The 56180-nt window shown below is 66.6% G+C and carries 53 protein-coding genes (2 of these 53 cut by a window edge); 27 read left to right on the top strand and 26 right to left on the bottom strand.

Translation table 11 applies throughout. The features are described 5' to 3' along the window. Positions 1-1302, bottom strand: the 5' end (the start) of a protein-coding gene (gene rbbA / locus E3U26_RS13560) for an ATP-binding cassette domain-containing protein (RefSeq protein WP_499106185.1). The gene continues 1428 nt to the left of window position 1, outside the view; the window shows 1302 of its 2730 coding nt (coding positions 1-1302); the start codon lies at positions 1300-1302; the stop codon falls past the left edge of the window. Continuing rightward, on the bottom strand, positions 1299-2369 hold the full coding sequence (locus E3U26_RS13555) for an HlyD family secretion protein (protein ID WP_499106184.1): 1071 nt from the start codon (positions 2367-2369) through the stop codon (positions 1299-1301). The genes rbbA and E3U26_RS13555 overlap by 4 nt, the downstream gene beginning before the upstream one ends. 284 nt (positions 2370-2653) lie before the next feature. Between E3U26_RS13555 and E3U26_RS13550 the strand changes: the two genes are divergently transcribed. The 4 genes from E3U26_RS13550 to E3U26_RS13535 all read left to right on the top strand — a co-directional run bounded on the left by E3U26_RS13550 (position 2654) and on the right by E3U26_RS13535 (position 7651). Beyond that, positions 2654-4273, top strand: coding sequence for a glycosyltransferase (locus tag E3U26_RS13550; RefSeq protein WP_036760442.1), 1620 nt, complete (start codon positions 2654-2656; stop codon positions 4271-4273). Between the two features lie 8 nt (positions 4274-4281). Further along, positions 4282-5181, top strand: a complete 900-nt coding sequence (locus tag E3U26_RS13545) for a glycosyltransferase family 2 protein (RefSeq protein ID WP_499106183.1) — start codon at positions 4282-4284, stop codon at positions 5179-5181. Positions 5182-5229: 48 nt separating this feature from the next. Then, on the top strand, positions 5230-6336 hold the full coding sequence (locus E3U26_RS13540; RefSeq protein WP_499106182.1) for a hypothetical protein: 1107 nt from the start codon (positions 5230-5232) through the stop codon (positions 6334-6336). Positions 6337-6457: 121 nt separating this feature from the next. Beyond that, on the top strand, positions 6458-7651 hold the full coding sequence (locus E3U26_RS13535) for a polysaccharide pyruvyl transferase family protein (protein WP_499106181.1): 1194 nt from the start codon (positions 6458-6460) through the stop codon (positions 7649-7651). Between the two features lie 37 nt (positions 7652-7688). On the opposite strand, the gene E3U26_RS13530 is transcribed toward E3U26_RS13535, so the two are convergent. Continuing rightward, complete coding sequence (locus tag E3U26_RS13530; protein ID WP_499106180.1) at positions 7689-8834, bottom strand: UDP-galactopyranose/dTDP-fucopyranose mutase family protein; 1146 nt, start codon at positions 8832-8834, stop codon at positions 7689-7691. A gap of 463 nt (positions 8835-9297) precedes the next feature. Here E3U26_RS13530 and E3U26_RS13525 point away from each other — a divergent pair, with 463 nt between their 5' ends. The 5 genes from E3U26_RS13525 to E3U26_RS13505 all read left to right on the top strand — a co-directional run bounded on the left by E3U26_RS13525 (position 9298) and on the right by E3U26_RS13505 (position 15615). Continuing rightward, entirely contained in the window at positions 9298-10713 is a 1416-nt protein-coding gene (locus tag E3U26_RS13525) for a DUF6212 domain-containing protein (RefSeq protein WP_499106179.1), read from the top strand. An 11-nt stretch (positions 10714-10724) separates the two neighbouring features. After that, positions 10725-13367 (top strand): glycosyltransferase, encoded by a 2643-nt coding sequence (locus tag E3U26_RS13520; protein WP_499106178.1) that lies wholly within the window; start codon positions 10725-10727, stop codon positions 13365-13367. A gap of 12 nt (positions 13368-13379) precedes the next feature. Continuing rightward, entirely contained in the window at positions 13380-14120 is a 741-nt protein-coding gene (locus tag E3U26_RS13515; protein ID WP_499106177.1) for a sulfotransferase family protein, read from the top strand. Between the two features lie 90 nt (positions 14121-14210). Beyond that, positions 14211-14936 (top strand): hypothetical protein, encoded by a 726-nt coding sequence (locus E3U26_RS13510; RefSeq protein ID WP_499106176.1) that lies wholly within the window; start codon positions 14211-14213, stop codon positions 14934-14936. A gap of 79 nt (positions 14937-15015) precedes the next feature. Then, the gene (locus tag E3U26_RS13505; RefSeq protein ID WP_499106174.1) at positions 15016-15615 is read left to right on the top strand and encodes a sulfotransferase family protein; all 600 of its coding nucleotides are present in this window, start codon (positions 15016-15018) and stop codon (positions 15613-15615) included. A 51-nt stretch (positions 15616-15666) separates the two neighbouring features. Here the strand turns inward: E3U26_RS13505 and E3U26_RS13500 are convergent, their stop codons facing one another. Next, a complete protein-coding gene (locus E3U26_RS13500; RefSeq protein WP_499106173.1) occupies positions 15667-17634 on the bottom strand; it encodes an oxidoreductase in 1968 nt (655 codons plus the stop codon). A gap of 54 nt (positions 17635-17688) precedes the next feature. Continuing rightward, positions 17689-18813, bottom strand: a complete 1125-nt coding sequence (locus E3U26_RS13495; protein WP_499106172.1) for an ABC transporter substrate-binding protein — start codon at positions 18811-18813, stop codon at positions 17689-17691. Positions 18814-19105: 292 nt separating this feature from the next. Here E3U26_RS13495 and E3U26_RS13490 point away from each other — a divergent pair, with 292 nt between their 5' ends. After that, entirely contained in the window at positions 19106-20290 is a 1185-nt protein-coding gene (locus tag E3U26_RS13490; protein WP_499106170.1) for an NAD(P)/FAD-dependent oxidoreductase, read from the top strand. A 26-nt stretch (positions 20291-20316) separates the two neighbouring features. Here E3U26_RS13490 and E3U26_RS13485 read toward each other — a convergent pair whose 3' ends face one another. Genes E3U26_RS13485 through E3U26_RS13470 form a run of 4 tightly spaced genes read right to left on the bottom strand, consistent with a single transcriptional unit; the run spans position 20317 to position 23544 of the window. Beyond that, entirely contained in the window at positions 20317-21030 is a 714-nt protein-coding gene (locus E3U26_RS13485; RefSeq protein ID WP_072463237.1) for an ABC transporter ATP-binding protein, read from the bottom strand. Beyond that, a complete protein-coding gene (locus E3U26_RS13480) occupies positions 21030-21788 on the bottom strand; it encodes an ABC transporter ATP-binding protein (RefSeq protein ID WP_499106169.1) in 759 nt (252 codons plus the stop codon). The genes E3U26_RS13485 and E3U26_RS13480 overlap by 1 nt, the downstream gene beginning before the upstream one ends. After that, entirely contained in the window at positions 21785-22654 is an 870-nt protein-coding gene (locus E3U26_RS13475; RefSeq protein ID WP_036757257.1) for a branched-chain amino acid ABC transporter permease, read from the bottom strand. Before E3U26_RS13475 ends, E3U26_RS13480 begins: the two co-directional genes overlap by 4 nt. Further along, entirely contained in the window at positions 22654-23544 is an 891-nt protein-coding gene (locus E3U26_RS13470) for a branched-chain amino acid ABC transporter permease (RefSeq protein WP_036757308.1), read from the bottom strand. The genes E3U26_RS13475 and E3U26_RS13470 overlap by 1 nt, the downstream gene beginning before the upstream one ends. A gap of 230 nt (positions 23545-23774) precedes the next feature. Between E3U26_RS13470 and E3U26_RS13465 the strand changes: the two genes are divergently transcribed. From E3U26_RS13465 to E3U26_RS13435, 7 genes are read left to right on the top strand one after another with little or no spacing between them, the layout of a single operon-like run. Beyond that, a complete protein-coding gene (locus E3U26_RS13465) occupies positions 23775-24905 on the top strand; it encodes an ABC transporter substrate-binding protein (protein ID WP_083539207.1) in 1131 nt (376 codons plus the stop codon). Positions 24906-24944: 39 nt separating this feature from the next. Beyond that, positions 24945-26588, top strand: coding sequence for a GMC family oxidoreductase (locus E3U26_RS13460; RefSeq protein ID WP_499106168.1), 1644 nt, complete (start codon positions 24945-24947; stop codon positions 26586-26588). Next, positions 26588-27955, top strand: a complete 1368-nt coding sequence (locus E3U26_RS13455) for an FAD-dependent oxidoreductase (protein WP_499106167.1) — start codon at positions 26588-26590, stop codon at positions 27953-27955. Before E3U26_RS13460 ends, E3U26_RS13455 begins: the two co-directional genes overlap by 1 nt. Beyond that, positions 27952-28434 (top strand): VOC family protein, encoded by a 483-nt coding sequence (locus E3U26_RS13450; RefSeq protein WP_072463240.1) that lies wholly within the window; start codon positions 27952-27954, stop codon positions 28432-28434. Before E3U26_RS13455 ends, E3U26_RS13450 begins: the two co-directional genes overlap by 4 nt. Before the next feature lie 51 nt (positions 28435-28485). Next, a complete protein-coding gene (locus E3U26_RS13445; protein ID WP_036757250.1) occupies positions 28486-29013 on the top strand; it encodes a VOC family protein in 528 nt (175 codons plus the stop codon). 12 nt (positions 29014-29025) lie between these two features. Further along, the gene (locus E3U26_RS13440; RefSeq protein WP_499106166.1) at positions 29026-29958 is read left to right on the top strand and encodes an aldo/keto reductase; all 933 of its coding nucleotides are present in this window, start codon (positions 29026-29028) and stop codon (positions 29956-29958) included. Then, complete coding sequence (locus tag E3U26_RS13435) at positions 29951-30733, top strand: SDR family NAD(P)-dependent oxidoreductase (RefSeq protein ID WP_499106165.1); 783 nt, start codon at positions 29951-29953, stop codon at positions 30731-30733. Before E3U26_RS13440 ends, E3U26_RS13435 begins: the two co-directional genes overlap by 8 nt. 19 nt (positions 30734-30752) lie before the next feature. On the opposite strand, the gene E3U26_RS13430 is transcribed toward E3U26_RS13435, so the two are convergent. From E3U26_RS13430 to E3U26_RS13415, 4 genes are read right to left on the bottom strand one after another with little or no spacing between them, the layout of a single operon-like run. Next, positions 30753-32255: a class I adenylate-forming enzyme family protein gene (locus E3U26_RS13430; RefSeq protein WP_499106164.1), complete on the bottom strand. Its 1503-nt coding sequence runs from the start codon at positions 32253-32255 to the stop codon at positions 30753-30755. Next, positions 32255-32623, bottom strand: a complete 369-nt coding sequence (locus E3U26_RS13425; RefSeq protein ID WP_499106163.1) for a hotdog family protein — start codon at positions 32621-32623, stop codon at positions 32255-32257. The genes E3U26_RS13430 and E3U26_RS13425 overlap by 1 nt, the downstream gene beginning before the upstream one ends. After that, positions 32616-33032, bottom strand: a complete 417-nt coding sequence (locus E3U26_RS13420) for a hypothetical protein (RefSeq protein WP_036757244.1) — start codon at positions 33030-33032, stop codon at positions 32616-32618. Before E3U26_RS13420 ends, E3U26_RS13425 begins: the two co-directional genes overlap by 8 nt. Next, a complete protein-coding gene (locus tag E3U26_RS13415; RefSeq protein ID WP_114669076.1) occupies positions 33032-33559 on the bottom strand; it encodes a PaaI family thioesterase in 528 nt (175 codons plus the stop codon). Before E3U26_RS13415 ends, E3U26_RS13420 begins: the two co-directional genes overlap by 1 nt. 97 nt (positions 33560-33656) lie before the next feature. Between E3U26_RS13415 and E3U26_RS13410 the strand changes: the two genes are divergently transcribed. Both E3U26_RS13410 and E3U26_RS13405 read left to right on the top strand, forming a co-directional pair. Beyond that, the gene (locus E3U26_RS13410; RefSeq protein WP_181817326.1) at positions 33657-34223 is read left to right on the top strand and encodes a nuclear transport factor 2 family protein; all 567 of its coding nucleotides are present in this window, start codon (positions 33657-33659) and stop codon (positions 34221-34223) included. Further along, entirely contained in the window at positions 34220-34693 is a 474-nt protein-coding gene (locus E3U26_RS13405; RefSeq protein ID WP_072463247.1) for a VOC family protein, read from the top strand. Before E3U26_RS13410 ends, E3U26_RS13405 begins: the two co-directional genes overlap by 4 nt. Before the next feature lie 45 nt (positions 34694-34738). Here the strand turns inward: E3U26_RS13405 and E3U26_RS13400 are convergent, their stop codons facing one another. Genes E3U26_RS13400 through E3U26_RS13390 form a run of 3 tightly spaced genes read right to left on the bottom strand, consistent with a single transcriptional unit; the run spans position 34739 to position 38157 of the window. After that, the gene (locus E3U26_RS13400) at positions 34739-36166 is read right to left on the bottom strand and encodes a dihydrolipoamide acetyltransferase family protein (RefSeq protein ID WP_114669073.1); all 1428 of its coding nucleotides are present in this window, start codon (positions 36164-36166) and stop codon (positions 34739-34741) included. 2 nt (positions 36167-36168) lie between these two features. Beyond that, the gene (locus tag E3U26_RS13395) at positions 36169-37182 is read right to left on the bottom strand and encodes an alpha-ketoacid dehydrogenase subunit beta (protein ID WP_114669072.1); all 1014 of its coding nucleotides are present in this window, start codon (positions 37180-37182) and stop codon (positions 36169-36171) included. Between the two features lie 9 nt (positions 37183-37191). After that, positions 37192-38157, bottom strand: a complete 966-nt coding sequence (locus tag E3U26_RS13390) for a thiamine pyrophosphate-dependent dehydrogenase E1 component subunit alpha (RefSeq protein ID WP_072463249.1) — start codon at positions 38155-38157, stop codon at positions 37192-37194. A gap of 126 nt (positions 38158-38283) precedes the next feature. On the opposite strand from E3U26_RS13390, the gene E3U26_RS13385 reads away from it, so the two are divergent. Both E3U26_RS13385 and E3U26_RS13380 read left to right on the top strand, forming a co-directional pair. Beyond that, entirely contained in the window at positions 38284-39447 is a 1164-nt protein-coding gene (locus tag E3U26_RS13385) for an acyl-CoA dehydrogenase family protein (RefSeq protein ID WP_072463250.1), read from the top strand. Positions 39448-39518: 71 nt separating this feature from the next. Beyond that, positions 39519-39854: a Rieske (2Fe-2S) protein gene (locus E3U26_RS13380; protein WP_036757234.1), complete on the top strand. Its 336-nt coding sequence runs from the start codon at positions 39519-39521 to the stop codon at positions 39852-39854. A 12-nt stretch (positions 39855-39866) separates the two neighbouring features. Here the strand turns inward: E3U26_RS13380 and E3U26_RS13375 are convergent, their stop codons facing one another. The 9 genes from E3U26_RS13375 to E3U26_RS13335 all read right to left on the bottom strand — a co-directional run bounded on the left by E3U26_RS13375 (position 39867) and on the right by E3U26_RS13335 (position 47878). Next, the gene (locus E3U26_RS13375) at positions 39867-40664 is read right to left on the bottom strand and encodes a sugar phosphate isomerase/epimerase family protein (protein ID WP_499106162.1); all 798 of its coding nucleotides are present in this window, start codon (positions 40662-40664) and stop codon (positions 39867-39869) included. A gap of 6 nt (positions 40665-40670) precedes the next feature. After that, the gene (locus E3U26_RS13370) at positions 40671-41375 is read right to left on the bottom strand and encodes an ABC transporter ATP-binding protein (protein WP_036757230.1); all 705 of its coding nucleotides are present in this window, start codon (positions 41373-41375) and stop codon (positions 40671-40673) included. Next, entirely contained in the window at positions 41365-42135 is a 771-nt protein-coding gene (locus E3U26_RS13365; RefSeq protein WP_499106161.1) for an ABC transporter ATP-binding protein, read from the bottom strand. Before E3U26_RS13365 ends, E3U26_RS13370 begins: the two co-directional genes overlap by 11 nt. Beyond that, entirely contained in the window at positions 42116-43015 is a 900-nt protein-coding gene (locus tag E3U26_RS13360) for a branched-chain amino acid ABC transporter permease (protein ID WP_024844832.1), read from the bottom strand. Before E3U26_RS13360 ends, E3U26_RS13365 begins: the two co-directional genes overlap by 20 nt. Then, entirely contained in the window at positions 43012-43872 is an 861-nt protein-coding gene (locus E3U26_RS13355) for a branched-chain amino acid ABC transporter permease (protein WP_499106160.1), read from the bottom strand. Before E3U26_RS13355 ends, E3U26_RS13360 begins: the two co-directional genes overlap by 4 nt. A 97-nt stretch (positions 43873-43969) precedes the next feature. Beyond that, positions 43970-45097, bottom strand: coding sequence for an ABC transporter substrate-binding protein (locus E3U26_RS13350; protein WP_036757221.1), 1128 nt, complete (start codon positions 45095-45097; stop codon positions 43970-43972). Positions 45098-45267: 170 nt separating this feature from the next. Then, the gene (locus E3U26_RS13345) at positions 45268-46923 is read right to left on the bottom strand and encodes a class I adenylate-forming enzyme family protein (protein ID WP_074990674.1); all 1656 of its coding nucleotides are present in this window, start codon (positions 46921-46923) and stop codon (positions 45268-45270) included. 52 nt (positions 46924-46975) lie between these two features. After that, complete coding sequence (locus E3U26_RS13340) at positions 46976-47293, bottom strand: 2Fe-2S iron-sulfur cluster-binding protein (protein WP_072463255.1); 318 nt, start codon at positions 47291-47293, stop codon at positions 46976-46978. Positions 47294-47320: 27 nt separating this feature from the next. Beyond that, positions 47321-47878 carry a VOC family protein gene (locus tag E3U26_RS13335; RefSeq protein ID WP_072463256.1) on the bottom strand — a complete coding sequence of 186 codons (558 nt, stop codon included), beginning with the start codon at positions 47876-47878 and terminating at the stop codon, positions 47321-47323. Positions 47879-48160: 282 nt separating this feature from the next. Between E3U26_RS13335 and E3U26_RS13330 the strand changes: the two genes are divergently transcribed. The 6 genes from E3U26_RS13330 (at position 48161) to E3U26_RS13305 (ending at position 54923) form a co-directional block, all read left to right on the top strand. Next, entirely contained in the window at positions 48161-48835 is a 675-nt protein-coding gene (locus E3U26_RS13330) for a GntR family transcriptional regulator (RefSeq protein ID WP_028710204.1), read from the top strand. A gap of 166 nt (positions 48836-49001) precedes the next feature. Then, the gene (locus E3U26_RS13325; RefSeq protein WP_240540617.1) at positions 49002-50228 is read left to right on the top strand and encodes an aromatic ring-hydroxylating oxygenase subunit alpha; all 1227 of its coding nucleotides are present in this window, start codon (positions 49002-49004) and stop codon (positions 50226-50228) included. Between the two features lie 3 nt (positions 50229-50231). Beyond that, complete coding sequence (locus tag E3U26_RS13320; protein ID WP_499106159.1) at positions 50232-51032, top strand: enoyl-CoA hydratase/isomerase family protein; 801 nt, start codon at positions 50232-50234, stop codon at positions 51030-51032. Next, positions 51029-51919 carry an SDR family oxidoreductase gene (locus E3U26_RS13315; protein WP_140847196.1) on the top strand — a complete coding sequence of 297 codons (891 nt, stop codon included), beginning with the start codon at positions 51029-51031 and terminating at the stop codon, positions 51917-51919. The genes E3U26_RS13320 and E3U26_RS13315 overlap by 4 nt, the downstream gene beginning before the upstream one ends. 19 nt (positions 51920-51938) lie before the next feature. After that, positions 51939-53123: an AMP-binding protein gene (locus E3U26_RS13310; RefSeq protein ID WP_499106158.1), complete on the top strand. Its 1185-nt coding sequence runs from the start codon at positions 51939-51941 to the stop codon at positions 53121-53123. Between the two features lie 75 nt (positions 53124-53198). Continuing rightward, positions 53199-54923: an FAD-dependent oxidoreductase gene (locus tag E3U26_RS13305; RefSeq protein WP_499106157.1), complete on the top strand. Its 1725-nt coding sequence runs from the start codon at positions 53199-53201 to the stop codon at positions 54921-54923. Between the two features lie 49 nt (positions 54924-54972). Here E3U26_RS13305 and lpdA read toward each other — a convergent pair whose 3' ends face one another. Then, positions 54973-56180, bottom strand: partial view of a dihydrolipoyl dehydrogenase gene (gene lpdA / locus E3U26_RS13300; protein WP_499106156.1) — the 3' portion only. 232 nt of this gene lie beyond the right edge of the window; only the last 1208 of its 1440 coding nucleotides appear in the window; the start codon falls outside the window, past its right edge; it ends in the stop codon at positions 54973-54975.

Here is a 56180-nt window from a genome sequence, read left to right as displayed (position 1 = left end):
CGAGGTCGGCTCGTCCAGGATCAGGATCTCGGGGCCGTGGATCATCGCCACGGCCAGCGACAGGCGCTGGCGGATGCCCAGGGGCAGGGCGTCGGGCAATTCGTCCGCGACGCCCGCCAGCCCGAAGCGTTCGATCATCTGTCGGACCCGGTCCGCGACCCGCCCGGCCTCCAGGCCGAACAGCCGCGCGTGCAGGTCCAGGTTCTGCCGCACCGTCAACTCGGAATAGAGCGAAAAGGACTGGCTCATGAAGCCGACCCGGCGGCGCACCGCCATGTCCGAGGGGTCGAGTTCGGCGCCGAACAGCTGCGCCGTGCCCTCGCTGGGCTGCAAGAGGCCGGTCAGCATCTTCATCGTCGTGGTCTTGCCGCAGCCGTTCGAGCCGAGAAAGCCGAAGATCTCGCCCTTGTCGATGCGGAAGCTGACGTTGTCGACGGCGGTGAAATCGCCGAACCGCATGGTCAGGTGCCGGGCCTCGATGGCGGGCTCGCCGTCATGGGCCTTGCGCGGCGGGATCGCGACCGGCTCGTGCCCGCGCCTTTCGCTGTCGGGCAACAGCGCGATGAAGGCGCGGTCCAGGTCCTCGGCCCCGGTGCGGTCGAGCAGTTCGGCCGGGCTGCCGGTGGCCAGCACCCGGCCCGCGTCCATCGCCACCAGCCAGTCGAAACCGGCGGCTTCCTCCATATAGGCGGTGGCGGTGATGACGCTCATGCCGGGGCGGTCGCGGCGGATGCGGCCGATCAGTTCCCAGAACTGGCGGCGGGACAGCGGATCGACGCCGGTGGTCGGCTCGTCCAGGATCAGCAGGTCGGGGTCGTGGATCAGCGCGCAGCACAGGCCCAGCTTCTGCTTCATCCCGCCCGAAAGCTTGGCGGCGGGGCGGTCGCGGAACGGCGACATGCCGGTCGCGGCCAGCAGCGTGTCGATGCGGCGCGCGCGCTCGGCCGCGCCATGGCCGAAAAGCCGGCCGAAGAAATCCAGGTTCTCGGCCACCGACAGCGTGGGATAAAGGTTCCGGCCCAGCCCCTGCGGCATATAGGCGATGCGCGGGCACAGGCGGGCGCGCTGGTGCGCGTTGCCCATGTCGCCGCCAAGCACGCGGACCTTGCCCTGCTGGATCACCCGCGCCCCGGCGATCAGCGACAGCAGGCTGGACTTGCCGACGCCGTCGGGCCCGATCAGCCCGACCATGCGCCCGGCGGGGATCGCCAGCGACACCTCCTCGAGCGCCACCGCGCTGCGATAGCGCAGCGAGACGCCGGCGACCTCGGCCACGGGCGGGATGTCGGGCTGCGCGGTCATTCGACCAGGTTGGACAGGGTGTCGGGCCAGCCGGCCTGGGAGTCGATGCGGACATGGGCCATGCCGGGCAGGCCGGTCTTGACGTAATTGCTGTATTTGCGCAGCAATTCGGGATCGACCTGGGCGCGGACGCGGAACATCAGCTTTTCGCGTTCCTCGGCGGTCTCGACGGTCTTGGGCGTGAACTGCGCCACATCCGCGACATAGGAAATCCGCGCCGGGATGACGTATTGCGGGACGGCGTCCATGACCAGCCGCGCCTCGGCCCCGACCTCGACCCGGCCGGCCTGCGAGGTGGGCAGGAAGAAGGTCATGTAGACATCCTCCAGATCGACCAGGTTCAGGATGCGCCCGCCCGCCGCGACGATCTCGCCCTCTTGCGCGATGCGGTATTGCACCCGGCCGTCGCGCGGCGATGCCAGCGTGGCGTCGCCGATCTGCACCTCGATGGCCTCGATCGCGGCCTGGGCCGCGTCCACCGCCGCCTCGGCATCGACCACCTGGGCGCGGGCAGCGCCGATCCCCGCCTCGGCCGCGGCCAGGTTCGCCTCGGCCGAGGCCAGCGCCGCCTGCGTCTCGCGCCCCGAGGCGCGCACGTCGTCCAGCGCCTGCTGCGAGGCGACGTTGCTGCGCGCCAGGCTTTCGGTGCGCGCCAGCCGCGCCGCCGCCGCATCAGCCGCGGCCTGCGCCTGCTCGACCGCGGCGCCGGCGGCCTTGTGCTGCGCCTCGGCCTGCGTCACCAGGCTTTGCGCGGTCTCGACCCCGATGCGGGCGCGGCGCAGCTGCGCCTCGGCCTGGCGTTTCTGGGCATCGAGCTGCAGGGTGTCCATCTGCACCAGCACCTCGCCCTTGCGCACGAACTGGCCCTCGGCCGCCTGGATGCGGGCGATGCGCCCGGCGGACAGGGCCGAGATGTCGATCTCGGTCGCCTCGATCCGGCCATTGCCCGAGGCGATGCCGGCAAGCTGCCCGTCCTGGGCCCTGTTCTGCCAGGCCAGCCAGCCCACGATGACCAGAACCGCGCCGCCTGCCGCGCCGCCCCACCAGGATCTTGCCTTGCCCGCCATGCATGACCTCCGCGATCAGAAGACGCCGGGCCAGGGCCCGCGGCGCGAATCACCGCGCGAGGCCACCATAGCCGCCATGGCCTTCGGTTTCCTTGATGAAAACGCCTTGCGTCGTCGGGTCACACGCAACCACGGGGTGAACGGGCCTTTTGCCGGGCGGCTGTGGCGACAATCTGCGCACTGCGCGCAGAACGGCCGCCGGGCCCGCTAGTGGCTTTCCCTTGTTGCCGTTCTCGATTACACCGCAAGCTCAAGGAGCACAGGCAGATGAGACGCGCAGCAGCATGACCAGCACGACCGCACTCGCCCCTGTCGGCGAGGATATAGCCGAGCATATCCAGCGCGAGATATCCGAGATCGTTTCCATCTATTCCCGTCTTTATCCCACGCAGAGGCTGAATTTCATCCTCTACGAGGGCAAGGATCCGGTCTGGGGCGAGCCCAGCGTCACCGAAGGCCCCTTTACCTTCCAGCCGCAGCACATGAACGCGCAGTTCCTGGGCCAGTTCGAGCGTCCCGGTGCCCATCCCGGCGCGCCCGGCGTGACGATCCGGCTGTCCATCCCCCGCAAGCCGCTGCCCGGCGAGATCAAGCAGATGGACGCGCCATGGGCGCCGATCAGGCGGCTGCGGGCGGTGCATCGGCTCGCGCCGCTCGTCTATGAAAGGATCCGCTACCAGGCGGAAATGCTGCGCAAGCGCCGCTCGGTCAAGCGCCATCCGCGCGTCTCGCTCTTGCGGGGGGACGGGTCGTCCCTGCTTGCCCCGCCGCGGCCGCCGGAAAGCGACAAGCGCCCGGCGATCCTGATCGGCATGCATTGGCTCGAGGTCGGCGGCGCCGAGAAGCTGGGCTTCGACACCATCCGCTGGGCGCAGCAGGCGGGGCTGCGGGTCTTTGTCGCGGCCGGCGTGCCCTCGATCCAGCGCCTGGCCGGGAAGCTGCCCGACAGCGCGGACGTCACCTTCCTGCGCCTCGACCGCTACCTGCCCCCCGACCTGTGGCCGCGCTACGTCGAACAGCTGGCCCTGGCCGAGAACATCCGGCTGATCCATATCCATCATTGCCGGCCGCTCTACGAATCGCTGCCGCAGATCCGCGCCAACCTGCCCTGGGTCCAGGTGATCGACAGCACGCATATCGTGGAATATGCCGATGGCGGCTTTCCGCGCAGCTCGGGCGTCTGGTCGAACTTCATCGACATCCACCATGTGATCAGCAAGGAGCTGGTGGATTACTATCGCGAGCATTTCCATGTCATCGGCAAGGTCCGGCTGGGTCGGATGCTGGATCGGGCCGAGCATCCGAAGGGCCTGCCCGAGCTGAACATGCAGCCGGGCAAGAAGCGCCTGCAGGTGGCCTTCGTGGGCCGGCTCTATTACCAGAAGCGCCCGGTCGTGGTGGCCGAGGCGTTCCGCGCGCTGTCCGCCTGGGCCAGGCGCAACGATGTCGAGCTGACCGGCAAGATCGTCGGCGAGGGGCCGTTCCTGGACACGGTCCGCGGATTGCTGCGCCGATACGGGCTTGCGGATCGCGTCGCGCTGCTGCCCGCCAATGCGCCGGTGCCCGAGATCCTGCGGCAATCGGACATCCTGCTGTTGCCCTCGAACAACGAGGGGCTGGCGCTGGTCTGCTATGAGGCGGTGGAGCAGGGCTGCATCCCCATCTCGACCGACGTCGGCTCGCAGGCCGAGATCGTGCCCCCGGATCTGCTGGTGCCGCTGGAGCCGCAGGCCTGCGTGAAGGGCATCGTCGCGGCGGTGGACCGGCTGTGGCGCGACGCCGCCTTCCTGTCCCGGCAGCGCGAGGCGCTGGTCCGGTCCTGGACCGACCTGACGCGCGATCCCACCGCCGAGGAAATCCTGATGCCCCTTTACCAACAGGCCGCGGCGGGCCTTCAGGAGTAGCCTACCAGATGAGCGCATTGAGCAAGACCGCCGCGGTGATCGTGACGTTCAACCGTTCGGCCAAGCTGATGAAGGTGCTGGATGCGCTGGACGGCCAGACGCGGCGGCCCGATGTCATCCTGGTGGTGGACAACGCCTCGACCGACGACACCCAGGCCCTGGTCGAGGCGCGCGCGCGGGACGACCTGAGCATCCGCTATCTGCGCCTGCCGCAAAACATCGGCGGCGCCGGCGGCTTTCACGAGGGGCTCAAGGCCGCCTATGGGCTGGGGGCGCATTATTTCTGGGTTTCGGACGACGATGCCTATCCGCTGCCGGACGCGATCGAGAAGCTGGTCGATGCCATCACCGCCTTCGAGGCGCGGCATGAATGGCGTCCCAGCTTTGCCTGTTCGCGGGTGGAATGGATCGACGGCACCCTGTGCGAGATGAACACGCCGCGCCCGGTCTGGGACTGGCCGCGTTTCCTGCATCCCGAGGCGGCCTGGGCGCTGGTCGATTCCGCCTCTTTCGTGTCGATCCTGATCCCGCGCTGGGCGGTGGAAAAGCATGGGCTGCCGATCGCGGATTACTTCATCTGGTTCGACGATGCGGAATATACCCGGCGGCTGTCGCGTTCCTATCCGGGCATCTTCTGTCCCGAAAGCCGGGTGATCCACGACACGCCCGACAACCGCGGGGTGAATTTCGCCCTCGTGGACGAAAAGAGCCTGTGGAAGTTCAAATACGGCGCCCGCAACGAGGCCTCCTGGCGCCGGCGCGAGGCGGGCCTGATGGGCGTCCTGGCCTATGCCTATGGCGTGCATTTGCAGATGAAGGGCGGTAATGTGCCCTGGAAGCTGCGGCGGGAGGTTTTCCGGGCGATTGCACGGGGAATGACCTTCCGGCCGAAGATCGTGCCAGTCTGAATCACCTAAGATAGCCATACCAATGAATGAATACGTAAGGAGATTGCTTTGAAGGTTGTCATCTTTATCGGCCATTTCAAAACCGGCTCGACGTCCATACAAAGCTTCCTGTCCAGCAATTTCCTGCGTATGCTGCGAGCCGGCATCCTTTATCCGTCGGTGGAATCTCTGGGTGTGGCGCGCAATCTGTTGGTCACGTTGTCCGGGCGGGATATCCCCACGTTGGGGGAAAGCCTGAACATCATAGAGCCGCATAACGCGCTGGCGCTTAAGCTGAAGACTGAAGAGGACCGTCACGGAGTTCCGCCCTATTATCCAAACCTGCCAAGCGGGTTTCAGATGTTCGAAATGATTGATAACCAGATCGCGGCTCTCGATCCTCATTCCGTTATCCTTTGTTCTGAGGTTTTTGCGCTTTTCGGCTTGACCCGCGAACGAAAAAGTATCGAGCGGCTGGCAAAGCGATACGCGCATTACGACGTTACGATATATTGCAACTTGCGGAGGCCGGATGAGTATCTGTCATCTTGGCACCGGCAAAGGCTGAAGTTCGGCGCTAGGCTCGGCAAGCTTTCCGAGGATGCGCTGGACGAATATCTGGACAGTGCTCATTTTCAGCAGGCCCGAATTGTCGAGGGCTGGGTCGAGGATCATTTTCCCAATGCAAAGCTGGTCATCAGAAACTTTGACGCTGTAAGAGCGGCTGGAGGTTCTGTAAAAGACTTCATCAAGAACGCGGAAATTGCCTTTCCGAGCGACCTGGAACTGCCGGAAGATCAGAACCCCTCGGTGCCGAGCGCCTTTGCGGAAGTCGGGCGCCGGGCCCTGCACGAACTTCCACGCGATGCAGCGAACAGGGTGGTCGGCTGGCTGTCATCTGTTGGTGGGCGAGTGGCCCATCCTGCCGATAATCAGATCGAGGTGTTCGGTTCAAGAAACCGCGAAATTCTGCTGAACCGCTTCCGACCGATTGCAGAACGGCTGGATGAGATGACCGGAGGGCGATTTTATGCGGACCTGGATGATTTCGGTCGCTGCCGCCCCATCCCGGAAATGGATGCGGTGAATGAAGCGCTGCCGAAGCTTCTCCGTGACGCAGGCCAGCGTGATCTGCCGGAAGATGTCTTGAGTTGGCTGAGCAACTGGAAAAACTAGACCTCCCGGGTCGCATGCGGCACCTCTGCGGATGCAGAACTAGTTATCGTGCATATGAAGCGGAGTGGTCGATTTCGGCCCTGAAAGCACGCCAAACGGAAACGGAGCGAGTAGAGCGATCATGAGAATACTTTTCCACGGCCCAGGAACGTCATCCTATCTGCCGGAGATCCATCTTCCGAATACGTCCGGCTTGTCCCATCCCGCGACAGAGAAGCTGGCCGGGCTGCGCGACACGCATTCCCTGACGAGCAATCGAGGCAATCTCATTCACGGTGAAGCTCCTTCGCGTATTTTCGCATGCAGGCGACGGAGGTCCGCTTTCGCCAATCTCGGCACCTTGCATCGTCTTTTTGGCCCTCGCCTTGGGGAGGTGCTGTCGAATCGTTTTGATCTGCTTGTCCTTTCGGCCGCGAATTTCATTTCCGAAAAGAAGGAATTGGTCCGGCTGCGCGATGCTTTGAATGTGATCGGCGACGCGGTTCCGATGATGGTGTTGGGCGCCGGCATGCAGGGTGAGCCTGAACTGTCGAAAATGCACCCATCCGTCCAGGAGATCCTGGACATCTATAACCGCCGGGCGCGAGTTTTTGGTGTTCGGGGACATCAGACGGAAGCTTGGTTGCACAAGAATGGTTTTACCAACGCGCGTGCTCTGGGGTGTCCCAGCATGTTCGTATTTCCGTCCTCAATCCTGTCGATAAGCGCGGAAGCGGCCATAGAAGCGGGCGAGCGGGCCAATGTGATGGCGGCCGGCTATCTGACTTTCAAAGGAGGGCGCAATTACGAGCGCGGCGTAAAGTTGGCCAAGGCACTGCAGAACATTCGCAGCTCCTATGTCTTTCAGGATGAATTTTTTGCATATGGCGATCTGATCGATGCGCGCGGCTCTTTCAATGACGCGACTTGTACCGGTGACCGTGAGCGCTTGAATGCCTTTTTGACCAAGCATACGAAGATTCCGGTTAACTTCTCAAATTATTACTATTTCTCTGAAACATCGGCCTGGCGTCAGGTCGCGCTGACGCATGACGTTTACATCGGAGATCGCTTCCATGGTGGTGTGGCGGCCTTGCAGGTGGGCAGGCCCGGCATCTTTCTTAGCCATGACAACAGAGTCGCTGAGTTGACAGATTTCTTCGACTTGCCCCGAATGACCACGGACGAGCTAATTTCCGAAGGGGTTGCGAAAGCGATAAAAACCCGATTGACGCCTGATGCTATTGCCCGCGTCAAGGAAACCTACGCCAAGCGGTTTGCAAACTTTAAGGCGGAAATGGAGAAACACGATATAAGGGTGCTGACTTCGGCCTGAGAAGCTTCCTAGCCGCGGCTGGTAGCGCAGGGCTGTATCAAAGTGGACTTTTCACAAAGGCCGGTATTGCCTCCCCGGCCTTTTCCGCCCCCAGAAACACCCCTGCCGTATCCAGTGCCTCGCGGATGGTTACGTCCATGTCGAGATAGCGATAGGTTCCCAGGCGGCCGACGAAGGTGACGGCCTTTTGCGCCTGCGCCAGTTCGACATATTGCGCCAGAAGCGATTTCTCCTCGACCAGGCGGATCGGGTAATAGGGGATGTCGCCCGGACCGGCGGCGCGCGAATATTCGCGATAGCAGGTGCTGCCCTCGTGGCTTTCCCAGGGCGAGAAATGCTTGTGCTCGGTGATGCGCGTCCAGGGCACATCGCGGTCGCCATAGTTCATCACCGCGCAGCCCTGGTAATCGCCCTGATAGGTGAAACGCTCGAAATCCAGGGTGCGATAGCCCAGCCGGCCCAGGCTGTAGTCGAAGAAACCGTCCAGCGGCCCCGACCAGAACAGGTGATCGGCCTGGACCGCCATCTCGGGGCGATAGGGGGTCTCCAGCTCGACCGAGATGCGCGGATGGTCCAGGATCGCCGCCACCATCGCCGTATAGCCGGCGCGCGGCATGCCCTGGAACCGGTGGAAGAAATAATTGTCGTCATAGTTGAAGCGCAGCGGCAGGCGCTTGAGGATCGAGGCCGGCAATTCGCGCGGCGAGCAGCCCCATTGCTTTTCGGTATAGCCCTTGAAGAACGCCTCGTAGAGCTCGGGGCCGACGAAGCGCAGCGCCTGTTCCTCGAAGCTTTGCGGCTCGGCGATCGAGCGGTCGGCGCGGCTTTCGATGAAGGCGCGCGCCTCGTCCGGCCGCAGGGTCTTGCCGAAGAACTGGTTGATCGTGTGCAGGTTCACCGGCAGCGAATAGACCGCGCCCTGCGAGGTGGTCTTGACCCGGTTCTGGAACGGCACGAATTCGGCGAAGCGGTTGACATAGTCCCAGACCCCCTCGTCGTCGGTATGGAAGATATGCGGGCCGTAAAGGTGCAGCAGGACACCGGTCTCGGGGTCGCGCTCGGTATGGCAATTGCCGCCGATATGCGGGCGGCTGTCGATGATGCGGCAGTCATGGCCGGCTTCGGCCAGCTGGCGTCCGATCACCGCGCCCGACAGTCCTGCGCCCACAAGCAGTATCTTCATCTTCCCTCATCCCCGTTGCCCCGCCGCGGCTGCGGAGGGACCGGCCCGTCTCTGGGCTGCGCGGCAGATCGCCACGCGCCACGGCTCATGTCAGCAACGCCGCCCGAGGTCTATAGCATGTGTCGGGGCGAGGGCAAAAGCCGGCGCAAACATGCCTGCCGGCGGTGATTCGCCGGGGGAAGCGCGATGGGCGGGCCGGGCGCAGGCCAATCCGGCGGCAGCCCGCCGCCCGAATGAGCGGTTCTTTGCGCTTTGCCTGCCCCGGCGGCGCAGCAAGATGGCAAAACGCTTTGCAAGCCCGTCACAAAGCGGCCTTAATACAACCGGAAAGCATACCGCCCTGGCGATAGTTCGTGCCCGGTTGCCATCCGGGCTCAAATGTCGCAAAAACCGATGAGTTTAGTTTACTAAGTTGGCCTTTTGCCGCCTCCCCCCTCCTCATCCCACTGTGATCGCCATTCCCATGTCCAAACAATTTGCCTCCATTCTCGTGGCGCCCGAAGACTATGCCGAAGTCAGCGCGCTCTCGCTTCCGGTCTCCCTGATCGTCGCCTCCGGGACGCCGGACAATGTCGAATTCAACGACGACGGCGGGCAAGTCCTGCCGCTCGACCAGGTGGCCCTGCGGGTCATCGGCCGCCTGCCCCTGTCGGACAGCGGCAAGGGCCATCTGGCAAAGCTGGCCAGCCTGTGGCGCAGCAAGCTGGATGTCGATGCTCCGGCGGAAATCCCGCTGGAGATGGCCGATACCGCGGATGCGCGCGCCAAGGTGCTGGAATGGCTGGTCGTGCAGATGACCAAGGCCCAGCAGCAAGGCGCGCAGCGCTCGACCCGGTTCATGCGCGAACTGGGCCTGCTGCGCCAGCAGCACGAGGAGATCCAGGCCAGCTTCCAGAACCTCGAGCAGTTCGTCTATCGGCAGGGACCGCAGCATCGCAAGCTGGAGACCACGCTGTCGCCGGTCTCGGGGCAATTGCCGATCACCCTGCGCAACGGCTCGCGGCTGGTGCAGCGGCTGCCGGGTTCCAGCGTCGGGCTGAGCGACATCGCGGTCCAGATCAGCAACGAGACGCCCCCGTCGGAAGGGGTGCTGAACGTCAGCCTGCTGAGCCCCGACACCAACGAAACCCTGGCGATCTGGGAAGTGCCGGCCGCGCGGCTGACCCAGGGCTGGCTGCGCTTTTCGCTGGACCGCGCGCTGGGGCCGGACACGATCAGCCTGATGCTGAACGTCGCCTATCAGGGCAGGGATACCATCCGGCTGGCCAGCGCGGTGCAGCATCCCGAGCCGCGTTTCCATCCCGAGGTCGACGGCCAGCCGGTCGAGACCCTGCCGGCCTTGCAGATCTGGCGCTGGATCGCCGGGGCAAGGGCGCCGGTTCCGGCGAACGCCTTTATCCAGGTCGGCGGCAAGAACCGCCTGCGCCGGGTCGAGCGGGACACGCTGGCGACCGCGATCAACCTGGAAACGCTGCACGATACCGTGCCGCTGTTCCAGTCCGGCGATGCGCTGCTGGTCCATGTGCTGCCCGACCAGACCGCATGCGGTATCCTGGCGGGGCTGGCCCTGCCGGGCGTGCGGCAGGTGTTCGCCTCGCTCCTGACCCGCCATGCCGAGGCGCCGCCGGTCGAATACCAGCTGGCGCTGCTGCCGCAGGACCAGCGCCCGCACCAGCCCGGCCGCCTGCCGGTCTTCGACCCGGCCCTGAGTTCCGGCTGGATCAGGCTGCAGCCCGAGGAAGAGGGCCAGGCGCATGTTCTGCTGCCCGAATCGCTGGACAGGCCGCATGACCTCTATCTGATGACGCGCCTGCCGCGCGGGCATTCCAGCAACCATTACGGCTGGTCTACCTTCTCGAACATCTGCCTGCAGTTCTGAGGGGGAAGAGGATGCAACAGATTCTCCTGCGCCCCCAGGACGCGGATACGGTGCCGGTTCAGATGCCGCGGCTGGCGGTGGTCGTGCCGATCTTTCGCCATTCGGTGCTGCTGGCCGAGGCGATCGAAAGCGTCCTGGCCCAGCGAGCGGACTTCCCGATCCAGCTGGTCCTGGTCAACGACGGCTGCCCGCATCGCGAGACCGACCTGGTCTGCCGGGAATATGCGCTGAGCTATCCCGACCGGATCACCTATCTGCGCAAGCCCAATGGCGGGCTCAGCGATGCGCGCAACCATGGCATTCGTCATGCGCTGGCGACATGGGCTTCGGTCGAGGCGATCTACATGCTGGACGCCGACAACCGGCTGCGTCCCGACGCCATGGCCAATGCCATGGCGGCGCTGGCGCAGCATCCCGACGCCGGCTGGATCTATCCCAATATCGACATGTTCGGCCTCAGCTGGGCCGGGGATTACGGCGGCGACTATTCTCTGCTGATCCATACGGTGATGAACATCTGCGAGGCCGGCAGCCTGATTCGGCGCGAGGTCTTCGACGCCGGGGTCTATTTCGACACCTCGTTCAAATCCGGCTTCGAGGATTGGGATTTCTTCCTGACCGCGGCCGAGGCGGGCTTCCGCGGCCGCAACATCGACAATTTCGGCTTCCTCTATCGCAAGCGCGCCGAGAGCATGCTGGCCGATTCCGAACGCGATTCCGAGGCGATCCGCAGCGAGATGCGCAAGAAGCACAAGCACCTGTTCAGCCCGCGCGGGCTGCTGGAGCTGGAGCAGAAAGAGGCGCCGCGCTATGCCTTCTTCCTGGCAGACCGCCACGAGGTGCTGCTGACGGTCGATCCCGACGCCCCCGACGGCCGCATCCTGACCGTGGCCGAGTTCGAGCAGCAATGGTGGCGCACGCAGACCGACAACAGCCAGCATCACATGCCGCCGATCCTGGTGATGACGCATTCGACGGTGCTGGAGCAGCTGCGCCGCGGCCGCCTGCTGCATGGCGTGTTGTGGACGATGGAGCGCCGCCTGACCCAGCATTGCTTCGCCGCGCTCGAGATCGAGCCGTGCGAAGCCGACCGCATCGGCTGGAGCGAGCAGGAGGCGCAGGGCTCGGTCGAGCTGCATCCCGCCATGCTGATGGTCCAGCCCGGCACGCTGGCCGCCATTGTGCGCGACAGTTCGATCGCCTGGGCCACCGGTATCGCCGCGCGTCCCTGTGGCGTGCCCACCACGCTTTTGCGCCTGCAATTGCCCCATTCGCTGTTTTCGGCCGGCGAAGAGCTTTACACTGCGGCCGCGCATGACTTCGTCGCGCTGGCCGCGCGCTGCCATGCCTCGCCCAACCGCGGTGCGCTGGCCTATAGCTGGGACTGGCGCAATCCCGATATTCCCTGGCGGTCGCGGACGCATGAGATCAGCCGTGTGCCCACCAAGGCCGACGCCGCCTATCCGCGCGTGGCCAAGGACGGGCGCGACATCGGCTTCGTCTTGCCCCTGGTCGAATTCGGCGGGGTCGAGCGGGTGGCGCTGAACACCGCGCGTGCGATGAAACGTGCCGGCTGGCGGCCGCATCTGTTCGTTCTGGAGGCGCAGAGCTGCCAGTTCAGCGAGGAATGGCGCGAGACCTTCGACAGCGTCACCTTCCTGGCGGATGCGAATTTTTCAACCTGGGGGCCGGCGAATTCCAACTATCTGGGCACCGACGTGCCCGATTGGTCGCGCTTCGGCGACCAGCGCCAGGCCGCGGCGATGCTGGCCTGGCTGGATGCGGTCATCAACTTCCACGGTGGCGCGATCTCGGGCGTGATGGGGCGGCTGAAGCGCTTTGGCGTCAAGACGGCGCTGTCGCTGCATCTGAGCGACCAGAGCCCGTTCAAGCGGCTGGTCGGCAACACCTACCTGGGGCTGGCCTTCGAACATGCCTATGACGCCGTGCTGCCCTGCTCCGAGCAGCTGGGCGACTGGTGCCACGGCATGGGCATTCCCGCCGACAAGATCGTGCCCTTGCTGAACGCCCCCAGCTTCGACCTGCCCGAAGGGGCCGAGGCGCGGATCGACGCCCGCCGGGCCGTGCGCTCGCCGGCCGATCCGCTGCGGGTGATCTACCTGGGGCGGCTCGATCACCAGAAGGGCGTCGAGCGGCTGATCTCCATCGTCGAGGCGGCCGAGGCGGCCCGCCTGCCGGTCGAGTGGCGGCTGATCGGCAAGGCGGTGCTGGGCGACAGCACGCTGGAGATCCCGCCGCATATCGGCGCGCTGCTCGAGCCGCCGCTGACCACGCCCGAGGGGCTGGCGGCGGCCTTCGAATGGGCGGATGTCTTCATCCTGCCGTCCTATTACGAGGGGCTGCCGCTGACGATCCTGGAGGCGATGCGTTCGGGGGTCATTCCCATGGCCACGGATGCGGGTGCCGTGACCGAGGTCTTGCGGCAATGGGACAACGGCATCGTCCTGTCCCAGTCCGAGACCATCGCCGAGGCCCTGACCGCATTGACGCGCCTGGCCGGCGATCCCGGCCTGGTCCAGCGCCTTTCGGCGCAGGCGCGCGCGGATATGCGGGGGCGCGATTGGGACGGCGCCGTTGAGCCTTTGATCGAGCGGCTGGAGTTCATGCAGGCTGCGGATAAGAAGAAGAAATAACAAGAAGGACGAATGATGAACGCCAAGCTGTATCCTGCCTTGTATGCTCCCAAGGATGGCTATGTTTTCGTCGTGACCTACGGCCGGTCGGGCTCGACGTTGACGCAAAGCTTGCTGAATTCCATCCCCGGTTACTGCATTCGTGGAGAGAACGGGAATCTGCCTTACCATCTCTCTCGAGCGGTGGCTGTGACCAGCACTTGGGACAACTATCAGTGGAGAAGGGCGGATCGCAACAAGCCGGAAGAGGATCAGCGGGCTTTTCTGAAAGGTATTATCGGAACGCCAGGAGATCCGTGGTATGGTGCGGAAAATGTCGATCCTCAGCATTTTTCGCGATCATTGATGAATGTTTTTGTTCGGGACATACTGGCGCCACCGAAAGGAACGAGAGTTTCCGGTTTCAAGGAGATACGGTTCCACGAGGATAAGATGTTCTTTCCTTCATACTTGGAAAATATGAAGAACACCTTTCCAAATGCCCGATTTATTTTCCAGACCAGGAATCCCGAGAACGTCAGCAAATCAAGCTGGTGGGGAGATCGGAAGAAGTCCGATGTCATGGAAATGATAAGAAATGCAGAAAAGCTGTTCCGGGAGTTTTCTGATCGCAATCCCGATGTATGCTTTACTGTTGAATATGAACGGTATGCTGAAGGAAGCCAATATGTTTCGGAGCTTTTTGATTTTCTTGGAGAGAAGCTCGACGAGAAGGCTGTCTCCAAAGTGCTGAATGTAAAGCTAAAGCATTGAGGCGATCCACAGAGAACTGTATATAGAGCTGTATAATGAAACTCTGACACATACAGTCTCAACTTCAAATGACCCCGAAGGAGATATTCTATGGGCATTCCGAATAAATTTGCAGTTATTAGCGACGCTCGCTCTGGTACGTCGTTGTTAACTGCAACACTAAATAGTCATCCGGAAGTAGTTTGCCATGGCGAGATATTTCACAAGTCGCCAAAGGATTTTCATATTAAGGTCCCAAAAGAAGAAGTGAACCCGGAAGATCTGCTGTCTCTGCGGGAGAATGATACAGAGAAATTTGTTGAGCTTGTCTATAATCGGCCGGGCGCAAAATCCGTTGGGTTCAAGATGTGGAGGAGTCAGAACTCCGAATATTGCGATAAGGTCCTCGCAGATGAATCGGTGTCGAAGATCATCTATGAGAGATCAAACGTGTTGGCGAAATTCTCGTCGAGCATTCTTGCTAAAGAAACGGGGGTCTGGAATGTAAATTCTGGTGCTGCACGTCCCAAGGTACTCGACAAGAAGCTTTCGTTCAATCCGCAACAGTTCCTTACCTACGTGAACCGGCACGAGAATCTGTTCAAATTGTACCGGAACAAGGCTAAAGGCAAGGTTCTGGATCTGTCATATCTGGATGTTGTTGGTCGCGGATTTTCGGAAGTTTTGGAGTTCATCGAGGTCTCCAATATTGATCTTAAGCCGCAGAAAGAAAAGCTTCATAGCTCTTCCATCATAGATCGCTTTGAGGATAGTGATCATAATATTATTATTCAGACTCTGAATGACATAAATCATCCTGAATGGATTCAGGAATAAATTCCATTATGCGCGTATATACGAGAGTAAAGATTCACTTCGCGTATACGCGCACTTTTCTTCTAATAGGATAATAAAATTGCCCTTCATCCAGCATAACGGCAAGCGTATCCTCTTCATCCATATCCCGAAGGCGGGGGGCACCTCGGTCGAGAGCTGGATGAAGGGCATCGCCCCCCTGCGGCTGTTTTCCATGGGCATTCCCCATGCCAGCCGCTGCACGCCGCAGCATTATCGCGCGCAGGATATCGAGGCGCTGCTGGGCCAGGGCTTCTTCGACTACGCCTTTACCATCGTGCGCAACCCCTATCACCGGATCGAAAGCGAATACCGGATGCGGGCACAACTGGCCAAGGACAGTTTCTGGAAGGGCCTGCCCGCCTTTTCGCCCTGGATCGAGGAAAACCTGGACCAGCAGCGCCGCGCCAAGTTCCACCTCGACAACCACCTGCGCCCGCAATGGGAATTCCTCGGCAAGGATGTCGAGGTCTTCAAGCTCGAGGACGGGCTCTCCGGCCCCCTGGCGGCCGTGGCCGAGCGGCTGGGCGTGACCCCGCCCCAGCAGAACCCCCACGAATTGCGCTCGGACCCGCTGGAGATCGGATGGAGTCCCGCCGACCGCATCCGCGTGCGCGACCATTACGCCCGCGATTTCGAAACCTTCGGCTACCAGCCCTAGGCCCGGCAGACATGCCGGACGGCCGCGAACCCCTCGCGGCCGCCGCGTTCCTTACAACCGCGAGGCGATCTCATAGGCTTCCCGCGTCGCCGCAAGGATGCGGCCCGGCACATAGGCGTCGCCCAGAAGCAGGGGCGCGATGATCCCCTGCGCCTGCAAGGCCTCGGCCAGCGCGGTCTCGGGCTCGGCCCCGCAGGCAAGCACCACGCTGTCGAAACCTTCATGCAGCGCCTCGGCGCCGGAATAGACATTGCGCGTCGCCACGCGACCGGGCGCGATGGCGGTGACGCGCTCCATGACGCGCAACTCGGCGCCGGCGGCGGTCAGCCGGGCCATGATCGCGCCGATGGAATATTTCCCCACCAGGGGCGCGACCGCCGGCGTCTGATACAGCAGCCGGACATGCACGCCGCGCTCGACCAGCGCCGAGGCCACGGTCAGGGGCTGCATGTGATCCTCGCGGGCGACGACCAGCGCCCGGCGACCGACCTGCGCCCGCCCCGCCAGCAGGTCGCGGCCCTCGATCACGAAAGGCAGTTCGGCGCCCGGAACGGCATGGCGGCGCGGGCGCGAGCCGGTGGCCAGCAGCAGCACGTCGGGCGAAAGCGCCGTGATCGCCTGCGGGTCGGCCTCGGTTCCCAGGCGGATGTCCACGCCGGCGGCGCGCAGCCGGTGATGCTGGCGGTCGATATAGGCCAGGAATTGCCGGTTCTCGGGCACGGCAGCGGCCAGCCGCATCTGCCCGCCAGGCGCTTCCTCCCGCTCCAGCAGCACCACCGCGTGACCGCGTTCGGCGGCGACCGCGGCGGCCTCCATCCCGGCCGGGCCGGCGCCGACGACGATGATCCGGCGCGGCTGGGCGGCGCGGGCAGGGGGTAGGTCGGCCTCGCGACCCGCGCGGGGATTGACCGCGCAGCCGAAGGGCAGCTTCTCGACCGAGACCGCGTGCAGGCAGTCGTTGCAGCCGATGCAGGGCACGATCTGCGCGCTGCGGCCCTGGCGCGCCTTGGCGACGAAGGCGGGGTCGGCGAAAAAGCCGCGCGCGACGCCCACCACGTCGGCATGGCCGCGGGCCAGCACGGCCTCGGCCGCCTCGGGGGAATCGACGCGACCGCTATAGACCACGGGCACGGACAGGGCGGCGCGATAGCGGCCGGCCATCTCGGACCATTGCGCGACGCCGTAGAGATGCGGCTGGATATAGCTGGGCGCGCCCCAGTTGTTGCCGATGACGCCATGGAAGAAGTCGATATGCCCGGTCGCCTCGACGGCGCGGGCGATGGCGATGCCCTCGTCCAGATCGTAGCCGCCTTCGAAAAGCTCGTGCATGTTGAAGCGGATGCCAAGGGTCAGATCCCGCCCCACCTCGGCGCGGATGGCGGAAAGCACGTCGGTCAGCAGCTTCAACCGGCCTTCGGCGCTGCCGCCGTATTCGTCCTGCCGGTGGTTGGTCGCGGGGGACAGGAACAGTTGCAGCACGTCCTCGTGATTGGCGTGCAGCTCGATCCCGTCCAGCCCGCAATCGCGCACGGTGCGGGCGACCAGGACGTAATCCTCGATCATGCGGGCGATCTCGGGGCCGGTCAGGGTGTGGGTGCCGGCATTGTTGGTGTAATTGGCCAGCACGCCCGAGGCGGAATGCGGCATGGCGCCCTGGTTGATGACCTGCGCCGTCACCACGGCGCCATGGGCGTGGATGTCCTGGGCCAGGCGCGCCATGCGATCGCGATACTGCGGGTTGTGGACGCTGCCGCGCAGGATCGCGCCCAGCCCCGAGGGCGCATAGCCGCGCGGCACCATGCGGTTGTCGATGAAGGTATTGACGCCGTCGACCCAGCAAAGGCCGTTGCGGACCCGTTCGAGCCAATAGCCGGAAAAGCGCTCGGCCTCTTTCGGCGAGGCCAGCGGATCGGCGATGATGCGGCCATGCGGCGGCGCCATGATCCGGTTGGAAAGCTGCATGCCCCCGATGCGAAGGGGGCGGAAGATATGCGGGAAATGCTGGGGCTCGGCCACCATCGCGATCACTCCATCTGGGTGGGGCGCGGCTGTCTTGCCGCGCCCTGCCGGGGGTCATTCGGTATAAAGCACGGCGGTGCCGTTCCTGATCTGCACCACGTTGCTGCCACTGACCGGCGAGCGGTCGTCGACATAGCTGTAGGAGCCGCTGCCGATCACCGAGGCGACGTCCCTGGTCGCGCTCAGCGCATCGCGGATGGCGTCGCGTCCGCTTTCGGGTCCGGCGGCCTTCATCGCCTCGATGGCCACGCGGCCGATGGTATAGCCAAGCGCCGCCCAATTGTCCGGCGCCCGGCCGGCATGGGCCTGGAAGTTCTGCGCGAAGGCGACCGAGAAGTCGTTGAACCCGCCCGGCACCCAGTCGGACAGCATGTAGACGCCCTCGGTCGCGCCGCCGCCGGTCTGGGTGAACTCGGGCGAGGAAAAGGTGTTCATGCCAAAGATCTCGACCTTCTCGTCCAGACCGGCTTCGCGAAGCTGGCGCACGATATTGCCGCCCTGCGCCGCCATGGCCGAGATGAACAGGCAGTCGATGTCCTGCCCGGCGATCTTGGTCGCCAGGGTCGAGAAGTCGATGTCCGAGGAGGACACCGATTCGCTGGACACGACGGCGACGCCCTTTTCGCGGACCAGATCCTCGAAGGCCGCGCGCAGGGCGACATAGACCTCGATCTCCTTGATCGAGACGGTCGAGCATCTTTCGACCTTGCGGGTGTCGGCGGCGAAATCGGCCAGGTAGGACATCATCTGCCGCGGCGGCTGCGTGCTGATGAAGCCCCAGGGTCCGGCGCCGGGGATGTCCAGGTTGTTGGTCAGGGTGACGATGGGCAGTTCCAGCCGGTTGCCCAGCTCGGCCCCGGCGATGGCGACGGCGCCGCTGGTCGGGCCCAGGATCATCCTGACCTCCGGGGCGTTGGCGTGGCGGGTGATCAGGGTCAACGCCTGGGTGCGGTCCGAGGCATCGTCCTCGACCAGGACGCGGACGGACTTGCCGGCGCCGAACTCGGCCTTTTCGTTCGCCTCGGCAAAGGCCATGGCCATGCCCTCGGACACGCCGGCGCCCATGAAGGCGGCAGGGCCGGTCAGGGACTGCATGATGACTACGGTCGGCTGCTCGGCAATTGCCGGCGTCGCAAGCGCAATCAGGGCCGCGCCGGTGGCGGCGATCATTCGTTTCATCGATTCCTCCCTTGTATTTTTTAGCACATTCATGATATTTATTTCACCAGTCAAATATATTTTAATTTAGGCACGCCTGAGGGCATACGGGGCTTTTCCCCGCGCGGGCTACACCATGCGGTTAGATTTCCCGTGTTTGTCAGGCATCAGCCTGGAATCTTGGCATGGTATTGCATACATAAACCCGCTATCTCGTATTTTTATCTTGAGGTGCTCTCGCGGATCGGTTCTTGTCGGCGAAGATGCTTTCCCGGCGCGGCCCGCCGGGATCGCCTTTTCCAGCGGAGGCCCCATGCAGCGAAGCCATCACCATGCAGTCGTCATCGTCGGGGCGGGGCAGGCCGCCTGCCAGCTGGCGATCAGCCTGCGGCAGAAGGACTATTCCGGCCCCATCGTCCTGGTGGGGGACGAGCCGTTCCTGCCCTACAGCCGCCCGCCGCTGTCCAAGACCTATTTCAACGAGGGCGAGCCCCAGCGCCTGCTGCTGCGCAAGGCCGAGTTCTATGAAATGAACGACATCACCGTGCTGACCTCCAGCCGCGTGGAAAGGATCGAGCGTGCAGGCCGCGCCGTCGTGCTGTCGGACGGCCGGCGGCTGGGTTATAGGCAGTTGGTCCTGGCCACCGGCGCCCGCAACCGGCTTCCCCCCGTCGAGGGCGCGGACCTGCCGGGGGTGATGGCGCTGCGCGGCCTGGACGACGCCGACCGGATGCGCAGCCTGGCCGCGGCCGCGCGACATGTGGTGATCGTCGGCGGCGGCTTCATCGGGCTCGAGGCGGCTGCGGTGTTCCGTGCCGCCGGCCTGCGGGTCACGCTGCTCGAGGCGGCCGGGCGGCTGATGGCGCGGGCGGTTTCGCCGGCGGTGTCGGACCATTTCCTGCGCGCGCATCGCGACGCAGGGGCCGAGATCCACCTGGGCGTCACGGTCCGGCGTATCCTGGCGCGGCCGGACGGTGCCGCCGGCGCGGTGGAACTGGCGGATGGCCGGACCATTGCCGCGGATGCGGTGCTGATGGCGACCGGGGTGGTGCCCAATGCGGAACTGGCGCGCGAGGCCGGGCTTGCGGTGGACAACGGCATCCTTGCCGATTGCTTCCTGGCGACCTCGGACCCGGCCATTTCGGCGATCGGCGATTGCGCCGCCGTGGCGCAGGGGCCGGGCGGGCCGCATCTGCGGCTGGAATCCGTGCAGGCCGCCGTGGATCAGGCGAAATGCCTGGCCGAGCGGCTGGCGGGCCAGCCCGTGCCCTTTGCCAGGACGCCCTGGTTCTGGAGCGACCAGGGCCCGCACAAGCTGCAAATCGCGGGATTGCGCGATGGCGCCGACCGGACCGAGATCGAGCCCTCGCCCGACCCGGCGCGGCTTCTGGTGCGCAGCTATCGCGGCGAAAGGCTGGTCTGCGTCGAGACGGTGAACCTGCCGGCCGAACATATGCGCGCGCGCCGGGCGCTGGAAACCGAAGCCGCGGCCGCATAGCGGCGCGGGGACAAGGGCAGGGCGGGCTAATGCCCGCCGGTGCCCAGGTAATGCGCGATCACGCCGTCGTCCTGCGCCAGCCTGCGGCTGGGTCCTTCGGCCACGACATGGCCGTGTTCGATGACATAGGCGCGGTCCGAGACCTGCAAGGCCTTGCGCGCGTTCTGTTCCACCAGCAGGATCGTCATGCCGTCGCGGCGCAGCTGCGCCAGCGCGTCGAAGACCTGCTGCACGATGACCGGGGCAAGCCCCAGGCTGGGCTCGTCCAGAAGCAGCAGGCGCGGCCCGCCCATCAGCGCGCGACCGATGGCCAGCATCTGCTGCTGGCCCCCGGAAAGCGAGCCGGCCAGCTGTTCCTGCCGCTCCCGCAGGATCGGGAACAGGCGGAACACCGCCTGGATGTCATGGGTGGGCCGGCGGCCGTGCAGGGCGTTGGCGCCGACCCGCAGGTTCTCGATCACCGACATGTCGGGCAGCACCTGCCGTCCCTCGGGCGATTGCAGGATGCCCATGCGCGCGATGGCCCAGGCGGGCTTGCGCACCAGCTCGGCCCCCTCGACCCGGATCTGGCCGGCACCGGGCCGGACGATGCCGCTGATGCAGTTCAGCAGCGTCGATTTCCCGGCGCCGTTCGGCCCGATCAGCGCCACCATCTCGCCCTGCGCGACGTTCAGCGAAACCCCGGCCAGCGCGCGGATGCCGCTGTAGGAGGCATGGAGGTCCGTCACCGTCAGCAGCATCATTCCTCTCCCAGATAGGCGGTGATGACGGCGGGATCGGCGACCACGTCGCGGGGCTTGCCCTCGGCGATCAGCCCGCCGCCGTCCAGCACATAGACGTGGTCGCAAAGCTCCTGCACGAAGCGCATGTTGTGTTCGATCAGCAGGATCGCCTTGCCCTCGTCGGCAAGCTCGCGAAAGATCCGGCCCAGTTGCAGCGCCTCGACGTCGTTCATGCCGGCGACGGGCTCGTCCAGCAGGATCAGGTCGGGATCGGTGGCGAGCGCCCGCATCATCTCGACCTTGCGCTGATGGCCATAGGCCAGGCTGCCCGCCGGGCTGTCGGCATGCCCGGCCATCCCGAACCGCCCGAGCAGCGCCATCGCCTTTTGCCGCAGCAGCGCATCCTCGCGCCGCGACGCGGGCAGGCCCAGGATCGCCGCGACCAGCGAACAGGTCTCGTGCCGGTGAAAGCCGACCATGACATTGGCCAGCACGCTCGCCTCCTTCTGCAGGCGGATGTTCTGGAAGGTGCGGCCCATGCCGGCGCGCGCCACCTTGTCGGCCGGCTCGGCCGAGATGTCGCGCCCCCCGAACAGCACCTTGCCCGAACTGAGCGACAACATGCCGGTGATCAGGTTGATCAGCGTGGTCTTTCCGGCGCCGTTCGGCCCGATCAGGCCGGTGATCCGGCCCGCCGGCACCCGCATGCTGACATCGTTCGAGGCGATGACGCCGCCGAAATTCTTGTGGACATGCTCAAGGACAAGATCGGTCATCCCTTCACCTCTGCCTGGCGGACCTCGGGGTTGGCGGCGCGGGTGCGGCGGGCGACCAGCGTGTCGACGATGCCGCGCGGCATGAAGTTCATCACCGCCATCAGGATCAGGCCATAGATCATGATCCGCGCATCGGCGAGCGGACGCGAGATCTCGGGCAGCGCGATCAGCAGGGCGACGCCCACCAGCGGCCCCCAGACGCTGCGCCGCCCGCCCAGCACGACATAGGACAGGATCACGATGATCAGGTGAAAGCCGAACTGGTTCGGCTCGACCGCATAGGAATGCAGCGCCTCGAGACTGCCGAAAAGCCCGGCCAGCAGGCCCGAGATCATATAGGCGATGGCCTGCGTGCGCGCGGCGTTGATGCCCAGCGACACGGCCATGCCCTCGTCCTCGCGCACGGCGTCGAAGGCCCGGCCCAGCCGGGAGCGCGAGATCGCCAGCATCACATGGATCGTCGCCAGGGCAAAGACCAGCAGCGTCCCGGTGCCGACCAGCTTGGGGATGCCGGAAAAGCCCATGGCGCCGCCGGTGACGTTCTCGGCATAAAGATTGGCCGACAGCACGATCTGCACGAAGGCCAGCGAGGCGATGGCCTGGTAGACCCCGCGCAGCCGCGCCAGCGGGATCGCCAGCAGCGCGCCGAAGGCCAGCCCGGCAAAGGCCCCGGCCAGCAGCGTCACCGGCAGCGGCAGGCCGTAGTTCACCGTCAGGATGGCCGCGGTATAGGCGCCGATGGCCGACAGGCCGACATTGCCGATGGAAAAGGCGCCGGCGCGCAGCACGATATATTGCGAATAGGCAAAGCCCAGGTGGATCAGGAACAGGTCGAACAGCGGGCGAAAGCTCAGCAGCGTGTCCATCAGCGGCGCCCCCTCAGCACGCCGGCCTCGTCCTGCCCGAAAAGGCCGTTGGGGCGCAGCAGCAGCACCGCAAAGAGCAGGCCGAAGATGATGATGTCGGACAGCCGCGAGGACAGGTAGGCGACGCTCAGCGTCTGCAGCACGCCGAAGCCCAGCGAGGCGACCAGCGCCCCCGCGACCGAGCCCAGCCCGCCCAGGATCACCACGACGAAGCCGCGCAGCAGGAAGGGGTCGCCCATCATGAAATGGATCGAGTTGAAGGCCAGCCCGACCAGCACCCCCGCCGCCCCTGCCAGCATGCCCGACAGCATGAAGGTCTGGAAATAGATCACGCTGGGCCGGATGCCCGCCAGCAGCGCCGCGCGCTCGTTCTGCGCCACGGCGCGGACCTGGCGGCCAAAGCCGGTCCGGTAGAGATACCAGGAAAGCCCCGCCACCAGCAGGATTGCCAGCACCGCCATCGCCAGCTGCAACGCCGAGACCCGCAGCCCCCAGACCTTGAAGATCACCACCGGGAAGGTGTCGAAGGGAAAGCGCAGCACCTGGGTCTTGGACAGCATCTGCGCGATGGACACCAGCACCAGGTTCGCCCCGATGGAGGAGATCAGGGCGCTGAACTCGACCTCGCCGCTTTGGCGCAGGCGGCGAAAGGCCGTGACCTCGATGATGACCGAGACGAGGCCGGCGCCGATCATCGCCAGGATGAAGGCCAGCCAAAGCGGCAATCCCGCCTGGACCGAGTAAAGGCCGATGAAGGCCCCGGTCATGAAGATCCCGCCATGGGCGAGGTTCATGATCTTGTGGATGCCGAAGATCAGCGTGAAGCCAAGCGCGAACAGCGCATAGACCCCGCCGATCACCAATCCGTTGACGATTTGTTGCAGGAACACGAGCCTCTCCCTTCCCGGCCGGGGTTCTTCGGATTCTTCCGCCCCATAATTCATAGGCACATATTTTTGTATACAACAACTGTGAATTTGTGTTCATTTACCCGCATGCACGAATCGACAACCGCCCGCCGCTTTTCCGGTGCGGCCGTGTCGGGCGCCGGTTTCAACAGGGGCAGCCGGATTGCCGCGCCAGGGCGCGGCGGCAGCGCGCCCAAGGACGGGAGGAACGAATGTCACTGAGAATCCTGATGGGCACCGCGCTTGCCGCCTCTGCCGCCTTTGCGCCGATGGCCATGGCCAAGGAGGTCAAGGTGGCGATCATCCAGTCGCTGACCGGCAGCCCGGCCTTCATCGGCCGCGGCATCGCCGACGGCGCGGTCATGGCCATCGAGGACATCAATGCCAAGGGCCTGGCGGGCGAGGGCGTCACCATCCAGTATACGCTGGACGACGATGCGGGCGACCGCGGCCAGGCGCTGGGCCTGATCGGCCGGCGCGCCGCGGATTCGGAAAACATCGCCATCATCGGCCCGACCACCGGCGCCATCGCCCCGGCGGCTGCGGCCGCGGCCAACGATCTGGGCATCCTGGCCTATATGCAGTCGAACAACGACGCCGTGCCGCAGGCCGGGCCCTGGTCCTTTCCGTTTTCGCAGCCGGCCTCGATCGCGACGCCGCCGATCGCCGATTATGCCGCCGAAAAGCGCGGCGTGCAGGACTGCGCGGTCATCACCGTGCTGGACAACGAAGCCTATGTCGCCATGGCGAATGTGTTCATGGAGCGGGTAAAGGAACATGGGGTGAAGGCGCAGCTCGACGGCGTCAAGCTGTCCGACATCGACTTCTCGGCCCTGGCGGTGAAGGTGGCGCAAAGCGATGCCGACTGCCTGTTCATCGCCACGCCGGCCGCGCTTGGCGCCAATGTCATCATGCAGTTCAAGCAGGCGGGCCTTGACCCCGAGGTGCAGATCTTCGGGCTGCAATCGCTGGCCTCGCCCGAGTTCCTCAACACCGGCGGCAGCGCGGTCGAGGGCGTGACCGTGATCGGCGAATGGACGCCCGGCGGCTTCGACGAGCCCTCGCGCGCCTTTGCCGAAGCCTACAAGGCCAGGCACGGGGTCGAGGCCGACAACTGGGCGCCGCAGGGCTATTCGACGATGATGGTCTTTGCCGACGCGCTGCGCCGTGCCGGGCCGGATGCCACGCGCGAGGAGATGCGCGACGCCCTGGCCGGCATCAAGGACGTGCCGGTGATCGTGGGCGAGGGCGTCTACAACTTCACCCCGGAACGCGCCGCGACCTTCGGCATGGGCATCCTGACCGTCAAGGACGGCAGCTTCGCGCGCCCCGAGGATCTGTAAGGCACCGCAGGCGCGCGCCCGTTGCGCAAGGAGGACGCAATGCGTTTCGACAGCGAGTTCGACTTCATCGTCTCGGGCGCCGGTTCCGCGGGCTGCGCGGTGGCCGGACGGCTGGCGGAATCGGGGAAATACCGTGTCCTGCTGCTCGAGGCGGGCCCGCGCGACAGCGCCTTCTGGATCAAGGTGCCGATGGGCTATCCCATGCTGTTCACCAATCCCAAGGTGAACTGGATGTTCGAATCCGAGCCCGAGCCCGAATTGAACGGGCGGCCGATGTACAACCCGCGTGGCAAGGTTCTGGGCGGCACCAGCTCGATCAACGGCATGCTGTATATCCGCGGCCATCCGACCGATTACGACAACTGGGCGCAGCTGGGAAATCCCGGCTGGAGCTGGCAGGACGTGCTGCCCTGGTTCAAGAAGGCCGAGGACCAGGCGCGCGGCCCCGACGATTATCACGGCACCGGCGGGCCGCTGGCCGTCTCGGACCAGCCCGACCCGTCGCCGGTGGCGCTGGCGATCATCGAGGCCGCGAAACAGGCCGGCATCCCGGCAAACCCCGATTTCAACGGTGCCCGGCAAGAGGGGGCGGGCCTGTTCCAGACCACCACCCGCAACCGGCGGCGCTGCAACTCGGCCCGCGCCTACCTGTCGGCGGCGGGCCGCAACCTGCGCGTCGACACCGGCGCCCATGCCACGCGGCTGCTGTTCGAGGGCCGCAAGGCCGTCGGTATCGAATACCGCCAAGGCGGGCGCATCCTGCGGGCGCGGGCGCGGCACGGGGTCGTGGTCTGCGGCGGGGCCTTCGGCTCGCCCCAGCTCTTGCAGCTTTCGGGGATCGGCCCGGCCGATCATCTGCGCGACCACGGCATCGAGGTGCTGCACGACCTGCCCGGCGTCGGCGCCAACCTGCGCGATCATTTCTATTGCTCGCTGATCTTTCGCTGCCGCGAGCCGGTGACGATCAACGAACTGGCGCGCAGCCCGCTGCGCAAGGCCATCGCCGGGGCGCAATATGTGCTGGCCCGGCGCGGTCCGCTGGCCGCGAACGGCATCTTTGCCGGCATCTTCACCCGCACGGACGAGACCAGGGACCGGCCCAACCTGCAGATCAACACCAACATCTGGTCGGTCGCCTCGCGCGACAGGCGGGGGATGCGGGTCCACGACTTTCCCGGCTTCACCATGAGCCCGGTGCATCTGGACCCTGTGGCGACCGGCGAGGTGCGGCTGCGCGCGCCCGATCCCTTTGCCGATCCGGTGATCCGGCACAATTTCTTTCGCGACGAGGTGGACCGGATGGCCATGGCCAATGCCGTCCGCATCACGCGCCATATCGCCGGCCAGCCGGCGCTGGCCCGCTATATGGCCGAAGAGATCCGCCCCGGCCCCGCGGTGCGGACCCAGGCCGAGATCGTCGACTGGCTGCGTGGCAACGGCATCGCGAACCTGCATCCCGTGGGCTCCTGCGCCATGCTGCCCTTGGCCGCGGGCGGCGTGGTCGATCACCGGCTGCGCGTGCATGGCATCGGCGGGCTTTACGTGGCGGATGCCTCGATCATGCCGCGGCTGCCGGCCGGGAACACCAACGCGCCGTCGATCATGATCGGCGAGAGATGCGCCGCCATGGTCCTGGAGGACATGGCCCAGGGCGCCGCACCGGGGATGAAGGGAGCAGCGTGATGGACAGGGATTACGACGTCATCGTGGTGGGCGCCGGCGGGGCCGGGCTTGCGGCGGCGCATATGGCCGCCCAGGCCGGCGCCCGCGTGCTGATGGTCGAGGCGGGCGACAAGGCCGGCGGCTCGACCGCCCTGTCGGGGGGCGTGTTCTATGCGGCGGGCACCTCGCTCCAGCGCCGGGCGGGGATCGAGGATACGCCCGAGGCGCTTTACCGCTATTACCTGCATATCAACCAATACAAGCTCGACCCGGCGCTGGTCAGGCGGCTGTGCCACGACGCGACGCCGGCCTTCGACTGGCTGGTCGGGCTGGGCGTCGATTTCCCCGAGGAGAACCTTTATTGCTCGGGCGTGGACAAGATCCGGCGCGGCCATCGCGCCCGCGGCCATGGCGCCGAGATCGCCGAGGTGCTGGAGGGCTCGCTGAGCGGCCTTGCCGTGGACATGGCGCTGCGCAGCCGGGTGCAGGAGCTGCTGGTCGAGGATGGCCGCGTCGCCGGCATCCTGGTCGAGGGCGACCGGGTGACGGCGGGGGCGGTGGTGCTGGCCACCGGCGGCTTCGGCGCCAACCGGCAATTGCTGGCCGAGCTTTACCCCACGGCCGCGGCGCAGGGCGAGCTGTCCTGGTATATCGGCTCGCCCCATTCCCAGGGCGACGGCATTCGCATCGGCCGCCGCCTTGGCGCCGGCATCACCCGGCCGGATCGCGGCCTTCTGCTGATGACGCCGGGCTGGGAAAAGGAGCTGGAGACCTATCTGCCGCCCTGGCTGATCCTTGTCACGCATGAGGGGCGCCGCTTCGTCGACGAATCCTGCGAATATTCCATCCTGTCCGAACTGCTGAACGAACAGACCGCGCGCGAATGCTTCGCGATCTTCGACGAGGCGGCGCGGCGCGAGGCCCGCTCGGCCACCGCGCCGAACTGGTCGGCGGACCGGCTGGCGCATTTCGCCGCCCGCGGGCAGGTCGCGCAGGCCGATACGCTGGAGGGGCTGGCGGCGCAGCTCGGCATCGACGCGGCGACGCTGGCCACCACCGTCGCCGCCGCCAACCGCGCCGCCGAAACCGGGCGGGATGCGCATTTCTTCAAGCCGGCCGAGCATCTGAAGCCGATTTCGACCCCACCCTTCTACGGCGCGCGCATCCGGCCGGCCATCGTTTGCTGGACCGGCACCGGGCTGAGGATCGACACCGAGGCGCGGGTGCTGGACCAGGCCGACCGGCCGATTGCCGGCCTCTATGCCGCGGGCGAGACGACGGGCGGCATGTTCGGCCCCTGCTATGCCGGCGGCGGCGCCTCGATCGGCAATGCCATCGTCTTCGGCCGGGTGGCGGGCAGCAATGCGGCGGCCGAGGCGCGGCCGTGATCCTGGGCATCCACCACGCCGCCATCTCGACCCCGGACCTGGACCGGGCGCTGGATTTCTATTGCAACGTGCTGGGGTTCACCGTCGCCTCGCGCATGGACTGGGCGCAGGGCGCGGCGCTGCCCGACACGATCATGGGCCTCAGGGGATCGGCGGCGCGGCAGGCCAAGCTGCGCGCCGGCAACTGCTTTCTGGAGCTTTTCGAGTTCTCGAGCCCCGCCCCCAGCCGGCCGGACCGCGGCATCCAGGACCACGGCATCACCCATCTTTGCCTGCATGTCCGCGAGCTGGCGGCCGAGGTCGCCCGGCTCGAGGCGGCGGGCATCCGCTTTCGCTCGGCCCCGCAGCGCCGGGCCAGCCATGCCTCGGTCTACGGCCACGATCCCGACGGCAATGTGCTGGAACTGCTGGAGGTGACGGATGACAGCCACCCCTTTTCCTTCGCCACGCTGGGGCCGGGCCGGGATGGCCGGCCGTAGCGCCGCCGCGGCGCGGATCGCGGCAACCACCCGCCACCAAGGAGGCAAAGCATGAGCCGCCATTACGGAACCCTGTTCCAGCACGGATATGTGGTCCCCGATGCCGATGCCGCCGCCCATGACTGGGCCGGGCGCATGGGGGTCGGGCCCTTCTTCGTCTATCCGGTGCCGATCCCGTTCCAGGTGCTGAAGATCTGGGACGAGCCGGTCTCGGTCCAGATCCACAGGCGGGTGCTGATGGGCTATACCGGCCCGGTGCAGATCGAACTGATCGAGCCGGCCGACGCAGCCTCGCCCTATCGAGACTTCCTGGAAAGGCGCGGCGCCGGGCTTCAGCATTTCGGCTTTCTCTGCGACGATTTCGACGCGCAGCTGGCGGCGGCCGAGGCGCGCGGCATGGTCCGCGCCATCGAGGGCCGCCAGGCCCTGTCGCGCATGTGCTATCTGTGCGATCCCGCCGATCCCGATGCGCCGATGATCGAACTGGTCGATCTGAAGCCCGAGCGGCGGCAGATGTTCGACCGCATGCGCCTGCCTTCGGTGGGCTGGGACGGGCGCGACGTGATCCGCGAACTCTAGAAAGGTGCAAGCATGGACTATCGCAAGCTGGGCCGCTCGGGCCTGACCGTCTCGGCGGTCGGGCTGGGCTGCAACAATTTCAACTGGACCACGGACGAGGCGCAATCGCGCCGCGTGGTCGATGCGGCGCTGGATGCCGGGATCACCTTTTTCGACACCGCCAACATCTATGGCCGTTCCGGCGGCTCGGAAGAGTTCCTGGGTCGCGCGCTGGGCCTGCGGCGCGGCAGGGCCGTGGTGGCGACCAAGTTCGGCATGCAGATGGCCGACGGCAGCCGCGGCGCCGACCGCTCCTATATCATCCGCTGCGTCGAGGACAGCCTGCGCCGGCTGGGCACCGACTGGATCGACCTTTACCAGCTGCACGAATCGGACCCGACCACCCCGATCGAGGAGACGCTGGACGCGCTGGACCGGCTGATCGCCCAGGGCAAGGTCCGCTATATCGGCGCCTCGAACATGGCGGATTGGGAAATCGCCCATGCCCATCACCTGGCGCGGGAACTGGGCGTGCAGCATTTCATCTCGCTCCAGGCGGAATATTCGCTGATCCGGCGCGGGGCCGAGGCGACGACGATCCCCTGCCTGAACGCGCTGGGCCTGGGGTTGCTGCCCTATTTCCCGCTGGCCTCGGGGCTCTTGACCGGCAAATACCGCGGCGGTGACACGGGCGAGGGGCGTTTCGGCAAGATCGCGCGGCTGGCCGACCGCTATCTGACGCCCGAGAACCTGGCCCGCGTGGACCGCATCGCCGATTGGTGCGACCAGAACGGGCTTGCCATGACCGAGGTCGCCTTTGCCTGGCTGCTGTCCAGGCCCGTCGTGGCCTCGGTCATGGCCGGGGCGACCAAGCCCGAACAGGTGATTGCGAATGCGAAGGCCGCCGAATTGCGGTTGAGCGAGGCACAGATCGGCGAGCTGGAGGCGCTGTTGCAAGATGAATGACACGCTGGACAAGGTCGCCGTCATCACCGGCGCGGGCTCGGGGCTGGGCGCGGCGACCGCCCGCCGCTTTCACCGCGAGGGCTGGAGGCTGGTCCTGGGCGACCTGCGGCCCGAGGGCGTGCAGGCCCTGGCGCGGGAACTTGGCGCGACCGCCCTGGCCTGCGACGTCGCCGACGAGCGCCAGGTCGAGGCGCTGGTGCAGGTGGCGCTGGACCGTCACGGCCGGCTGGATTGCATGATCAACAATGCCGGCATCCTGGGCGCCATCGGCCCGATCGGAACGACCGCGGCGCGCGATTTCAACCGCGTGCTGGAGGTCATGGTCAGCGGTGTTTTCCATGGCACCAAGCACGCCGCGAACGCCATGGGCGACCAGGGCGGCGTGATCCTGAACACCGCCAGCCTGGCGGGGGTCGGGGCCTGGGCCAACCATTCCTATACCGCCGCCAAGCACGCGGTGGTGGGGCTGACGCGCTCGAGCGCGGTGGAGCTGGCGCCGCGCGCGATCCGGGTGAATGCGCTGGCGCCGGGCAATGTGGTGACGGGCATGACCAGCAGCCTCAGCGGTGGCGAGCAGGCGGCCTATGACCGGGCCTTGGCGCGCAATCCCATCCCCTATGTCTGCACGGCCGCGGACATCGCCGATGCCTTCGCCTATCTGGCCGGCCCCTCGGCCCGCGGCATCACCGGGCAGGTTCTGGTGATCGACAGCGGGCTCGACGTCGCCGTGGTCCCGCCCGCCTATCACCAGGCGCCGGGCCGTTTCGTCGAATGAAGCAGGGCGCCGCGGCCGTTCAGGCCGTGGCGTCCAGCACCATGGTTTCGACCTCTTCGCGGATGATCTTGCCGCTGGTGCTGCGCGGAAAGCGCTCGACCGGGACGAAGACCACGTCCTTGGGGCGCTTGTAGCCGGCCAGGCTGGCGCCGCGGCACAGCGCGATCACCCCGGCCTCGTCCAGGCTGTCGTCGCAGCGCGCCACCACCGCCACCGGCACCTCGCCCCAATGCGGATCGGGGCGGCGCACGACGATGGCGTCGGCGACGCGCGGATCGGCCAGGATCACCCGCTCGATCTCGGCCGGATAGATGTTCTCGCCCCCGGACTTGATGAGATATTTCGAGCGCCCGGCGAATTCATAGCCCGCGGGCGTGCGGCGGAACAGGTCGCCCATGTGGAACCAGCCGCCGCTGAAACTGTCGCGGTTGACCTCGTCGGCGTTCCAGTAGCCGCTGAAAAGCGTCGGCCCCCTGACCCAGGCTTCGCCGGTCTCGCCCTGGGCCACGTCGCGGCCGTCGGGGCCGACAAGGCGCAGCTCGGTCAGCACGCTCAGCTTCTTGGCAAGGCTGCGCGGCATCTCTCCGGGCCGGATCAGGTCGCCGGAGAGCGGCGGCATCCCGGTCTCGGTCGCGCCGAAGGAATTGAGATAGGGCGCATCGAGACGACGCGTCACCTCGTCGATGACCGCGGCCGGCGTCATGTCCGCCATGGCTCCGACCACCCGCACGCCCTTGATCCGGGGCCGGCGCGTCCGCAGGCGGGCCAGCAGAAGCTCGGTGGTGGCGGGCACGGTCATCAGCCAGCCGATGCGCTGCTGCTCCAGCGTGTCGATGATCCGGTCGGCGTCGAACCCGTCCATCACGGTGACGGCGCCGCCGATCAGCAGGGTCGAGAACAGATGCTCGGTGCCCCCCATGTGGAACATCGGCGCCCATGAGATATAGCCGTCCTCGCGCGCGAGCCCCAGGTCCAGCCGAAAGGCGCACATGCGCGCGATCTGCGCCCGCTGGCTGATGACGGCGGCCTTGGGCCGGCCGGTGGTGCCCGAGGTATAGATGATGATGAACCCGTCCTCGGGCCGGGCCTGGTCGGGGGCCTCGCCCTCGCATCCCAGGCTGCGCAGGTCCAGGGCCTTGCGGTCGGGGCAGGCGGCGCGGGCCAGGTCGCGGTGGCGGGCCGAGCAAAGCATAAGCCGCGGCTGGACCAGGTCGATGCACCAGGCCAGTTCCGGCGCCACCAGCCGCCAGTTCAGGCAGGCGACCATCGCCCCCAGCTTGGCGCAGGCCAGCTGCGTCAGGCCGTATTCGATGCAGTTCTCGGACAGGACGGCCACGCGGTCGCCCCGCGTCACGCCCCGCGCCGCCAGGTCGGCGGCGATGCGGTCGGCGGCGGCGATCATCCCGGCATAGCTCAGCACCCGGTCGCCCTCGATCAGCGCCGGCGCCTCGGGCCGGTCATGGGCGCGCCCGGCGATCAGGCGCCAGACCGTCGTGCCGCTTGCCGTCGGGATATCGGACATCAGTCATGCTCCTTGAAGCTGAATTGGACCCGCAGGACCGGCGCCGCGCGCCCCTCGGCGTAAAGTGCGCCGCCGGGCTCGGGGGTCAGCCGGGCGGCAAGCCGGTCGCCCTCGAAGACGTTGTCGGCGAAGAAGGCGGCGATCTCGGCGAACTCGGCCTGCGGATGGGCGGCCATGGCGGTGCTGATGACATAGGCCAGGTTGGCCGGGCCGGGATTGACGCACCGGGGGCCGAAGCCCGCCGCCTCGGCGGCCTCGCGCCGCAGGTGGATGGCGTTGTCGTCGCGCAGAAGCGCGCACCATTCCGCCATGTCGGGGCCGCTGACCGGGCCGAAGCTCCAGCCGGTTTCGTCCTGCCTGTCAGTCATCGGCCACCACCGGGGTAATCATCCTGAATTGCAGCACGCTGGCCGGGCCGGCCTGGTCCGACAGCGTGATGGCCAGCGCCAGATGGTCGGCCTGGCCAAAGCGGCGGCTGGGCTTGCGCGTCAGGTCCAGAACCTCGACCGTGGCGTCATAGGCTTGGCCGACCCGCAGCCGGCCGGGAAAGGACAGCCGGCATTCGCCCAGCACCGGACCGGCATCGAAGGCCAGCCCCAGGTTGCGGCTGAAATCGCCGATGGGCGCCGGCATTGCCGCCAGCGCGCCCAGATAGGCGTGGATCGGATGCGCCAGGTCGCCCTGCCGCGGCGGGGCGGCGCAAAGTGCGCGCACCCGGTCGTCCAGCGCGGCGGTCAGGTCGTATCGCCTGCCGGGGATGGGGGGCTGGCTTGCCATCAGCGGCCGATGCGCGCGAAGCGGCGCTCGATCTCGGGGCCGATGCGGTCGAAATAGGTGGTGTCGGCCAGCGCGTCCATCGCCATGACCTTGAAGAGCGCGCGGGCGTTCATCACCGGCCGGTCGCCGACGCTGCATCGCATCTGGGCAAAGACCAGGTTGCGGGTCTTGCGCGTCACCTCGATGTCGCCGCGCACCCAGTCGCCGAGGTGGACGATGGACAGGAAGTCGATGTTCATCGAGATCGTGGGCACCACCGCCGCCGCATAGCCGACCAGATGCTGCACGCCGTAAGCCTGCATGTCGGTAAAGGCCGCCAGAGCCGCGCCGTGGCAATAGCGCGATGGGTTCAGGTGGCGTTCCGCGCAACGAAAGCCTACCGCGAATTGCCCCACCCCGTCGCGCGTCGCATGCACGGGGCCGAAGGTGTCGCAGAACCCGCCGGGCGAGGGCAGCTCGATCCAGCCCTCCGGTGCGGGCAGGGTGCTTTCCCGGACCTGCGGGCGGGGGAACAGTTCGGCGGGCATGGCTGATCCTGATATTTATACCGAGTGAAGAAAACAATATAATGAAATGCAAGTCAACGTGTGCAATAATTGCATTATTGCTATAAGGGAGAAGGAAGTGACCGACATCGAAACCCGGCTGGACCGGCTGGAATCGCGCGCCGAGATCCTGGCGCTGATTTCGCATTACTGCAAAGCCTGCGACGACCGCGACGTGCCCCTGCTGCGGTCGCTGTTTCGCGAGGATTCCTGGGTGCGCTCGGCCGACGGACGCATGAACGGCGAAGGGCTGGGGGGCATCATGCAGATGTATCGCAAGCGCTTCGAGGTGCTGGGCCTGTCGGTCCATTGGACCCATGACACGGTCGTGACCTTCGATCCCGCCGACCCCGACCGCGCCACCGGCGAGGTGTTCTGCCATGCCGAAGCAGTGCGCAACGGCCAGGTGCTGGTCGGCTCGCTGCGCTACGAGGACGAATACCGCCGCCGCGACGGCGCATGGTATTTCGCCTCGCGATTGCTGAAGTTCCTGTATTACGTCCCCGTGCAGGATTATGCCCAGGCGCTGGCCTCGCCCCTGCGCCAGCGCGGATATGATGCGCCGCTGCCCGGCGACTATCCCGAATCGCTGCCAAGCTGGACCGGATGGGTGCAGCATTACCAGCCCGAGGAACAGCGGGCGTGATCCTGGGGGTCCATCACGCGGCGATCTCGACCCATGACATCGAAAGGCTGATCGGCTTCTATACCGAGGTGCTGGGGTTCGAGCTGGTCCACCGCCAGTCCTGGACCGCCGATGCCGAGGTCCAGAACGCGCTGCTGGGCGCCAGCGGTTCGGCCGCACAATTGGCGATGCTGCGGCACCGGAACTGCTATCTGGAACTGTTCCAGTTCGAGGCGCCGGCCCCGGAACGGCGCAGCCCGCATCAGCGCCTGTTCGGGGCCGGGCTGACGCATCTTTGCCTGGCGGTGCAGGATCTGGACGCCGAATACGAACGGCTGCAGCAGAAGGGCGTGGCGTTCCATTCCTCGCCCCTGCCGCGGCCGACCTTCAACGCGGTCTATGGCCATGACCCGGACGGCAATGTCGTGGAACTGCTGGAGCTTTACGACGCCTCGCATCCCTTCGCGGCGCATTGGCCGGTCCCCGAATAGGCAAAGGCCCCCGAAAGGGGGCCTTGGCCGCGCCGGGATACGGCGTCACATCACCAGCGACATCGGCGCTTCGATCCGGGCCTTGAGGGTGGACAGGAACTGCGCGGCGACCGCGCCGTCGATGCCGCGGTGATCGGCCGACAGCGTCAGCGTCGCGACGCTGGCGAAACGCAGCCCGCCATCGGCGGTCTCGCGCGCCTCGCGCCGGGGGCCGCCCACCGCCAGGATCGCGCCCTGGGGCGGGTTGATGATCGCATCGAAACTGCGCACGCCATACATGCCCAGGTTGGACAGGGTGAAGGTGCCGCCGCGCAGATCCTCGGCGGTCAGGCTGCGGTCGCGGGCAGCGGCGATCAGCCGCCCCGCTTCGGCCGAGATCTCGGTCAGGGGCCGCTGGGCGGCATTGCGGATCACCGGCGTGACCAGCCCGGCGTCGATGGCGACCGCGACGCACAGATCGACCTGGTCGAAGCGGGTGATGCCGCTGTCCGAGACGTGGATGTTCACCTCGGGATGGGCCGCCAGGGCCAGGGCGGCGGCGCGCAGCAGGAAGTCGTTGACCGAAATTCTCGCGCCCTCGCGCCCGCTGTTGAACTGGCTGCGCAGCGCCATCAGCGCGTCCATCTCGACATCCATGGCGGTGTAGAAATGCGGCACGGTCTGCTTGGAATGGCGCAGCGCGTTGGCGATGGATTTGCGCATCCCGGTAAAGGGCTGCTCGACCCCCTGCGCCGCAGCCGCAGCCGGCGCTGCCCCAGGCGCGGCGGGAATCGCGGCCGCCGGCGGCGACCACAGGCCGGCCGCCTGGACCGCTGCCTGCACATCGGCCAGCGAGATGCGCCCGCGATAGCCGCTGGGCTTCAGCCCGGTCAGGTCGAAGCCAAGCGCATTGGCGAAATTCACCGCGACCGGGCTGGCATGGGCGCCCCCATTCCGCCTTGCCGCCTCGTCGGGGGCAAGCGCGGCGGGGCGCGGCGGCAGGTCGGCCTTCCTGATCTTGCCACCCCAGCCCGAACCCTGAACCCCGGCCAGGTCGATGCCGTCCTGTTCGGCGATGCGGCGCGCCAAGGGGGAGGCCTTCGGCGCGGCGCCGGCATCCGCAGGAGCATCGGCGGCGGGGGAGGGTTCGGGCCCTGCGGATTCCGCCCGTCCCTCGTCCTTGGGTTCGAACGAGGCATCGACGGGCACGTAGGAGGCGATGAATTCGGCCAGCTCGGCCTCGCTGGCATCGGCCTCGGCCAGCACGGCGATCAGCGCGCCGACCGGGGCGGTTTCGCCCTCGGGCACCAGGATGCGGCGCAGGGTGCCGCCCCGGTCGGTGTCCAGCGTGTTGACGATCTTGTCGGTCTCGATGTCGACCAGCTCGGTGCCCGGCTCGACGCTGTCGCCCTCGGCGACGATCCAGCGCGAGATCTGGCCCTCGGACATTTCAAGGCCCCATTTCGGTAGGGTGACGGGATGGATCCGGGCCATGCTCACTCTCCTTTCACGGCTTTGCGGATGGCCGCTTCGATCCGGTCGGGACCGGGAACATACATGCGCTCCAATTCGCGGGCGAAGGGCACCGGCGTATGTGGCGCCGTGACCCGCACCACCGGCGTACGCAGCGAGGCAAAGCCCTTTTCGGCCGCGATGGCGGCGATTTCCGAGGCGATCGAGCAGACCGGGTTGGATTCGTCCACGACCACCAGCCGCCCGGTCAGCGACAGGCTTTCCAGGATCATCTCTTCGTCGATGGGCGAGGTGGAACGCAGGTCGATCAGATCGACGGTGATCCCGTCCCCGGCCAGCTTCGCCGCCGCCTTTGCGGCAAAGGAGACCATGCGGCCCAGCGTGACCACGGTCGCATCCTTGCCCGATTGCACCAGGCTCGCGCCATGCAGCGGCGCCACGTATTCGTCGTCCGGCACCTCGCCCTTGCTGGAATAAAGCGCCTTGTGTTCCAGGAAGATCACCGGGTCGTCGTCGCGGATCGCCGCGGCCAGCATGCCCTTGGCATCGGCCGGGTTCGACGGCACCACCACCTTCAGCCCCGGCACGGCCGAAAGCATGGAATAGATGGTCTGGCTGTGCTGGGCGGCGGCGTTCATGCCGGCGCCCATGGACATGCGCACGACGATGGGCGCCTTGGCCTTGCCGCCGAACATATAGCGGAACTTGGCCATCTGGTTATAGATCTGGTCCATGGCGACGCCGACGAAATCGGCGAACATCAGCTCGGCCACGGGGCGCATGCCGGCCAGCGCCGCGCCATTGGCCAGGCCGATGATGGCGCTTTCCGAAATCGGCGTGTCGATGACGCGCTTGTCGCCGAACTCGCCCATCAGACCCTTGGTCACGCCGAAGATGCCGCCGGCCGCATCGCGGCTGCCCGACGACCCGCCGGCGCCACCCGACACGTCCTCGCCGATGACGATGACGCCGGGATCGCGGCGCATCTCCTGAAACAGCGCCTCGTTCAGCGCCTCTCGCATAGTCTTCACGGTCATGATGCGGTCCTAGTAATCGGCATAGACGTCAGACAGCATGATCTCGACCCCCGGCGCCGGCGCCTTGCGGGCCGAGGCCACGCAATCCTCGATGAAGGCCGCGATCTCGGCGTCGATGGCATCCAGCTCGGCCGCCTCGATCAGCTTGGCCTCGGTGACTTTCCGGCGGAAACGCAGCAGGGCGTCCTGGGTCTCGCGCAGGGTCTTGACCTCGTCCTTGGCGCGGTAGTTCTGCGGGTCGCCCTCGAAATGGCCGAAATAGCGGGTCGCCTCGGCGATCAGGGCGCAGGGGCCCTTGCCTGCGCGCACATGCTCCAGCGCATCCGCCATCGCCTGGTGGACCGAGAAATAGTCGAAGCCATCCGCCTCGAAGACCGGCAGGCCGAAGCCTCGCGTCCGCCCGGCCAGGTCCGAGCCGATGCCATAGCCTTCGCCGGTGTGTTCGGAATAGCCGTTCAGTTCGAAGACGAAGATCTTGGGCAGCTTCAGCACGACGGCCATGTTCATCGCCTCGAAGACCGTGCCCTGGTTCGACGAGCCGCCGCCGCCGAAGGACACCGCCACGCTGCCGTCGCCGCGCGCCTGGCAGGCCAGCGCCGCCCCCACCGCGATGGGCGGGCCGCCGCCGACGATGCCGTTCGCGCCCAGCATCCCCTTGTCGATGTCGGCGATGTGCATCGAGCCGCCGCGGCCCTTGCACAGCCCGTCGGCGCGGCCATAGATCTCGTGCATCATCAGCCGCGGGTCGCAGCCCTTGGCGATGCAATGGCCATGCCCGCGATGGGTCGAACTGATATAGTCGCGGTCGGTCAGATGCTCGCAGATGCCGACGGCGATCGCCTCTTGCCCCGCATACAGATGCGTGAAGCCGGCGATCTCGCCGCTGCGATTCTCGATATGCAGTCTTTCCTCGAATTCCCGGATCATCCGCATCTGCCGATAGGCCTTCAGGATGTCGGTGCGGCTTTGTTGCATGGCCCTCTCCCGCTCGTCTTGCCCCCGGAAACTGGTCGATTCTTGCGGGCGTGTCAATTTATATATGTTCAAACGATGGCCTTTACGTATACTAAGAAAGCACAAACTGTATTTTTGGAGGAGAGGATGGATTTCCGGCTGACCGAGATCCAGCGTGACCTGCAAGAGGCGGCGCGCAAGTTCGCCCGCACCGAGCTGGTGGATCTTGCCCGCGACCTTGAAGAGAAGGCAGAGCCCGTCCCGCATGAATGGGTCAGGCGCTATGCCGAGCTGGGCTTTCTTGGCATCAACGTGGCCGAGGAATACGGCGGCATGGGGCTTGGCAACCTGGAGGCGCTGCTCGTCGTCGAGGAGTTCGCCAAGATCAGCTCGGCCGTGGCGTTTCCGGTCTTCGAATCCTGCGTCGGCCCGGTGCGCGCCATCGAGCGTTTCGCGCCCGAAAGCCTGAAGGCGCGGGTGATCCCCGCCGTCTGCCGCGGCGAGAAGGTCGTCGCCATCGGCATGTCCGAACCCGATGCCGGCTCGGCCCTGACCGACCTGAAGACCCGCGCCCGCGTCGAATCGGACAAGGTGGTGCTGAACGGCGCGAAGCGCTGGTGCTCTGGCGGCGGCCATGCCCAGGGCTACCTGGTCTATGCCCGCTTCGACGACAGGCCGGGCGCGGGCTCGATCGGTGCGGTCTATGTGGAAAAGGGCACGCCCGGCTTCAGCTTCGGCCCGCAAGAGCGGCTGATGGGGTTCCGCGGCGTGCCGTCGAGCGACCTGTTCTTCGACAATGTCGAGCTGCCGCTGGAGAATGTCGTCGTGCCCGGCGGCGGCTTCAAGCGGCTGATGGAAGCCTTCGACCTGGAGCGCTGCGGCAATGCCACCATGTCGTTGGGCCAGGCTTCCGGCGCGCTCGAGGATGTGCTGGGCTATGTCCAGGAACGCCACCAGTTCGGCCGGCCGCTGGTCGATTTCCAGGCGGTGCAGATCAAGCTGGCCGAAATGCGGCTGCGCGTCGATGCGGCGCGGCTTCTGATCCATCGCGCGGCGCAGAACGCCCAGGACGGGATGCCCTCGATCCTGGACAGTTCGCTGGCGAAATGCTTTGCCAACGAGATCTCGCGCGAAGTGACCGGCAATGCCGTGCAGCTGATGGGCGGCTACGGCTATTCCAAGGAATATCCGATGGAACGCCGGCTGCGGGATTCCTGGGGCTGGGGCATCGCCGGCGGCGCGGTGGACATCCAGAAGGTGAACATCACCGCCGCCATGATCGGCCGCCGCTTCGACCAGCGCCGCGCCTGAGCCATGCGCCGGGCCGGTTGACCGGCCCGGCGTTTCCCTTGAAACCTGCCGCAAGAAGGGAAGGGCAGAGAATGATCCCCAGAGGATTGGGCGCCGATGCCGAGGAATTCGTCGATGTCGGTGCGGTCATGCAGGTGCCGAGCATGGGGCCCTGGTTCGTCACCGCAGGCGGGCGCGAGGTGATCCTGTGCCGCCGCGACGGCGAGATCGTCGCCTTTTCGGGCAATTGCACGCATAACTTCGCCCGCCTGTCCGAGGGCGAGGTGGAAGGCAACGTGGTCATCTGTCCCAAGCACGGCGCCCGCTTCGACTGCTCGACCGGCAAGGCCATGTCCTCGCTTTGCAGCGACCTGCCCAGGGTCGAGGTCAGGATTTCCGGCCGCCGCGTGCTGGTGCGGCGCAGCTGAAGGCCCGGCCCTTCACAGCCGATAGCGCAGCAGCGCCCGTTTCAGCAGTTGCGCGCGGGCGATGGGGTCCAGCCCCTGTTTCTCAAGCCGCAGCATCGGCACCTCGACATCCAGCGGCAGGCCGGGATCGGTGGCGTCCAGCAGGGCTTGCAGCGGCAGTTCGCCCTCGCCCGGTATCTCGCGATCCTCGACCGCCTCGCGAAAGGCGTCCTCGGGCGGGGCCAGCATCGCGTCGCAGAATTGCAGCGCGCCGATGGTGTCGGCCAGGGCGCCAAGCTGGGCCGGGCTGCCGCCGGTGCGCGCCAGGTGCAGCGGATCGACCAGCAGGCTCAGGTTCGCGTGGCCGCTCCGGCGCACGAAATCCGCCGCCTCGCCCACCGTGCGCAGCGAGGAAAACGCCATGAACTCGATGGAAAGGGCGATGCCGCGCGCGGCTGCCGCGTCGCAGGTCTGCGACAGCCGGTCCGAGGCGCGGGGCAGGTCGCGGTCGTAGACCAGCACGGTGGCGCGCCGCGCCCCGATCTCGGCGGCATGGTCCAGCACCGGCAGGTAGTCGGCGGGATCGGTGCGGCCGGAAAAGGGCAGGGCCTCGACATTGTGGACCTGCACGCCCTCTGCCCGCATCGCCTGCACGAAGGCCCGCGTGGGCGCGCCGGGCAGCAGCCGCGGAAAGATGTCGAGCTGCGGCGCCGGCGGGTGCAGAAAGACCGTGACGAAGGGAAAGCCCGCCGCGGCGGCGGCCCGGACCAGCGCCACCGGATCGGTGTCGCGCAGGCTGAGCTGGTGCAGGGTCAGGATGCGCTCGGCCATGTCCGCTCAGGCGCCCAGATAGCTTTCGATCACCCGCTGGTCGCGCATCAGCACGTCCGAGGCGCCCTCCATCACGATCCGGCCGCGATCCAGAACATAGGCCCGCTGCGTGCATTCCAGCGCGCGATAGGCGTTCTGCTCGACCAGCAGGATGGTCAGCCCCTCGCGGTTGAGCCGGGTCAGCGCGTCGAAGACCTGGTCGCCCATCAGCGGCGACAGGCCCAGCGACGGCTCGTCCAGCAGCAGGATTTCCGGCGCGCCCATCAGCGCGCGGCCGATGGCCAGCATCTGCTGCTGGCCGCCCGAGAGCGTGCCGGCGATCTGGTCGGCGCGCTCCTCCAGGATCGGGAAGATGCCGTAGACCTGTTCCAGGCTGTATCGCGCCGGCCGCTGGCCCAGGGCCAGCATGCCCAGCTGCAGGTTTTCCCAGACCGACATGTCGGCCAGCACCTGCCGCCCCTCGGGGACATGCAGCAGGCCCTGGCGCGAGACCTGGAAGGCGGCCATGCGGCCCAGATCCTTGCCGTCGAAGACGACCTGCCCCCTTTGCGGCACCACGGTCCGGCTCAGCGCGTTCAGAAGCGTCGATTTCCCCGCCCCGTTCGAGCCGACCAGCGCCACCATCTCGCCGCGGTTCACATGCAGGCTGACATCGCGCAGCGCTTGGATGCCCTTGTAGGAGACGCTCAGATTCCTGACTTCAAGCAGCATCGGCCTTGCCTCCGATATAGGCTTCGATGACCTTTGGATCGCGGGTGACGGCCTCGGGCGGCCCCTCGGCGATCATGCGGCCGGAATCCAGCACATAGACCTGGCTGCACAGGCGCGAGACGAAGGCCACGTTATGCTCGATCAGCAAAAGCCCCATGCCCGAACGCGCCAGATCCTCGAAGATCTCGGCCATTTCGGCGGATTCGACCTCGTTCATGCCGGCCACGGGCTCGTCCAGCATGACGATGCGCGGCGCCGCGGCGATCGAACGGGCCATCTCGACCCGGCGCTGATGGCCATAGGGCAGGCTGCCCGCCTCGTAATCGGCATATTTCTGGATGCCGAAGCGGCCCAGCAGCTCCCAGGCCTGCTCGCGCAGGCGGCGGGTCTCGGCCAGGGCGGCGGGCAGGCCCATCAGGCTGGACATGACCCCGCTGCGCTGCTTGCGGAAATAGCCGATGACGACATTGTCGAGGACGCTTTCCTCGGGCAGCAGGCGGATGTTCTGGAAGGTGCGGGCGATGCCGCAGCGGGCGACCTCGTCCACATGCAGCCGGGTAAGCTGCTGCTCGTCCAGGTAGACCTCGCCCCTGGTCAGGTTGTAGACGCCCGAGATCATGTTGACGACGGTGCTTTTGCCGGCGCCGTTCGGGCCGATCAGCCCGGTGATCCGGCCGGCGGGGACGGTCATGTTGATGCCGTCGACGGCCTTCAGCCCTCCGAAATACTTGCAGGCGTCCTCAATCCGCAGCGACGACATCGGCCCCCTCCTTCCGCTTGGACATGGTTTTGGGCGCGCGGCGCAGGCGGCGGCGCAGCCAGTAGACCAGCTCATCGCCCACGCCGTTCGGCAGGAAGGTGATGACCAGGATCAGGATCACCCCGTTCAGGATGCCGCGGTTCTCGGCCAGCGGGCGCGCCAGTTCGGGCAGGATCGCCATGATCAGCGCCCCGGCGATGGGGCCCAGGAGCGTGTTGCGCCCGCCCAGCACCACCACGGTCAGGCTGGCGACCATGGCGTGAAAACCGAAATCCACCGGCTCGATGTTGAAGACGTAAAGCGAACGCAGCGCCCCAAAGACCGCGCCGATCAGCCCCGACAGCACGAAGGCCAGCGCGTAATAGGACTTGATCGGCACGCCGAGCGAGGCGGCGACGGAATCGTCCTGGCGCAGCGCGTTGAACACCCGGCCGACCGAGGTGCGGTTGATCGACCAGATCACGTAGATCGTGACCAGCACCGCCAGCAGCAGCCAGCCGGTATTCATCACCCGCGGGATGCCCGAGATGCCGATGGCGCCGCCGGTGAAGCTTTCGAAATACAAGAGCAGCGCGATCACCACCTGCACGAAGGCCAGCGTGGCGATGGCCTGGAAGGCGCCGCGCAGCCGCGCCAGCGGCACCGACAGCACATAGCTGACCGCCATCCCCACCACGGCCGAGACCAGGATGGCCGCCGGCACCGGGACGCCGTATCGCGTCACCAGGATCGCCGTGGCATAGGCGCCAAGCGCCGAGAAGCCCGCCGTCGCGATCGAGAACACGCCCGCGCGCAGCGCCAGCTGCTGGCTGTAGCCCAGCCCGACCGCGATCAGGAAGAAGTCGATGAGCGGCTGATAGGAATAGTAAAAGGACATCATCTGCGGCTTCCTCCTGCATAGTTGCCGGCGCGTCCGAACAGGCCGTTCGGAAAGAACAGCAGCGTGACGAACAGCAGCACGAAGATGATCGCGGTGGACAGTTCGCTGGACAGATAGGCGATGGTCAGCGACTGCACGATCCCGATCAGGATCGCCGCGACCACCGCGCCCTGAAGCGAGCCCAGCCCGCCGATCACCACCACGACGAAGGCTTGCAGCAGGAAGGGCTCGCCCATCATGAAGTGGATGGAGTTGAAGGACAGGCCGATCAGCACCCCCGCCAGCCCCGCCAGCGCCCCGGCGATGAAGAAGGTCTGGCGATAGACCGCCGCGGCCGAGATGCCCAGCAGCGCCGAGGCATGTTCGTTGCTGGACACCGCCCGGACCTGGCGGCCGAAGCTGGTGCGGTTGATGTAATAGGCCAGGGCCAGCACCAGGACCAGCACCAGCCCCAGGATGGTCAGCTGCAACAGCGAGATGCGCATCCCCCAGAAGCTGAAGAACTTGACCGGGAAGGTGCCGAAGGGAAAGCTCAGCACCTTGGTGTTCGAGACCTGCTGGGCGATGTTCATCAGGATCAGGTCCACCCCGATCGAGGTGACGATGGCGGCGAATTCGGCATGGCCCGACTTGCGCAATTGCCGGAAGGCCACGAAATCCACCACGACCGAGATCGCCCCGGTCGCGATGGTCGCCAGCAGCAGCGCGAACCAGAAGGGCAGCCCCTGCGCCGTCGCGTAATAGGCGATGAAGGCACCGGCCATGAAGATCGCGCCATGGGCGAGGTTCAGCAGTTTCTGCACGCCGAAGATCAGCGTGAAGCCAAGCGCGAACAGGGCATAGATCGCGCCGGACACCGTTCCATTGAGTATCTGTTGCAGTAGCATCCCGGTGGTCCGTCCAAAAGGGTTGCGGCCAGGGCGCCCGGCGCCCCGGCCCATGGCGCGCGGGTGATCAGCGCGGAGCCTGGACGAAGGCGCCGTCCTGCACCGTCAGCACGTTCATGCCCACATGCGGATAGCGTTTCTCGTCCACCGAATAGCTGCCCTGGCCGGCGGCCACGCGGACCTCGCTGGTCTTGCCCAGCTGGTCGCGCAGCGCCTCGCGCGTGGGTTCGGGCATGGACTTCAGCGCATTGGCCATCACCAGCATCCCGCCGTAGCCGACGGCGTTCCAGTTGTCGGCCTCGTGGCCGAACGTCTCGCTGAACTCGGTGGCGAAGGCCTTGGTGAAATCGTCATAGCCGCCCGGCACCCAGTCGGCGATGAAGGTGACGCCCTCGACGCCCGCGCCGCCGCGGTTCAGGAATTCGGGCGAGGCGAAGGCATTGTGGCCGAAGACCGGCGTCGCCGGGTCCAGCCCGGCCTGGCGCAGCTGGACGATGATGTTCGCCCCCTGCGAGGCCGAGGCCGAGACGAAGACGCAATCCTGCTGCGAGGTGGCGATCTTGGTCGCCACCGACGAGAAGTCGGAATCGGTGCCGCCGACCTGTTCGACGGTGGTGATCCTGACGCCCTTGTCGGTCATCAGCTTCTCGAACTGCTTTTGCAGCGCGACATAGGCCTCGATGTCGCGGATGCCGATGACGGCGCATTCCTTCACGCCTTTCACATCGGCCGCGTAATCCACCAGATAGGGGATGGTGATTTCCGGCGGCTGGGTCAGGATGAACGACCAGGGCCCCTGATCCAGCACCTCGGGCGTGTTCGTCGTGGTGACGACCGGCACCTTGTATTGGTTGCCCGAGGACGCGCCGGCGATGGCGACCGCGCCGCTGGTCGGACCCAGGATCCCCAGGATCGACGGATCGTTGGCATAGCGCGCGATCAGCGACATGGTCTGCGTGCGATCCGTGGCGTCGTCGGCATAGGTGACCTTGAGCGTGTTGCCCTCGCCCAGAAGGCCCTGTTCGTTGATCTGCTGCTCGGCCAGGCGCATGCCGTCGGCGACGGCGGTGCCGATGAAGGCTGCGGGGCCGGTCAGGGCTTGCAGGACGACGACGTGATACTCGTCGGATTGGGCGGCCATGGCGGGCAGCAACGCCATTGCGGTGCAGGTGGCGAACAGATTGGACAGTTTCACGACGGTTTCCTCCCCAGGAATGTGAACGGCGGGTTGACCTGGCGGTCGCCCGGTATCGGATCGCGATTCTTCGCGATCCGTGACGGATTCTCGGCTTCCTCCACAATACTATGTATATCGCAGATGGATATAAAAATATTGTGGAACGAAGTAAAAATACTTGTGATGGATTATTGGGCGGCGCAGCTATCCGCCGCCATCTCTTGCACCATGTCGCGCAGCTTGAATTTCTGGATCTTGCTGGCGGACATCGGCCATTCGGCGATGAAATGGACGTCGCGCGGCACCTTGAAGCTGGCGATGCGCGTCTTGCAATAGGCGATCAGCGCGGCCGGGTCCACGCTTTGGCCCGGCACCAGTTCCACGAAGGCCACCGGCACCTCTTGCAGCCGCGGATCGGGCTTGCCGACGACCTGGCAGGTCTTGACCGCGGGATGCTGGGCCACGACCATCTCGATCTCCAGCGCGGCGACGTTTTCGCCGCCGACCTTCAGCATGTCCTTGGCCCGGCCGTGGAACATCAGCGTGCCGGCAGCGTCGAGCGAGCCGAGGTCGCCGGTATGGAACCAGCCGTCGCGCTTGGCCTCGGCGGTCTTTTCGGGATCGCCGTAATATTCGGTGAAGATCGAGAAGCCCTTGACGCAGATCTCGCCGATCTCGCCCGGCGCGGCCTCGGTGCCGTCCTCGCGCGCGATGCGCACGGACAGCCCGTCGAAGGGACGGCCAAGGCGGTTGAAGCGCTCGGCCTCGCTGTCGGCGGGGTCGCTGGTGGTGACGGTGCCGGCGGTTTCGGTCATGCCATAGGTGCCGACGAAGACCGCGTTGGGAAAGCTCTTGCGCATCAACTCGCGGAACGGCTCCGGGCTCAGCGCCATCGAGCAGTTGATGAGCCGCAGCGATGCCATGTCCTCGGCGCGGAAATCCGGGTGATAGACCATGTCCGACAGGAACAGGGCAAAGCTGGGATAGCCGATGGTCGGCCGCGCCTCGCGCACCAGCCGCAGCGCAGCGCCGGCGTCGAAATGCTGCATGCCGATATAGGTGGCGCCGGCATGATAGGCCGCGCATAGCGGGAAAAGCGCGCCGACATGGAACATGGGCAGGGGCGACCAGAACGCGTCCCGATCGGTCATCCCGTAGCGCTCGGCCAGGCCCATGCCGGTGCGGACCAGCGCCTCGTGGCTGATCATGCAGCCTTTCGGATTCGAGGTCGTCCCCGAAGTATACAATATCAGCGCCGTCTGCCGCAGCGTGACGGCGCGGCGCAGCCGGTCGATCAAGGTGTCCTCGACATCGGCGGCGAAGCGCTGGGACACGGACTGGCGCAGGCATCCGGCCGAGGGTTCGTCGGTCAGCAGGGTGATGCCGCGCAGGCGCGGGGCCTCGGGCAGGCTGATCGGCTGGTCCGGGGGCGCGTCGCGCAGGGCCGGAAAGGCCTGGTGCAGCCGCGCCCGGAAGTCCAGCCCCTCGGCCACCTGCGTTGTCGAGATGATATGCACCAGGTCCGCGTTGACGGTTTGGTAGCGCAGCTCGTGTTCGCGATAGCGGGCATTCATCGGCACCGAGACCGCGCCCAGATAGGCCAGCCCGAAGTAGTATTCCAGGTATTCGATGCAGCTGGGCAGGAAGATCCCGACATGGTCGCCGGGCCGCACGCCCAGGCCGTAAAGTTCGCGGGCCCGCAGCATGGCGGCCTGGTGCAGCTGGCGAAAGCTGCGGTTCTGGTCGGGAAACCGGATCGCGTCCTTGTCCGGCGTCCGTGCCGTTGCCCGGACCAGAAGATCGCCGACCGTGGTGGTGGCCGTGTAGTTGAGCGTAGCTGACATCTTTCCCCCCGGCCCGTTCGCGCCGGGCCCCTCATTGCTGCGACGATTGCGGCTATTCCTCGGGTGCCAGCGTCACCTCGAGCCCGGCAAGGTCGTCGGTCACGGGGATCTGGCAGCTCAGCCGCGATGTTTCGCGATAGGTTTCCATGAATTCCAGCAGTTCCCGTTCGTCGGGCTGTTGTTCCGGCAGGCGGTCGAGCCAACCGGGCGCGACATAGATGTGGCAGGTCGCGCAAGAGCAGGAACCGCCGCAGATCGCGGCGACGTCAAGGCCGGCCACGTCGCGCAGGGCCTCCATCAGGCTGGTTCCGGGTGCTGCGTCGAACTCCTTCACGCTTCCGTCGCGGTCCGTGGCTGTGATTCGTGGCATCTGGCGTCCTTGTCTGTCGATCTGGGGCTAGAGATGGCGGATGGGCTGCGAGCCGTCCCAATCGGCCGCCAGCGCCTCCAGCCGGGCAAAGAATTTCACGAGCCCGGCAGAGGGCTGCACGATCTCGATCACCCGGCCCTGGTCCAGCGGGTCGCTGTCCAGATAGGCAAAGGGAATGCCGGCCGCGGTGCGCCCGCCCATCAGCACCCCGATGCCCTTGGCCTGCCAGGCGGCAAGGTCGGCGTCCAGATCCCTGGACAGCAGGCAGACGTGATGCAGGCCGCCGCCGCGCCGCGCGATGAAATCGGTGAACATCGAATCGTCGCCGCCGGTCTGCTGGATGATCTCGATCTGCATGCCGCCCCAGGAAGCCAGCGCCACCGCGTTCTCGACCTGGATCGGCCGGCCGCGATAATGCAGCTCGGCATAGTCGATTCGCGGGGTGACGAGGAACGGGCCCACGCCCAGCGTCTGCGTCCAATGCGCCAGCGCGCACTCCAGGTCGGGCACGACATAGCCCATCTGGACGATGGCGCCCTGGCGCGACCTGGCCTTGGTTCCCACGGGATCGAAGCTGTCCGGCATTGATCCTCCCCCTCCGTGGCGGCATCATTGTGTATTTTTTACCGCATTTCAATATACAATTCTTGCCAATGCGAGATTTTCATCCTGAAGGCTCGCCCGGACGCGAAAACGGGCTGCTTCCAGCCGGTGTGGCCGCCTTGCCATCGGCAACAGTATTGCAGAGCGACTCGGGCTTGGAATACGCTGGGCGTGAAGTGTAAGCATACAATCTGCTGCCACCTGGCGTATATGGGAAGCCTGTTTCGACCGGGTCAAGCTCATGGGCAGAGAAGGAGAAGAAAAATGGCACGATCTGCCGGAATGACGCATTCGGAGAAGGTTCGGCTTGCGCTCGAACAGGACATCTTCTCGGGCGCCATCGCGCCGGGAAGCTCGCTGGACGAAGAGGAGCTTGCCCGCCGCTTCGAGGTTTCCCGCACCCCCGTGCGCGAGGCCATCCTGCAACTGATCGAGTCCGGCATCGTGGAAAAGCGGCCCCGGCAGGGCGCAGTCGTCACCATGACCGATGTCACCGACCTGATCCGGCAGTTCGAGGTGATGTCCGAACTGGAATCCATCTGCGCCAAATACTCGGCCCGGCGGATGACCCCGGAAGAGCGCGCGACGCTGAAGGAGGTGCATGAACAGTCCGAGCGCGCCTTCGCCGCCGGCGACCAGGACAACTATTATGCGCTGAGCCGCAAGTTCCACCTGCTGGTGATCGACGGCACGCATAACAAGGAACTGATCGACATGACCAACAAGCTCGGCAGCAAGCTGGTGCCCTATCGCCGCTTCCAGCTGGGCTATCCGGGCCAGTCGCAGTCGAACCTGGAGGATCACCGCGCGATTCTTGAGGCGATCCTGGCCCAGGACGTCGAGCGGGCGGCCGAACAATTCCGCAAGCATACCAAGGTTCAGGGCGACATCCTGGCCGATTACATCGCCATGAACGAGGAGCGCGTCCGGGCCAGCTGATCTCCCCGCCGATTTCAATCCACAAATTTTGTTCTTGCGTATGCAGTAATGATCTATAAAAATACATACTAATCGGCCGGGTCGGATGCTTTCCGCCCCATGGCCTGATCGCATCAGCGTCTTCTGGGGAGGAATGGCGATGAATCCGCAAGAAAAGCAGCGTATCTTGGATCAGCAGGCTTACGAAAGCGCGCGCGGGGGTCCGCCCGAGGGGTTCCCGCAGTTCCCCGACCTGCCGGGCCTGCGCTATACCGATCCCGCCTTCTTCGCGCTGGAGATGGAGCATCTTTGGCGCAAGACCTGGCTCTATGCCGTCCATGCCGACGAACTGCCCGAGGTCGGCTCCTACATCCAGTGGTCGCGCCTGGGCGAGCCGCTGTTCTTCATCCGCGGCGAGGACCGGAAGGTCCGCTGCTTTTACAACACCTGCCGCCATCGCGGTGCGCCCGTCGTGACCGAGCCGTCCGGCAAGTCCCGCGGCGTGTCCTGCAAGTATCACGGCTGGACCTACAACACGCGCGGCGAGCTGATCAACCTGCGCGACCGGCGCGATTTCGTCGGGCTGGATCTCAGCTGCCGTTCGCTGGTCGAGGTGCGCTGCGAGAATATCGGCAACCTGTATTTCGTGAACCTCGATTCCGACGCCATGGCCCTGCGCGACTATCTGGGCCCGGTGGCGCAGGCGCTGGACGAGATGAAGCCCGACACGCTGGCGCTGATCGACAAGTCCACGATCCAGGTGAAATGCAACGTCAAGATCCTGATCGACGCCTTCCTCGAGGTCTATCACCTCAAGTCGATCCACCAGAACACCGTGGACCGTTTCCTGGACCACCGCGGCTCGGCCATCACGCTATACGAACACGGGCATTCCCGCATGGTCACGCCCTTCAAGCGCGAGGGCTGGAAAGACCCCGGCGTGCGCGGCCTGCCCGAGATCGACGGCGTCGATCCCTGGTTCGGCGACACCAACCTGTCGCTGATGGCCTATCCGAACCTGGTCACGCCGGTTTCGCCCTGGGGGATCCCGGTCCTGGCCTTCTGGCCCGAAACCATCGACACCATGTCGATCGACGTCTACTGGTTCGCGCCGCATTGGGGCGAGGGGCCGCGCCCCGAAGTCTGGGACATGCGCATTCGCAATTTCGCCGCGATCCTGGAAGAAGACCTGCAATTCGCCGACAAGATCCAGATCGCCGCCATGTCCAGCGGGCTGCGGGACTTTCCGCTGAACTACCAGGAACGGCGGATCTATCACTGGCACGAGGAACTCGACCGCCGCATCGGTGCCGACCGCGTGCCCCCGGCGCTGCGCATCAAGCCGTTGTTGCAGCCTTATTGGGACAGCAACTGGAAACCGGCCGAGGCACCCTCGGAAACCGAGCGGGCCTGAGCCATGCCGGACCTGCCCGTCCTTCCTCCGACCGTTCGCTATGAACGGCGCGGCGCGGTGGCGATCATCCGCATCGACCGGCCCGAACTGCGCAACGCGGCCGACCGCGCCACCTCCTACGGCGTCCACGAGGCGCTGTGCCATGCCGAGGCCGACGAAAGCGTCGGCGCCATCGTCCTGACCGGCACCGGCGAGCGCGCCTTCTGCGCCGGCATGGACCTGAAGGAGGCCGGCCGCATGGGCTCGGGCACCGGGCTGGTGCCGGGCGCGGGCTTTCTGGGCGTGACCGAGCGGCGCTGCCCCAAGCCGCTGATCGCGGCCGTCAACGGCGCGGCCGTCGCCGGCGGCTGCGAGGCGGCGCTGGCCTGCGACCTGGTCGTCGCGGCGGACCACGCGGTCTTCGGCCTGCCCGAGATCCGCCGCGGCATGGTCGCCTTTGCCGGCGGCGTGCAGCGGCTGGCGCAGATCCTGCCGCGGCAGAAGGCCTTCGACGTGATCTTTTCGGGCGCCCATTACCCGGCGCAGGCTTTCGCCGCGCTGGGGCTGGTCAATCGCGTCGTGCCGGGCGACCAGGTGCTGGACGAGGCCGTCGCCCTGGCCGAGGAGGTGCTGGCCAATTCCTGGCACTGCCTGCGCCTTGCCAAGCAGCTTTACGAGGTGGCGCGGGACGAGACGCTGCAAGCCGCGATCGACTGGGGCCACCGGCACGGCCCCGCGCTGATGAACTCGGCCGACAGCCGCGAGGGGATCGCGGCCTTCAACCAGGGCCGGGACGCAAATTTCGCCAATGGGACACGGATATGAACGAAATGGCACAGCCCTCGGCGGCGGGCCCGCACGGGTTTCAATGGTTCCTGACCGATGAGGAACTGGCAAGCCGGCCGACGATCTATGCCCCCGATCTTTTCGCGGGCAAGCGCTTCCTGATCACCGGCGGCGGGACCGGCATGGGCCGGGCGATGACCTTCCTGCTGGCCCGGCTGGGCGCGAAGGTCATGATCGCCGGCCGGCGCGAGGAGGTGCTGGCCGATGCGCAAGAGGCGGTCGGGCGCCTGACCGGCCAGCATGTCGACTACATGCCGATGTCGATCCGCGACCCCGACCAGGTCGATGCGCTGCTGGACCGGGTCTTCGGCGACTGGGGCGGGCTCGACACGCTGGTGAACAATGCCGGCGGCCAGTTCCCGCAGGACGCCATCGGCTTTTCGCGCAAGGGCTGGAACTCGGTCATCGACCTGAACCTGAACGGGACGTGGTGGATGATGCAGGGCGCCGCCCAACGCTGGCGCGACCGGGACGAGGCCGGCAACGTCATCTCGATCGTGGCCCATGTCGGGCGCGGCATGCCGCAGGCCGCGCATACCTGCGCGGCGCGGGCGGGGGTGATCTATCTCAGCCGGACGGTGGCGACGGAATGGGCGCCGCTGAACATCCGGGTGAACTGCATCGCGCCGGGCGCCATCGCCTCGGAAGGGCTGTCGAAATATCCCGCAGAGGCCACCGCGCGCTTTCGCAACGTCAACCCGCAGCGGCGCATGGGCAACGGCTGGGACATCGCGGAAGGCGTGGCCTACCTGTCCTCGGATGCGGGCAATTTCATCACCGGCGAGGTGCTGACCATCGACGGCGGCATGCAGATGTGGGGCACGGTCTGGCCCGCCGGCGTGCCCGAGCATTTCAACGTGGTATGACGGCAGGCGGGGCATGGGCGTGGACAGGGCGATAGGCACGGGCTTTCGGTTGGGCGACCCGGTGATCGGCGCCGCCCTGGCGGGTGCATCCTGGGGCGACCTGCCCGCGCATGTCGCGCAACAGGGCGCGACCAGCCATGCGGCGATGCGCGACCGCATCCTGCGCCTGGCCGCCGGGCTGCTGTCGGCCGAGCTTCGCCGCGGCCAGCGGGTCGGCGTCTCGATGCCGCCCTCGGCCGACCGCACGGCGCTTTGCGCGGCGATCTGGTGGCTGGGCGGCGTGGTGGTGCCGCTGGAGCCCAGCCTGCCGCAAGCCCGGCTGACCATGGCGCTCCAGGGCTCGGGCCTGCGGTTGCTGGTGCATCATTCGCAAGGCGCGGGCCGCGGCACGAGCCTTGCGGCAGTGCGCCATCTCGCCTGCGACGAGCTGCTGGCCCAGGGCGATGCGCCCGACCTTGGGCAACTGGCCGAACGCGCCGGGCGCGTCCTGCCCGACCATCCCGCCGTCGTCCTTTACGGCGAGGGCCAGCAGGACACGGCGCGCGGCGTGGTGCTGAGCCACCGGGCGCTGCTTTGCGCCGCGCGGGGCCTGGCCGCGCGCTATGGCATGGGGCCGGGGTCGCGGCTGGCGGTGCCCTTGCCCCTGAACCACGCCGCCCGGCTGACCGCCGAGCTGGCCGCACTGCTGGCGGGCGCGGCGCTTTGCGACCTGCCGGCCTTTTCGGCGCCCGCAAGCCACCTGATCCTGGCGGACGCGGCGCCGGTGCCGCCGCAAGCCCCGCCCGCGGTGCAGATGCAGCCGGGCATGGTCCTGCTCAGCGGAGATGCAAGGCTGGTCCGCGGCTGGCAGCGCGCCTTGCCGCACAGCCGCATCTTCAACAGCTACCAGCGCGCCGAGCTGGCGGGCATCGCCATCTGCTCGGACCCGCGCGACCCGCCCCATACCGCGCATGCCACCGCCGGCCGGCCCCTGCGCGGGGTCGAGGTGATGATCGTCGATCCCCGCACCTCGATGGACATGCTGCTTTACGAGATCGGCGAGATATGGATTCGCGGCGCGCCGCTGATGCTGCGCTATCACGACGACCTGCGCGCCAGCCGCAAGGTGCTGGACCGCAGCGGTTTCTTCAAGACCGGAGACATGGGCTATCTCGATTCCGAGGGCCGCGTGATCGTCTGCCGCGACGCCTTCGCGCAGATCTGAACCTGCCGGTTTTCTTTCCCTTGGCCGCTGCGCGAGGCGCGTGCAGCGGGCGGACAATCCATGAAGGAGGCAAGGATGACCCAGACAGAAACCTGCGACGTCCTGGTCGTCGGCTCGGGGGCGGGGGCGCTGACCTCGGCAGTGACCTGCGCCAAGGCCGGGCTCAAGGTGCTTGTCACCGAAAAGGCCGGGCAGTTCGGCGGCACCACCGCGACCTCGGGGGGCGTGCTGTGGGTGCCGGGCAGCCGCCATGCCAAGGCGCTGGGCGCCCGGCTGGGGGTCGAGGACGACGGCGACCTGGTGCGGACCTATCTGCGGCACGAAGCCGGCAATTGCTATGACGAGGCCCGGATCGAGGCCTATCTGGAACATGCCCCGCGCATGGTCGAGTATCTGGAAGACCATACCGAGGTGAAATTCTATCCGATGGAGTTTCCCGACTATCATCCCGAGGCCCAGGGCGGCTCGCGCATCCGCTCGGTCGGGACGATGGATTACGACGCGGCCAAGATGGGCGAGCTGATGAAGACGCTCAAGGGCGAGCTGCCGCAGACGCTGTTCCTGGGGCTGGCCATCGGCTCGACGCTGGAGATGAAGCAGTTCCTGGCGGCGGGACGCTCGCCCAGGGCCATGGCCTATGTGATCCGCCGCATGGCGCGGCATTTCATGGACCTGGCGGTGAAAGGATCGTCGCAGCGCATCGTGCGCGGCCGGGCGCTGATCGCGCGGCTGGCGCGGACGGCGCATGACCTGGGCGTGCCGTTTTGGCTGAACGCCCCGGCAGAGCGGCTGATCCGCGAGGGCGACCGCGTCGTCGGGGCCGAGATCCTGCGCGACGGCAAGCCGGTGCGGGTGCTGGCGCGCCATGCCGTCGTGCTGGGGGCGGGGGGCTTTCCGCGCGACAAGGACCGCCGCGCCCGGCAATATCCCGGCCATGCCCGGACGATGGAGCCGGTGACGCCCGCCCCCGTCACCAATGTCGGCGACGGCATCCGCATGGCCGAGGAGGTCGGCGCGCAGTTCAATGCCGAGCTGCTGCAGCCCGCCGCCTGGCTGCCGACCTCGCGCCTGCCGGGGGCGGTGGACCAGAACGGCGTCTGGCCGCACCTGACCGACCGCAACAAGCCGGGCTTCATCATGGTGCTGCCGGACGGCCGGCGCTTTGCCAATGAAAGCGCGCCCTATCACGACCTGGTGCCCGCCATGCTGGACGCCTTCGAAAGCCGCGGCGCCGACCGCGCCTTCCTGATCGGCGACGACCGGGCGATCCGGCGCTGGGGCATGGGCTTCGTCCGCCCCTTCCCGATCCCCAAGGGGCGTTACCTGCGCAACGGCTACCTGACGCGCGCCGCCACGCCCGAGGCGCTGGCGCGCAAGCTGGGCATCGACCCCGAGGCGCTGGCCCGGACCATCCGCGATTTCTCGCGCCATGCCGCCGAGGGGCGCGACCCCGAGTTCCGCCGGGGCGAATCCGCCTATGACCGCTATCAGGGCGACGAGAACCATCGCCCCAACCCGGCGCTGGGTCCGCTGGACAAGGGCCCCTATTACGCGGTGCGCATCTATCCGGGCGAGATCGGCACCTACAAGGGCCTGAAGACCGACGAACATTCGCGGGTAATCGGGCAGGGCGGCCGACCCATCGCCGGGCTTTATGCGGCGGGCAACGACCAGTCCAACGTGTTCGGCGGCTCTTATCCCGGTGCGGGTGCGACCATCGGCCCGGCCGTGACCTTCGGCTGGATCGCCGCGCGCGACATCGCCCGGCAGGCGGGGCTCGAGGTGCCCGGCGGCGCCTGACGAAGCCGCCGGGGCCGGGACCATCCGCGCCCCGGCCGGCGGCGGCCGGTCAGATGTTGATCGCCCGGCCCATGGCGGCGAGAACCGCCTCTTTCATCGTCTCGGAAAGGGTCGGGTGCGGAAAGACCGCCTCGGCCAGTTCGCGATCCGTCGTCTCAAGCTCCATGGCCAGGACGAAGCCCTGGATCATCTCGGTCACTTCGGCCCCGACCATATGCGCGCCCAGAAGCTCGCCGGTCCTGCGGTCGTGGATGACCTTGACCAGCCCCTGCTCGGCGCCAAGGGCGATGGCCTTGCCATTGGCGAGAAAGGGGAACTTGCCGACCGCGATGCCCCGGCCCTCGGCCCGCGCCCGTTCCTCGGTCAGCCCGACCGAGGCGATCTGCGGGTCGCAATAGGTGCAGCCGGGAATGCGGTCGCGGTTCAGCGCATGGGGGTTCTGGCCGGCGATGGCCTCGACGCAGATCACCGCCTCGTGCTCGGCCTTGTGCGCCAGCATCGGCCCGCCGGCCAGGTCGCCGATGGCATGGATGCCCGCAACATTGCTGCGGCCCAGGGCGTCGGTGCGCACGAAGCCGCGCTCCAGCGCCACGCCGGCCTCGACCAGGCCCAGGTCCTCGCTGTTGGGCTCGACCCCCGCGGCGACCATGACATGGCTGGCCTCGATGCTGTGCGTCTCGCCCTTGCCGTCCCGGAGCGTGGCGGTCACGCCTTCTGCGCCCCGGTCAAGCTGCGTCACCGTGCAGCCGGTATGAAAGGCGATGCCGCGCCGGGCGAATTGCTGGCGGGCGAAATCCGCGATCTCGGCATCCTCGGCCGGCAGGATGCGCCCCGCCGCCTCGACCACCGTCACCTGCGCGCCAAGCGCGGCAAAGAAGGATGCGAACTCGATGCCGATGGCGCCCGAGCCGACCACCAGCAGGTGGCTGGGAAGTTCGGGCGCGGCCAGCGCCTCGAAATAGGTCCAGACGCGCCGGCCGTCGGGCTCCAGCCCCGGCAGCACGCGCGGGCGCGCGCCCGTGGCCAGGATGACATGCCGCGCGGTATAGCGGCCGGCCCCCAGCGCACCCTTGGGCGGCTTGGCCGCCGCGTTGCGGGGATGCGGCTGGGCGGGTTCGACCGTCACGGCGCCCGGCCCGTCCAGCCGGGCCTTGCCCCAGATCACGGCGATGCGGTTCTTGCGCATCAGCATGGCGACGCCCCCGGCCATGCGGCCGGCGACCCCGCGCGAGCGTTCGACCATCGCCGCCAGATCGG

The sequence above is a fragment of the Paracoccus ferrooxidans genome (genome assembly GCF_029909815.1).
In the GTDB taxonomy this organism is placed as follows: Bacteria; Pseudomonadota; Alphaproteobacteria; order Rhodobacterales; family Rhodobacteraceae; genus Paracoccus; species Paracoccus versutus.
Note: the sequence above shows the minus strand (reverse complement) of the source record. Positions and strands in the feature narration are given on the sequence as shown.

What these genes read in the sequence shown, in the direction of transcription:
- E3U26_RS13525 (WP_499106179.1), top strand. Translation starts at nt 9,298, where the DNA reads ATGTCCAAACAATTTGCCTCCATTCTCGTGGCGCCCGAAGACTATGCC.
- E3U26_RS13390 (WP_072463249.1), bottom strand. Translation starts at nt 38,157, where the DNA reads ATGCAACAAAGCCGCACCGACATCCTGAAGGCCTATCGGCAGATGCGG.
- E3U26_RS13370 (WP_036757230.1), bottom strand. Translation starts at nt 41,375, where the DNA reads ATGCTGCTTGAAGTCAGGAATCTGAGCGTCTCCTACAAGGGCATCCAA.
- E3U26_RS13435 (WP_499106165.1), top strand. Translation starts at nt 29,951, where the DNA reads ATGAATGACACGCTGGACAAGGTCGCCGTCATCACCGGCGCGGGCTCG.
- E3U26_RS13445 (WP_036757250.1), top strand. Translation starts at nt 28,486, where the DNA reads ATGAGCCGCCATTACGGAACCCTGTTCCAGCACGGATATGTGGTCCCC.
- E3U26_RS13375 (WP_499106162.1), bottom strand. Translation starts at nt 40,664, where the DNA reads ATGGCCGAGCGCATCCTGACCCTGCACCAGCTCAGCCTGCGCGACACC.
- E3U26_RS13455 (WP_499106167.1), top strand. Translation starts at nt 26,588, where the DNA reads ATGGACAGGGATTACGACGTCATCGTGGTGGGCGCCGGCGGGGCCGGG.
- E3U26_RS13460 (WP_499106168.1), top strand. Translation starts at nt 24,945, where the DNA reads ATGCGTTTCGACAGCGAGTTCGACTTCATCGTCTCGGGCGCCGGTTCC.
- E3U26_RS13475 (WP_036757257.1), bottom strand. Translation starts at nt 22,654, where the DNA reads ATGGACACGCTGCTGAGCTTTCGCCCGCTGTTCGACCTGTTCCTGATC.
- E3U26_RS13400 (WP_114669073.1), bottom strand. Translation starts at nt 36,166, where the DNA reads ATGGCCCGGATCCATCCCGTCACCCTACCGAAATGGGGCCTTGAAATG.
- E3U26_RS13520 (WP_499106178.1), top strand. Translation starts at nt 10,725, where the DNA reads ATGCAACAGATTCTCCTGCGCCCCCAGGACGCGGATACGGTGCCGGTT.
- E3U26_RS13500 (WP_499106173.1), bottom strand. Translation starts at nt 17,634, where the DNA reads ATGGTGGCCGAGCCCCAGCATTTCCCGCATATCTTCCGCCCCCTTCGC.
- E3U26_RS13550 (WP_036760442.1), top strand. Translation starts at nt 2,654, where the DNA reads ATGACCAGCACGACCGCACTCGCCCCTGTCGGCGAGGATATAGCCGAG.
- E3U26_RS13320 (WP_499106159.1), top strand. Translation starts at nt 50,232, where the DNA reads ATGCCGGACCTGCCCGTCCTTCCTCCGACCGTTCGCTATGAACGGCGC.
- E3U26_RS13395 (WP_114669072.1), bottom strand. Translation starts at nt 37,182, where the DNA reads ATGACCGTGAAGACTATGCGAGAGGCGCTGAACGAGGCGCTGTTTCAG.
- E3U26_RS13335 (WP_072463256.1), bottom strand. Translation starts at nt 47,878, where the DNA reads ATGCCGGACAGCTTCGATCCCGTGGGAACCAAGGCCAGGTCGCGCCAG.
- E3U26_RS13465 (WP_083539207.1), top strand. Translation starts at nt 23,775, where the DNA reads ATGTCACTGAGAATCCTGATGGGCACCGCGCTTGCCGCCTCTGCCGCC.
- E3U26_RS13555 (WP_499106184.1), bottom strand. Translation starts at nt 2,369, where the DNA reads ATGGCGGGCAAGGCAAGATCCTGGTGGGGCGGCGCGGCAGGCGGCGCG.
- E3U26_RS13365 (WP_499106161.1), bottom strand. Translation starts at nt 42,135, where the DNA reads ATGTCGTCGCTGCGGATTGAGGACGCCTGCAAGTATTTCGGAGGGCTG.
- E3U26_RS13420 (WP_036757244.1), bottom strand. Translation starts at nt 33,032, where the DNA reads ATGGCAAGCCAGCCCCCCATCCCCGGCAGGCGATACGACCTGACCGCC.
- E3U26_RS13530 (WP_499106180.1), bottom strand. Translation starts at nt 8,834, where the DNA reads ATGAAGATACTGCTTGTGGGCGCAGGACTGTCGGGCGCGGTGATCGGA.
- E3U26_RS13490 (WP_499106170.1), top strand. Translation starts at nt 19,106, where the DNA reads ATGCAGCGAAGCCATCACCATGCAGTCGTCATCGTCGGGGCGGGGCAG.
- E3U26_RS13340 (WP_072463255.1), bottom strand. Translation starts at nt 47,293, where the DNA reads ATGCCACGAATCACAGCCACGGACCGCGACGGAAGCGTGAAGGAGTTC.
- E3U26_RS13535 (WP_499106181.1), top strand. Translation starts at nt 6,458, where the DNA reads ATGAGAATACTTTTCCACGGCCCAGGAACGTCATCCTATCTGCCGGAG.
- E3U26_RS13510 (WP_499106176.1), top strand. Translation starts at nt 14,211, where the DNA reads ATGGGCATTCCGAATAAATTTGCAGTTATTAGCGACGCTCGCTCTGGT.
- E3U26_RS13385 (WP_072463250.1), top strand. Translation starts at nt 38,284, where the DNA reads ATGGATTTCCGGCTGACCGAGATCCAGCGTGACCTGCAAGAGGCGGCG.
- E3U26_RS13380 (WP_036757234.1), top strand. Translation starts at nt 39,519, where the DNA reads ATGATCCCCAGAGGATTGGGCGCCGATGCCGAGGAATTCGTCGATGTC.
- E3U26_RS13345 (WP_074990674.1), bottom strand. Translation starts at nt 46,923, where the DNA reads ATGTCAGCTACGCTCAACTACACGGCCACCACCACGGTCGGCGATCTT.
- E3U26_RS13305 (WP_499106157.1), top strand. Translation starts at nt 53,199, where the DNA reads ATGACCCAGACAGAAACCTGCGACGTCCTGGTCGTCGGCTCGGGGGCG.
- E3U26_RS13415 (WP_114669076.1), bottom strand. Translation starts at nt 33,559, where the DNA reads ATGCCCGCCGAACTGTTCCCCCGCCCGCAGGTCCGGGAAAGCACCCTG.
- E3U26_RS13440 (WP_499106166.1), top strand. Translation starts at nt 29,026, where the DNA reads ATGGACTATCGCAAGCTGGGCCGCTCGGGCCTGACCGTCTCGGCGGTC.
- E3U26_RS13315 (WP_140847196.1), top strand. Translation starts at nt 51,029, where the DNA reads ATGAACGAAATGGCACAGCCCTCGGCGGCGGGCCCGCACGGGTTTCAA.
- E3U26_RS13480 (WP_499106169.1), bottom strand. Translation starts at nt 21,788, where the DNA reads ATGACCGATCTTGTCCTTGAGCATGTCCACAAGAATTTCGGCGGCGTC.
- E3U26_RS13360 (WP_024844832.1), bottom strand. Translation starts at nt 43,015, where the DNA reads ATGATGTCCTTTTACTATTCCTATCAGCCGCTCATCGACTTCTTCCTG.
- E3U26_RS13425 (WP_499106163.1), bottom strand. Translation starts at nt 32,623, where the DNA reads ATGACTGACAGGCAGGACGAAACCGGCTGGAGCTTCGGCCCGGTCAGC.
- E3U26_RS13495 (WP_499106172.1), bottom strand. Translation starts at nt 18,813, where the DNA reads ATGAAACGAATGATCGCCGCCACCGGCGCGGCCCTGATTGCGCTTGCG.
- E3U26_RS13545 (WP_499106183.1), top strand. Translation starts at nt 4,282, where the DNA reads ATGAGCGCATTGAGCAAGACCGCCGCGGTGATCGTGACGTTCAACCGT.
- E3U26_RS13515 (WP_499106177.1), top strand. Translation starts at nt 13,380, where the DNA reads ATGATGAACGCCAAGCTGTATCCTGCCTTGTATGCTCCCAAGGATGGC.
- E3U26_RS13485 (WP_072463237.1), bottom strand. Translation starts at nt 21,030, where the DNA reads ATGCTGCTGACGGTGACGGACCTCCATGCCTCCTACAGCGGCATCCGC.
- E3U26_RS13330 (WP_028710204.1), top strand. Translation starts at nt 48,161, where the DNA reads ATGGCACGATCTGCCGGAATGACGCATTCGGAGAAGGTTCGGCTTGCG.
- E3U26_RS13430 (WP_499106164.1), bottom strand. Translation starts at nt 32,255, where the DNA reads ATGTCCGATATCCCGACGGCAAGCGGCACGACGGTCTGGCGCCTGATC.